Origin of the sequence: Roseomonas sp. CECT 9278, from assembly GCF_918698155.1 — a bacterium.
GTDB lineage: Bacteria > Pseudomonadota > Alphaproteobacteria > Acetobacterales > Acetobacteraceae > Neoroseomonas.
The window spans coordinates 112,520-168,747 of sequence record NZ_CAKKLX010000005.1; the positions used below are offsets into that span (position 1 = coordinate 112,520).

Below are 56,228 nucleotides of genomic sequence, written 5' to 3' on the forward strand. Positions count from 1 at the left end.
GGCGGGTGACGGCCTGGCGCGGCGGCTCCGGATCGGCATCGGCGGGGTCTTCCGCCGTCTCCTCCGCATCCGCCGCGCCAATGGCACCGCCCCCCGCGGCCGGATCCGCGGACAGAGCCTCGGGCGCTTCGCCGTGGGACACGGCCTCTGCTGCCGCCGCGAGAATGGCCGCGATTTCGTCGGGTCCAAAGCCGGTGAGTTCCAATTCCACCGCATGGTCCACCCGCAGCCCGGCCAGCGCGTCACGGAGCAGCGCCTGGTCCCAGGTCGCGTTCTCCGCGATGCGATTGTCGGCGAGCCGCAGCGCCTCTTTTTGGGCCACGGACAGGTGCCGCAGCACGATCACCGGCACCTTGGCCATGCCGAGCGCCGATGCCGCCTCGAGGCGGCCGTGCCCCGCGATCAGCACACCGCCCTCATCGACCAGCAGCGGGTTGGTGAAGCCGAAGGCCAGCATGCTGGCCTTGATCTGCTCCAGCTGATCGGCGCTGTGCACGCGGGCATTGCCGGCATGCGGGCGCAGCTCCGCCACCGGACGCAGCAGAATCTTCGCCGCCATCCAGGGGAGCGTCATCGGGCCATCCGGATCTAGGAGTGGGTGCAAACCATGCGGCTCGCGCGTGCAAACCTGGCACGGTATGGTTTGCGGGCGATCTGGCTGATCGCACAGGGAAAAGGCTGCAAACCGCAACCCTGATTTATGGCCTGGCGCTAGCGATGTTGCGCGCTTCCGCCCCCCGCATACAGCGGGGCCAGGAAGGAACCATCGGCTCGAGAGTTACTGTCTTGATCGAGCCGCAGCGTGGCTCTGCAGCCGCAACTTCAGCGACTATCGAGAACCTATCCAATCCAGATTCTGCTGGGGAGTGCGAAGATGTAGCGCTTTGCATTTTCTCTCGCGCACGACGTTACGCCGCCCGCCGTTGCGTCAGCCCGTAGTGCATCGCCAGCACGCCGAGCGCCGAGACCAGCACACCCTGACCCTGCGCGTGACCGATGGGACGCCCACACCAGCCCGAGCGTCGAGCCCATTCGGTGATCGAGCTCTCCAGCCCCACGACGTGCCACACGCAAGCCCCGGCGGGGCTGCCAGGGCCACCCAGCGCATCGATGGCGGCAGCCACCCGCTCGCGTGCCTGGAACTGCTGCTCGGTCGTCGTGTCGCCAGCGTGGCCACCAGGGATGCGGATCAGCGGCATGGCGCGCAGCGTATCGAGGGCAGCACAGCGGAACTGCTTGCGGAACATCTCGCCGGCATCGCGCATCTCGGACGTGATGGTGCCGTTGCCGAGCATCACGCCGAGCGTGTCCATGGCGTAGCGATGCGCCACGGGCGTGCCCGTCTCCGGATCCGCGGAGCGCACGGCCTCGCCGAAGCCGCCATGTTGCAGCCGCCACTTCGAGGGGCCGAGCGCCAGGTTCTGCTTCGGGGTCTTGGTCTTTCGCTTACCGGCCATGGGTCTTCTCCTGGTGCCGTGGGCCCCAGCGGCGCACGGCTTCGTTCTGGATTGCCTGGCGCAGCCAGGGATCGGTGATATCCGCGAGGTGCAGCGAGACGACGCCCTGCTGCTGCCAGACGCGGCGGCGCAGGGCTTCCATCTCGCGCGTGGTGGGGTCGCTGCGGGTGCCGCGGTCGAGGGACGAGCGGGGCGGCAAGGGGGAGCCGGGCAGCATCAGGCCTGGCCCTCCGCGCCCCGCCCGAAATGGGCCTTGGGTTTTGTCGTCCTCTGGCCTACATAGAGGCCGTGGAATTCGAGTGGGATGACGCCAAGAGCGACGCCTGCTTCGCCGAGCGCGGTTTCGACTTCGCCTATGCGGTGCAGGTGTTCCTCGACCCGGATCGGCTGGTCGAAGTCGACAACCGCTTCGATTACGGCGAGCCGCGCTATCGCGTGCTCGGCCAGATCGAGGGGCGGCTGTTCCTGGTGGTCTACACGCCGCGGGGTTACGCGTTCCGGATGATTTCGGCCCGCAAGGCCAACGCCAAGGAGGTGGCTCGCTATGGGCACAGTTCGCGTGACGCTTGACGCCGCCAAGCCGCTCAAGGGCCGGATTGACCCGCGGCGGGTCGATGCGACGACTGAGGCCGACATCCAGCGCCACACCGCCGAGGACGATGCCGCGTCGGCGCAGGGCGCGGCCGCATACACGCGGCGGGTGCGCCGGCGGACGGGGCTGACCCAGGCCGCCTTTGCCGCGCGGATCGGCGTGCCGTTGGACACCGTGCGGAACTGGGAGCAGGGCAAGCGCCTGCCGGCCGGCCCGGCCAAGGCGCTGCTGAAGATCCTGGATCGCGCACCGGAGGCTGCGCTGTCCGCCCTCGCCTGACCTGGCGCGGTCGTGTGCGGGCTGCCGCCTCGCGCGTGTGCGCGCGCACGACCCCTCGGGAGGAGGAGAAACTTCAATAATAATAATACTTCAATGGGTCTCTCTCCTGGCCCGAGGGCGCACGCGCATCTGCATTCGCCTGCGCGCGTGAAAGATTGAATTATTGAATTTCGCGCGGAGACCGGCCCTGCGCCTGGGGTTCCGAGCGCGAAATACCTCAGGCGAGTGAAATACTTCATGGCTCACCGTGGCGGACGAGCGCCGTCCCCGCGGGCGTGGTCGCGGTGTAGTAGGCAGTCGGCTTCGTGGTGCCGGGCTCGACGTCCATGACCACGAGGCCCGCCTCGATGAGCGAGGCGACGATTTCCTCGCGCTCGCGGCGCGACAGGAACTGCGAGCGCCTGGTGATGTCGCTGCGCGACTGGCGCCCGCCGTCGCGGATGATCGCGAGCAGCCGCTTGTGCTTCGCCTCCGTGTCGTTGTCGGAGACCCTGCGCTCCGCCTCCCGCAGCAACGTGGCGATGCAGTGCTCGACCAGATGGCTGGCCCAGGTCACGTCCTGCGGCAGGGTGACGGGCCGGGCGGGATCGCGGCTGATCGCCGCCAGCATGGCCAGCTTGGCGGTGTTCTCCGCGTAGCGGCCGAACAGTGCGGTGGCATAGGTGCCGCGGTGGGAGCGCAGCAGGGCGGTCGCCTCTCGCCGCACACTGCCCATGGCCGCATCGGCGTCCGCGGTCAGCGGCACGGTGTAGGCATGGATCGGCGCCGAGGATTCCATCGCGTCGGCGATGTTCCCGCCATGGCTGTGGCCCGGCACGCCACGGGCGATCCCCTGCAGGGCCGACACCAGCGCGGGCGGAGGCTCCATCGGCGCCGGCGTCTCGTTGCGTTCCGGGTAGTCGTCGTCGGTCTGGAACACCAGGAAGCGCGCAATGGAGCCGTCCGCCAGGGCGCCGCCTTCCAGAGCCGACCAGAACGGACCAGGCACGGTGACACCCCAGATGCAGGCGCAGGGCTGCTCGATGGTCACGCGAGGCCGCGCCTTCTGGTCGGCATACTCGGCGCCGATGTAGGGCTCGGCCGCCGAGGTGTAGAGCTTCGTGAGCTCCGACCAGATGGCCGATTTGTGCGCCGGCGCGCGGGGGCCCAGCACCAGCTTCAGGAACTGACCGAATTCGTCCACCTGAAACAGGCGGGCGGGATGGCGCTGCAGCGACGTCAGCAGGCCGGCGGACGAGGCGAGATCCTCACCACCGAGGTAGCGGTCGAGGCCCGCCGCATAGATCGCCCGCTTGGCGCAGCGCCGCGCATGGTCCTTGCCGCCACCGCTGTCGGCGATGCCGATGGCGTAGACATTGCTGCGCAGATCAGTCGGCGTGCGATACCGGCGGCCGGCGATGGCACCGACCAGGCAAATGGCCGCACCCAGCGAGAGGAAGGGCTGCGGGCTGACGGCGCTGGCGGTGGCGTAGTCCACGAACAGCCGCAGCGCGCCATCCACCTGCAACAGCTCGGGCGGCACGCGATAGGGCTTTGGCGGTGGTGCGGCAGAGGGGGACGCCGCTATCCTTGCCAGCATACCGGCAGCTGGATGCGGGCCAGCGGCGCGAGCGGCAGCGTCTCCGTTCAGCGTGACCTCGGGCGGCGGAATCCAGCCGCGATGAATGGCGAGGGTATAGATGCTGCCTGCGCCGATGCTGTGTGGCCGGAGGCCAGCCCAGCGACGCTCAGCGGTGTCGGCTTTGCCCGATTGGCCCGATTTGCCGCTCGACTTTGACCAGTCGAGCCAGAGCTCACGCCCTTCCTCACCAAGCGCAGCCTTGATCGCTGTGCCCATGGTGATCCACGAGGCGCCATCGAGATCATCGTTCGGGAGGTAGGCCAGCGCTGCCTTCACCGCCTCGAGGGTGCCGCGCGGATCGGATGGGCCGCGCCAGGCAGCGGCGTCAGACGGAAGATGCAGGGAGCGTGGGCGCAGCTCGGGCGGAATCAGCGCATAGGCCCGATCGAGCCAGGCCATGGCCGCTGCCTCGTCCAGCACGGGCAATTGGGCGAGCGGGGTGTCGAGCAGGCTGTCCTCCGGCCAGGCATAGGGCTGCCCGGTGTCGGGATGGACAGCATGCGCTACGAATTGCTGGCCGCGGGCCAGGACCTCCAGCGGCAGGCGCTTGCGACCAGCGAAGGGCGTGGCGGCGCGATAGACCAGCAGCCGCTTGGGTGCGCGGCCGATGCGCAGGCAGGGCGTGTCGCCCAGCATGGAGGTGGCGAGCTCGGCGAGCTGGATCGCGAGCGCGCCATCCAGGATGTCGATGTCGATGCCGACCACGGCGCCGGTGGCGATGCCGACGCCGCAGCCCGGCCAGCGGCGCCAGATGTCCACCTCGAAGGACTTCGTCGGGCGATCGCAGTGCCGGGTCCAGTCGGGATAGGGCGACCATTCCCCGCCGGAGAAGCGGCCCGGCACCTTGGTGCCAGGCATGATGGGAATGACGGCATAGCCGTTGTCGACCAGGCGCTCGCCGTAGTCGGCCATGAAGGCGGTGGCGTCGGTCATGTGCCGCCACGTTCCTGCGCGGCGATGGCTGCATCGCGAGCAGCATCGATGCGCAGGACCTCGGGATAGAGGGCGGCCATCTGTCGCGCCGCGCGCTCCAAGGCCCGGCGCGCCGCCTCGAGCTCGGCATGGATCATGCGCGCAGGGTCGGCCGCGGTCGGCGCAATCCGGATCTGCGGCGACGCGGTACATTGATCCGCTTCGCCAGATGCCTCTACGCGGTTCAGAAGGTAGCGCGCCGGGGACCACTTCCCGACGCTCTTCCGTCGCGCGAGGACGAAGCCGGCCGCGCGCACGCCATCAAGCATGCAGAGCTTGACCGCGATGAACTGGCGGCCGCGCGAATCTGGATCCACAGCAGCACGAACCGGCTCGGCAAGCGCAACAACCGTCACCGGCTGGCTGCCGTGCGCCTGCCACCACGCAGGATAGATCCGCGCCGCCTCAGCCAGCATGTCGATCGGGTTCATCGAACAGCGTTCACGGCGAGCGGCAGGCCCTGCACCTTCGCCACCGCGGTGTTGATGGCGATCTGCTGCTCGACCAGGCTGTCGACATAGGCGCCGCAGATCGCCTCGATGAAGCCGCGCCAGTCGACGTCCGACCAGATCGCCATGTCGGTGCGGCCGACCGCCTCGATGTACTGCCCGGCGATGTCGCCAGCCGCGCGCATGGCTGCGACCTCCTGCTCGTTAGGATCAACCATGCGGCGCTCCGGCCAGAGGCCGAGGCACACGGGGGAGCACGAGGGCGCGGTCCAATGGACACGCAGCGACCGCGCTGAGTGCCACCACAGCCAGTGCCAGGCATGGCGCGAGCAGGTTCGGCATTTCATTCACCCGCCTGCGGCTGCTCGGCCCTTTTCGCGGCGCGGCGCACGCGCCGCTTCTCGGCCAGTTCTTCTTTGTGTTCGGCGCGGTACCTGCGCACAGCTTCACGATGTTTCTCTGGATCCGCTTTCCTTCGCGCGGCCATAACGGCGGCCAGTTTTTCTCGATGTTCGGCGCGGTACCTGCGCGTCGCTTCACGATATTTCTCCGGATCCGCCTTCCTGCGCGCAGCTGCTGCGGCGGCCAGCTTTTCCCTGTTTTGCTCGCGGCCGAGCACCTCGTTCGCGAGCGCCTTGTCTGGATTTGCCGCTCGCCATCGACGCGTCGCTTCACGAGCCTTTTCAGGGTTGGCGGCCCACCATTTCCGGTACGCTTGCCGAGCACTTTCAGGGTCGGCAGCCCGCTTCTTTCGCGCCCATTCCCTTCCCTGCGCCCGCTTGCGTTCCCTCTTTTCGGCTGCCTTTTCGGCTTCTGTCATCGGTGCCGGGGCTTCCGGAGCCGGCGCAGGGACGCGCCTCCATGGTGCGGTCATCGTTCGAACCTCGCGCTGACGATCTCTGTGTATTGGCCAACTGACCGCACCTGGATGGCGCGGGGCTGGCGGAGGGCTTCGTGATGCTGCAGGGCCTCACCGACGGTCGAGGGCGCCGGCAGATGCGGCGCACGACTGCGCCACCAGGTCACGGCTTTCTCGCGCGGGAAGCCGGTGTGCTCGAAGCAGACCCATTCGCTGTGCCGCGCCAGGCCGCACTCGTATGTGACGCGCAGCGAGGCCGGCTTACCGGGCTTCTCGTGGAGCATGTATCGGACGGCGGTGACGTCGCACCACTTCGGCTGAACCTGCGTCGACAGCAGCGCGTTAGCGGCGGCCTGCGCCGACACCTGCAGCGGTGGCGGCGGGAATTCGTGATCGCAGCCGACGCAGCGCCGCGCACTGGCGTGGTTGATGGTCTGGCATTCTGGGCAAACCTTGATGGGCGCTTCGCCGTCGCCGGCAGGCTCCTTCTTCCGGCCATCGACGGTGTCGATCGGGCCGTGCCGTGCGGTGTTGCCGGCGAAGTCCAGCACCAGGCAGTCGTCCTTGCCCTCAGCCAGGCGCGTGCCGCGGCCGACCATCTGGACATAGAGGCCGACGCTCTTCGTGGGGCGCAGCAGCGCGATGAGATCGGTGCCCGGCGCGTCGAAGCCAGTGGTCAGTACGTTGGCGTTGGTGACGCAACGCAGCCTCCCCGCCTTGAAGGCCGCCAGGATGCCGTCCCGCTCCGGACCCGGCGTATCGCCCGTCACGGTCTCGGCGGAAATGCCATGCTCGCGGATGGCGTCACGGACGTGGCGCGCATGGGCCACGCCGGAGCAGAACACCAGCCAGGAGCCGCGGCCTTCGCCGTGCTGGACGATCTCGGCGACAGCGGCGCGCGTAACCTCGTCGCGGTCCACTGCCGCCTCGAGGTCCTTGGCGATGAATTCCCCGCCGCGGGTGCCGACGCCGCCGACGTCGAGTTGCGTCGAGGTCTGCTTGGGCACGACTGGGCACAGGTAACCCTGCTGGATCATCTCCAGCACCGGCACCTCATAGGCGATGTCCGTGAAGAGCCGATCCTTGCCCTCGTGCAGCAACCCGCTGTCCAGCCGATAGGGCGTGGCGGTGAAGCCCACCACCTTCAGCAGGCCAGCGTTGATCTCGTTCAGCTGGGCGAGGAAGGAGCGATACATGCCGCTGTCGCCGCGCCCGAGCAGGTGCGCCTCATCGATCAGCACCAGGTCGCAGCGCTGCACCTGATAGGCGTGACGGTGGATCGACTGGATGCCGGCGAACAGGATCTGCGCACGGATGTCGCGGCGGGACAGGCCCGCGGAATAGATGCCAGCTGGCGCCTCCGGCCAGGCACGGAGCATCGTCATGAAGTTCTGCTGGATCAGCTCCTTCACGTGCGTGAGGATCAGCACGCGGGTGTCGCCATAGGCGGCGATGGCCTCGCGCGTGAAGCCGGCGATGCACAGGCTCTTGCCCGTGCCTGTTGGCATCACGACCAGCGGATTGCCCGCGCTGGCCGAGAAGTAGTCATACAGCGCCTCGACGGCCGCGCGCTGATAGGGGCGGAGGGCCAGTGTCATGGCGCCGCCTCTGGCATCGGCTGATGGTCGCCAGACGCTCGGGACGGCACCCCGTCGCGCCATTCGCTGCCATCCGGCATGCGGTAGCTGACCCAATCCGCACCGGCATCGAGCTGCTCGCCCGGCACCAGGTCAGGGATGAAAAGATGCGCGGCGCAGCCCGCCTCCTGGTCCTGCCGCGTGAGGGGGTGCTCATGCCGCCCGCAATGCCAGGCACCACCGGCCACCGGTGTCGCGTGCAGGCAGGCGCGGCAGTGCCGCTCCAACGCCTGGCCCTCATGGCAGACCGCGTGATGGTCGCAGAACCTGCACTGCCACCAAGCCGGATCGTCGCTGATGCGCGCCGGCGGTCGGGCGGCGCGGATGATGCGCTCGGCCTTGGCCAGGATGCGCAGCGCGGCCTCAGCATCGTGGCGGATGCGCTCCTGGTAGAGCGCGTCGGTTTCCTTGCAGACCGCGAGATAGAAGGCGCGATCGATGCCGGCGAGCTGCATGTAGGCTTGCATCTGCGCCCAATGCAGCGGCTTGGAGGCCGCGACGCCCTCGGCCTGCAGCTTGGCGAAGGACTTCGCGCTGTGCGTCTTGAACTCGCAGACATGCCAGGTGTTTGGCGCCTCGGGAAAGCCGATGGCGACCGCGTCCATGCTGCCGCCGAAATGCCCGCCCGCATCGCGCAGCGTCCATTGCCGCCCGGTCTCGGGATCGACCTCGAGGACTGTGATGCCGATGCGGCGCAGATCCGCGACAAAGCGCGGCTCCGCCAGGTGCCCCGTCTGGAACAAGCGCAGGAGGCGGCCCGTGTGCTGGGCCCGCGTCGCCCAGCGGAAGCCATACCAGATGGCCCGCGTGCACTCGGTACCGATCAGCGAGGCGCCGAGATGCGCGCGATAGCCGGTCTCCCCATCCGCCTCATAGGCAGCGTAGATCGCGGCAACGGTCGGACTGGGCGGTGAAGGAAGGGGCGCCATGGTCTCATCCACAGAGGAGAAGGAGCGACGGGGGAGCCCCGCCGCGAATGCGTCAGCCGGTGCGGCGCCAGGGTGGCGGCGCCGCGCCGGGAGCCGGCTGGCGCGGCGCCGGGGGTGGCGCGGCCGCATACTGCTGCTGTGGGGGCGGCGCCGCCTGCTGGACTGGCGGCGGCGGGGCCACGCGCTGGGGCGCTGCCACGCCACCAGCGGGGCTGTAGCCCTTGACCTTGTTCTGCTTACGCCGCTCCTCGACCGGCAGGTGCGCATCGCGGCTGTCGGGCTCGACCACCAGCGTGACCAGCACCGGACGGAAGTGCAGCTGTTCGCTGTCGCTCACCTGAATCTGGCCGACGGCATGGCAGATGGCCGAGAGCTGCCGCTGCGCGATCTCGACCGTCTGCTGGTTGCGGTTCGCGAGGTTCAGCCGGTCCCAGATCTTACGCCCGCGATGGGGGCCATCCAGGACTTCAAGCTCCAGCCAGAGCAGCTGGCCGTCACCAGCCTTGGTTGGCTGCATCTCGCTTTGCACGATCTGCGCGACGTAGCGGCCGGGCGGCAGCAGCTCCATGGGGGCGGCGGGTTCGACGCCGCTCGCGTCGAAGGTTCCATTGAGCGAGGCCATGGCTTCAGTTCCTCTCGGGGGCGGGAGTGGCGGGGGTGTAGAAAGGGATGCCGGCGGCCAGCGTCGGCCAGTCCAGCGTCAGGCTCTCGGCCAGACCGAAGCGGTTCTTCGCCAGGAAGGCCGGGCGCTCGACGGTGTGCAGCAGCCGATCGCCGCCGCTGACGCCGCGCGTCACCTGCTTCTTGAAGCCGACGTCGGATTTCAGCGTGCTGATGCGATAGTTCGCGAAGAGCACGGCATCGACATGCTCCTGCACCAGCGCCGCGGCGCGCGATTGCAGCTTCGGCTGATACCGGTCGTAGGGTTCGGTCTCGGGGCTGTCGAAGCGCTTGATGTCGGCATGCGCGATCAGGATCACGCCCATGCCACGCTCGTCGCGCAGCAGGGTCATGCCATCCAGAATGTCGCGCCACACATCGAGAGCGGCGATGTAGCCCTTGCCAAAGCCGGGCTTCTCGATGTCCGGCCAGTTATTGTCGCGGCAGGTGCGCTTCCAAATCATCGGCTCCAGCCAGTCGAGGCTGTCGAGCACGACGGTCTGAAACCCGTGATCCTCCCGATACAGGACGTCGAGCGCGTCCTGCACATCCTCATAGCTGCGCAGCATGCCGAAGGTGTCGGCGCTGAGTTTGCCCAGGCCATCCTCCGTCTGCAGGAAGATCGGCCCCGGCGCATCGGCGGCGAGCTTGGTCTTGCCAACACCGGCCACCCCATAGACCAGGAGCCGCGGGGGAAACGCGTCGCCAGAGCGGCGCAGCGAGGCGAGCGAGATCGCCATCAGTTCGCCTCCGGCTTGGCGGCGCGCGGCTTGGCCTTGATGACATCGACCTTGATGTCGCCGCCGGCGCGGGCGACGGCTTCCGTGAAATCGTCGAGGGTGGCCTCGAAGGCCGTGACATCCTTCGCGCGGGCGATGGCGTCGCCGACGAGAGGAATGGCGACCTGGATGCGGAGTTCGTGCGCCATCACGCGGCGTCCTTCTGTTCGAGGGTGTAGGAGGGGCGGCCGGTGGCGACGGTGCGCGCCGGCTCGAAGACCGCACGGATGCGCGGCGGCCAGGCCGTGAAGCGGCTTTCCGGCACGCGGATTTCGGTGGTGACGTAGTCCGCAGGGTCCTCGCCCCACGCCACGATGGTGGCGACCGCCGCGGCCAGCTTCGGCTGGTCCCACGCCGCCTTCTTCGGGAGGTCTGCGACGACCTCGATGGCGTCATCCGTGATGCGGACACGGCCGGTGTCCTTGCCCTCGGCACGACGGGCCGCGGCGGCGGGGGCGCCGTACCGGGCGTGCAGCGCGTCGTGCAGCAGGTCGGCGAGGTGCTTGGCTTCGGCCTTCAGCGCCCCGACCTCTTCCAGCAGCAGCGCCAGATGATCGACGGGCAGGCGTGCGGCCTGCGCGGCGTCCATCTCGCGCAGCTGCGCCAGAGTGGTTCGGTTGGTCATCGTGGTCCCGTTCAACGAGGTGGCGCCCGGCTGGATGGGCGATGCAGGCGGCCGGGCAGGCGCGGGCATCGGCATGGCGGGCGCGCTCATCGGATGGTCGCCAGTTCGGCGAGCCAGAGCAGGCCGATGAAGCCGCCGGCCAGCAGCACGCCGCCGAGCAGCGCGCGCAGTGCCTCGCCGATCCGGTGCCAGGTCATGCGACGTTCCGCGCGACGGCGTCGGTGGGTGGCAGCGGTCCATGCTCGATCGCATTGCGGCGTTCGGTCCGTGCGGCATCGGTGTCCGCATCGGCGCGCGCGCTGCGGCCGACGATCTCCAGCCAGACATGCAGGGGCAGCACCACGAAGGGCGAGGTGCGGTCGCGCCAGAGGAACAGCGCGTCATTCCCGCCCAGCCAGCGTTCCAGCGTCCGGAAGCCGTCGCCGTCGCCGCGCGCCTTGACCTCGGCCTTCACGGGTTCGGCGCCGCGGACGTAGAGATCGACGTCCGCGCCATTGCCGCGATACCGGAGCGCGCCCGACAGCGGCACGCGCTCGGCGCGCAGCCCGCACTTCACGTGCAGGTCGACGATGGCCCGCTCGCGCCGCAGCCCCTTGTCGCGCGAGGGCTTACCCATGGAGGCGGGCCCTCCGCACCGCCGCCAGTTCGGCCAGCAGGCGCTCATCCACCGGGCGGCTGGTGACGCGCGCGGCCTGGGCGACGGCGGACCAATAGCGGGCGGGGATGCCGCGGCGCCGCCAGGCGCGGACGGTGACCGCCTCCACGTCCAGCACGACGGCGAGATCGTTGGCGCTCGGCCAGAGGTTGATGACCTCCGCGAAGCTAGCAGGCGGCGGGGTGGCGGGACGGCGCGCGGGGGCGGGCTGTTCCACCGGTTTCGGCTGGGGGGAGATCCGGGCGGGCATGGGGGTAGATACGCAATGTCGCGGCACGGAAACAAGACTGTTTGTATTTGCAGAAACCTGCTACACAATCGAGCCAGATGCGCTACATAATGAAGCGTATGGACACCTCAGCAGACCGACTCCGCCGATTCCGTGAGGAAAAGGGCATCGGGAGTGGCGCCGAACTGGCCCGCCTCGCCGGCGTGCCGGAGGCGACCTATCGCGCTTACGAGAGCGGGCGACGACCATTGACCGCGCGTGCCGCTCGCGAGCTCGCGGCACCGCTCGGGATCACCTGGCAGATGCTGCTGTTCGGGAAGGAGGCGTCCCCAACCGGGATCGCGATCAACACACCCGAGGAGGCAGCGGCGGCGCTTGGGCAGCGCGTGCGTCGCAAGCCCGTCGCAAAGGTTCCACAGACCTATTCCGGGCCGACCGCGGCAGAGATCATCTCCATGGGTGGTGACACCTGGGCGCTGCTACCGGTCTACGACGCCACCGCCTCGGCCGGCCCGGGCCAGCTGATCGACGGCGAAGCGGTCACCCACCGAATCGCGTTCCGGGAGGAGTGGATTCGGACGGTCACCACGGCGCCACTCGACCAGCTGGCCGTGATCAGTGTCGACGGCGATTCGATGGAGCCCACCTTGCGGACCGGAGACACGGTGCTGATCGATTTCCGACAGAACCAGCCCGGCGATAAGGACGGCATCTACGCGATCCGCACCGGCAATGGGCTGCAGGTGAAGCGTGTGCAGGTCGAGCTGGGCAAACGATTGATCACCGTGATCTCGGACAACCCGGCCTATGCCGCGCAGCCGCACATCAATCCGGACGATATCCATGTCATCGGGCGGGTGATCTGGCTGGGGCGCCAGGTCGGGGCCTAGATCAAAGAGTGTAGCGCTACACAATCGCACTCCCCAAAGCGCTGGCGATTCGTATTGTCACGAGATGCAGCGTTCCGGACCCGTCAATTCCCACCTCCCGCCGCACCTCCGCGAGGTCTGCAGCATCTTGGCCGCGGGGCTGGTGCGGCTGCGCAGCCGCGCTGCCGAGGAAGCTGCGCGCGAGGAGGCCAACGAGGGAGAGTGTTGCCTCCACTTCCCGGCACCCGAGCGCCTCCATGCAACCCGGACCAACCGGAGACCCGCATGACACGCGCCACCAAATCCAAAGCCGGCACCCCGCCGGCGCCGACCATCCCCGCCATCCCGCCGGCCGACGTGCTGGGCCGGCTCGCGGCCCTCAAGACCACCGCCACGCCAGACCTGAAGCAGCAATGGCGGGACCTCTTCGCCGCCGAGCCGCCGCCCTACAATCGGCGCTTCCTGGAAAGCCGGCTAGCTTACCGCATACAAGAGCTCGCCTATGGCGGCCTGAAGCCCGAGACGATCCAGCGCCTCGAGGCCCTGGGTGAACAGCTCGACGGCGGAAACCCCGTCCTCCGGCGCATCCGCGGCGACGACAAGCCGATCACCGGCACGCGGCTGATTCGTGAGTACCAGGGCGTCGAGCACTGCGTCACCGTGCTGCACGACGGCTACGAGTATCAGGGCCGGCCCTACCAGTCGCTCTCCTCCATCGCGCGCGCCATCACCGGCACGCGCTGGAATGGCTGGCTGTTCTTCGGCCTGAAGAACCGGAGGGGCACAGCATGAAGCGCAAACCCACCGCTGAGGCCACGATGCCGGCCACGGTCAGGAAAATCCGCGCCGCCGTATACACGCGCAAGTCGAGCGAGGAAGGGCTCGACATGGAGTTTAACTCGCTCGACGCGCAGCGCGAGGCATGTGAGGCATACATCGCCAGCCAGCGGTCGGAGGGCTGGGTGCTGGTGCCGGACCGCTATGATGATGGCGGCGTCTCTGGCGGCACACTGGAGCGGCCGGCATTGCGCCGCATGCTGGCGGATATCGAGCGCGGCCGCCTCGATGTTATCGTCTGCTATAAACTGGACAGGCTATCCCGCGCGCTGATGGACTTCGCCAAGCTGGTTGAAGTATTCGATGCGAATAATGTGACATTCGTTTCAATTACTCAATCTTTTAATACAACTACCAGCATGGGCCGGCTCACGCTGAATATATTGCTGAGCTTTGCACAGTTTGAGCGCGAATTAATTGGCGAGCGCATCCGCGACAAGGTTGCGGCGTCGCGGGCACGCGGGATCTGGATGGGCGGCTTCGTGCCCCTCGGCTACGACGCGCGGGACCGCAAGCTGCTGGTGAACGAGACCGAGGCGGCGCTGGTGCGGCGCATCTTCGAGGGCTTCGTCGAGACGGAATCCGGCACCAGGCTGGTGCAGGCGCTGCGCGCCGAGGGCGCCACCACGAAGCGCGGCCGCGCCTTCACCAAGAGCGACGTCTATCGGGTGCTGAGCAACCGCACCTATCTCGGCGAAGCGATGCACAAGGGGAAGTCGCACCCGGGCGAGCATGCCGCCATCGTGCCCCAGGCGATGTGGGACGCTGCCCACGCCCTGCTGACGATCAGCCCGCGGACCCGCGCCAACCGCACGCGCTGCCAGACGCCGTCTCTGCTGCGCGGGCTGATCTTCGGCAGCGACGGGCGTGCCATGTCGCCCACCCACGCGCGGGGGCGCCGTGGCCAGCAGTACCGCTACTATGTGAGCCAGTCCGTGCTGAAGGGCAGCGCCGCAGACGGGCCGGCCATCGCGCGCATTTCCGCCGCAGAGATCGAGGGCGTGGTCATCGCGCAGGTCCGCGGACTGCTGCGCCAGCCGGAGGTGGTGCTCGGGGCCTGGCGTGCAGCACGGGTGTCGGCGCCCGACATGACCGAGGACGAGGCCCGGCTGGCGCTGGAGCGGCTGGATCCCCTGTGGGAGGAACTCTTCCCCGCCGAGCAGGCGCGGATCATTCGCCTCCTGGTCGACCGAGTGGACATCGGGGTGGGCGGCGCCGACGTGCGGCTGAAGCTGGAGGGGCTGGCGAGCTTGGCGCGGGACCTTGCCGCGCCGTCGGCCGAACCACCGAGGGCTGCGGCATGACCGGCGCCGCGCAGATGCTGACCGTCCGGGTGCCGCTGGCGGTCCGGAAGCAGCGGGGCGGGCGGAAGCTGATGATCGCGCCGAGCAGCCCGGCGAACCGGGGCTTCTCGGCCGCGGACACCACGTTGGTCAAGGCGCTGGCCCGGGCGTTCCGGTGGCGGCGGATGCTGGAGAGCGGACGCTTCGGCACGATCGACGAGCTAGCTGCCGCCGAGAAGATCAACTCGTCCTATGTCTCGCGCCTGCTGCGGCTCACGCTGCTGGCGCCGGACATCGTCGAGGCGATCATGAACGGGCGGCTACAGGCAGGCGTCGAACTTACCTGTCTGATGGGCCCGCTACCAACTAGCTGGGAGACGCAGCAGCTCAGGCTTCGAGAGTGCGGCCCATGACGCCGGCATTCTTGAATTGCTCCGCGGCCGCCGCGCCTCCCTGGCAAAGCAGTGACCCGAGCCGCCAGCGGATCGCCCGGGCTCGCCCGTTGGGGGAGCGTTCGGTCTCTGGCCCAACCTGTCAGCGCCAAACGAAGGAAATTTTGCTGGGGGGACCTGACGACTCTTTCGTGGCTGGATCGGGCATGGTACCCGTTTTCCCACAGAGATTGGTGTCCGCACCCGATCTTTCGGACGGGAATGGGATGAAGCTGGTTTCGACGCGCGAGGCGACGCGGCTTACAGGCCTCTCGACGGATCGGCTCCGCGAGTGGACGAGCCGACGTGCGATCATTCCCGCCGACGTCAGACCTAAGGGTCACGGCTCTCCTGCTCAGTTCACCTGGCAGACAATCCTCGTGATCCGCCTCGCCGCTGCGTTGCGCGCTCGGTTCCGTGTGGAGCTACACGCGCACCGCCCGCTTTTCGCGAGCCTGCGACGTGGCTTCCACGGCGTTTCCTTCATCGCCTTGTGGGATAAGCGACTGGCAATCCACAGTAGCAGCCGCTGGCTTCTCCTCGACGCGTCGAGCGTCCCCCCCGAGCCGCAGGACGCCATCGTGCTTTGCCTGGCTCCGCACCTGGAGATTCTTTCGACCGGCTTTGCACTCCCTCTCCCGTCTGTTGCAGACGGCCAACTCGATCTGTTCCCGGCACACGGGCTGCCTGCAAATTCGCCTGTCCCGCGGGCCGTGCCAGCGGTCCCGACCAGTCCCGCCGTCGCGCCGGGAAGGCGCCAGGCGACAGCATGACGAGCGCCTCCTTCCGACAGGCTCTCGGCGCGACGGGCTACCTGACGTCAAGTGGCAGGGCCGCGCCCGGGCTAACTCAAGCGGGGGACGCTGATGGCACCGCGCTTCGGTCCCTGTTCGTTGACGAGCGCGTCGGACTGAAGGCCGACGCGCTATTCCGCGCCCAGCGGACGCCGACGACGATATTCAAGGACGCGGGCTCGGAGACTCCGACCGAAGACCAGCTCCGGCGATGGCATGAAGCAGCCTGGAATATCGGCGTCGCTCCGCTGCTCTGGGTCGTGACGCCGACGGAGGTGAGACTTTACGACTGCTACGCCTCACCGCATCCCGCCGCCAGCGATACGGCCGCGGGAGCGCCCATCGGCCGCTTCGTGCTCGGCTCCGAGGATCGCATGCGGGCACTTGACGCTGCGTGCGGGCGCCTCGCCACCGAGACCGGCGCCTTCTGGCGGAGCGAGGTAGGCGCACGCATCGACCGCCGCCATCGCGTGGACCGGGAACTTCTGGCCGAGATCAAGGCGCTTGAAGAGGCACTTGTGGCCGCGTCGACGGACAGTTCGAACAGGTCATTGCGTCCGCAGGCAGTCCAGGCCGACCGCAACTTCGCCCAGCGCCTCATCGGACGGTGCATCTTCACCTGGTATCTGCTCGACAGAGAGATTGCGCAGCGGTTCCTTCCGCCGGCACTTCCACCGGACCTTGGGGAGATGTTCGCATCGCCCGACCGAGCGTTCGCCCTCTTCGACTGGCTGCGCGCGACCTTCAACGGCGACCTCTTCCCGATGGACGATCCAGGCGCCGAACGCCAGCAGCTTGCAGAGGCGCACCTTTCGCTAATGCGCGAGTTCGTCGCAGGTCGCAGCCTCGTTCCGGAACGGCGGGGCCAGGGGCGGCTCTTCCATTTCAGGTTCGACGCCATTCCGGTCGATCTGATCAGCTCGATATACCAGCAGTTTGCGCGTTCTGGTGCGGCCGAGGAGGCGGCGTCTCAGGGCTTGCATTACACTCCGGTGGAATTGGTGCATCTCACTCTCGACCCAGTCTTTGAGGGGCTGCCGTCGACCGCGCGTGTCATCGATCCAACCTGCGGCTCTGGCGCCTTTCTGGTTGAGGCTTTCCGCCGTCTCGTATGGCGCGCGACCGGTGGCAAGCCGGCGACGCGGCAACTCGTGCGGCGCGTCCTGTACACCCAGCTCTTCGGCATCGACATCAATCGGTCCGCGCTCGGCATTGCTGCATTCAGCCTTTACCTAGCGGCGCTCGAACTTGATGACGAGCCGGTTGAGGACGTCCGAGACCTGAGGTTTGACCGGCTCATCGAGACCACGCTCTTCGAAGCGGACGCCATCTCTGACGAACTTCCGACCGCTGTGTCCGCCGAACGCTTCGACGCCGTCGTCGGCAACCCGCCGTGGACGTTCGTGAGCCGCGAGGGTGGCTCCCGTAGGCGCATGACGGCCCAGCAGGACACACTCCGCCCGCGCCGCAGCCCTGATTGGCTGTTCCTTGCTGCCGCCGCTCGCCTTGCCGGTGACACCGGGCGGATTGGGATGGTGATGAAGGCCACCCCCTTCTTCTCAAAGGACAATCACGCCGTCGAGGCGAGGTCGGCGCTCCTCTCTAGGCTTGCTCCCGCCGCGCTGATCAATCTCTCGCTTCTGCGTAAGGAGGAGCTGTTCCCGGACGCCACTGGCCCAGCTCTTCTCTTCTTCGCCCGCTGCACGCTTGGACCCGCGGGCGACCGACTGCTCGTCGGTTCGATGCCCTGGACGCCGGACTTCCGACGCACGGGCGTCTTCCACCTTAGCCCCGGTGAGATCAGGGCCCTGCCGCTGAAGCGGGTCTTGAGGACGCCTTCAATCCTTAAAGCGGTGGCATTCGGGACTGTGCGCGACGGCTGGCTCATCGAGCGCCTGGAACATGAATTCCCGACTCTCGATGACCTCTTGCTCGATCTCGGCATCAGACCCCGCATCCACCGCGGCCAGGGATTCAAAGTCCGTGGCGCGGGTCAGACCACGACGCCCGCCAGCTACTTTGATCTCCAGGTAGTAACGCCTGACGCATTTACGCCGTTCCGCATTGAGCAGTCGAAGCTGGGACGGTTCACCCACGAAACGCTGCACCGCATCCGCGGCCCATTAATCTTCCGTGGGCCGCTACTGATTTGCCCGAAGGTTGGCTCCGAGGCCGGCGCCGAGAAGGGGCGCTACAGTGCAGCCGTTAGCTCTAGCGATGTGCTCTATAACCAAAGCTTCTTCGGCATCTCGTTCGCCGAGGCAGAGCACCGCAACGCTAAGGTGCTAAGCGGTGTCTTAAACGCAAGTCTGACCGCCTTCCAGTTCGCGTTCGGCGGGCCAACATGGGGGCTTGAGCGTCCGACCGTTGAGCCGCACGATCTTCTATCGCTTCGCGTGCCAGCATTGGCAGAGTGCGACGATGATGTGCTCGACGCCGTCGTGCGAGCCGAGGCGAATGTCTCCACAAATCCTCACGACGCAGGCCTCCTGCTGGCGCTAGACGAAGCCGTCTTTGACCTATACGGGCTGGAGCCCGATGAGCGCGTACTGGCTGGTGAGGCCGTTGCTCGCGCCCATCCGCTGGTGTTCGAGAATCGCGGCGTGCGGAGCACTCTGGTGGCTGCGCCTGCTACGAATGACGTCCGTGGCTATGCCGCGCAGGTCGCCCGAACTGTTGACGCTCACCTGCGCGCCCGCGGTCAGCGCCACCTAGAAGCGTTCACGTACTCCCGTTCAGAAGGTTCGGGGAGTAACCTCGGTGTGCCAGGGATCACCACAGTCCGGTTCGTGATGTCCGCGGGCGCGCCCGGTGATCTACCGGTGGTCCGTGAGGGAGACCCGAGCGATCTGGATGCGCTTGCCGGCCTGCTGCGAGGCCGGCTCGAGGCGGATATGCCGCCATACCTCAACGAGCGCCGCCAACTCCGCCTCTACGGCGCCGAAGACCTCTTCGTGCTGAAGCCAACGGAAGCCCGGTATTGGACCCGCACCGCCGGCCTCAACGACGCGGACGTGATCCTAGCCGATCACTGGCTTCGGAGGCGGGATGCTGCTGTCGCCTGATCGACCAGCCGGGCGCCCGCCGTTCTCGCTATACGATGACGAGGTGGCGACGGTAGTGGACTTGGTCTGTCGGGGCGCCGCGGAGGCAAGGGGCCATTTGCAGGCTGGCATGATCGAGGTGCCTATCACCCGCCTCGTTCGAAAGGGCATCCGCAGGGTGAAGCAAGGCGCCAACCTCAGCAATGTGCAGCTTCGCGCGGGTGAGTTGGAACTGGATGACATGGCCAGCACCGATCCGACGGTCCTCGGCCGGATCGATATCACCCTCCAGTTCGTGCACCAATTTGGCGAGGAAGACGCGTACGTCGCCATTGAATGCAAGCGCGTGGGAGCCAGGCAGCACCAGCTAAATGCCCGCTACGTGACCGACGGCGTGGAGCGGTTTGTCACCGGGCAGTACGCCTTGGGACATAGCGATTCGTTCATGCTCGGTTTTGTGCTCGTCTTGCCCGCCGAGGCAGCGGTCGCGTCCATCAGCGGCCGCGTCCGGTCCACCTACGGGGAGGAAGCGCAACTCATCCTCGAATCAGCTCACCCGGCGTCGCTAGCTGTGTTGAGCGGCCGACTCCTCCAGAAGGGCTCGCACGCCATGCGACTGCACCACATATTTGTCGACATGACTCCAGCCGCGTGACCTTGCCAGAATTCATGGCGCCGTTCCCCATCGAATAGGCTCGACAGCGAGACCGGCGGTGGTCGCCATCTCCGCCTCCACCCAATCCGCCAATCGCCGTACGCGGCGCCCGAGATGCGCGCCCCGCATGACGAAGTGATCGCGGTCGTAGTCGGCCATGGCGTAGGCGATTGCCCATCGTAGTGTCGCCACGCTGAAAGCCTGGTCCTCGCGCTCGGTGAGAATGGCGCGGAGGAACAGCAGGCGCCGATCCGTGGTGATGGCGCCATGGGAATGGATGCTGCGCCGCCGACGCAGCGGCGGGGCGGCCGCCTTGATTGCCTCAAGCAGGGCGCGACGCCTCGCCGTGCGGTCACGGCAGTCCGGCCTCGCGAGATCACGCGCCTCGATCAAAAGACGGCAGACCGCCTCCGGGCAGTCCGGATCCAGCACCGCCTCAACCAAAGTCTCGATGATCAGCGACTGCATGAAGCGCCGCTTCGCGCGCGTGCCGAGGCCCGCGACATAGGCCGCGACCGGGACAAAGCGCTGCGGGGTCTCGTGCAACCCGGCCTCGAGCCTGATCGCCACCATTCGCAGGCGCTGAGGCAACGGCATTCCGCGCCCGCGCCGCTTGGGTGACAGCGCATCGCCGATGCCCTCCCGGGTGCGCGCAGGACGCCGCGGCTCGGGCACCTGCGCGCTGGCCGGATCGTGGTCCTCTTCTGGTGCTGGCGTCGCCCAGGCGAGGATCTCCTCCGCCTGGGCGACCGTCAGCCGTCCCCCATTCCGGTGGGCGATCGGCGATGCGCGCTCCAGGAATCGCCAGAGCAGACCGGGTGGCGACGTTCCGAACCGGCGCTCCACATCCCAGGCCTCCGGCACCACGCGGGCGAGGTGCAGCAGAAGCTCTGCCCTGTTCCGCGCGATATGCGGAGGGTCGTCGCCGCGCAGGCAAATCTCGTAGGGCAGGCTGACATGGCCCTCGGCGGTTGCCTGTGGGCCGGGGTCGCGGGCGAAGATCGCGACCTCATAGCCTTCCCCGATCAGGCGGGAGATGATCTCACCCGCCTGCCGCGGCAGCGTTCCCACCGCACGGTCATGCCGGTCCAGGACCAGCACAGTGTTGGGGCCGCGCGGGTCGTCGCGTGCCTGGCGCAGCTTGAGATATCGCAGCGCGTCCTTCGCCGCCTCGAGGCTGCGGCCAGGCGCCGGCAGCCAGCCGCGTAACAGAGGCCTCGGCCGCTCCGCCGGCTTGGCCAGCGCAGCCGGGGTGGGGGGCGCCAAGGCGGGCTCCAGCCCGGGCATGGCAATCCCGAGCCGCTTGGCCTCTGCCAGGGCGCGGGCTGTCTGGATCCGGGCCGCTTCGCCGCCGACCAGACGGTAGTCCTGCGCAACAACCTGCCAGGATGGCAACGGCAGGGCACCCGGCGGCACCCACTCGACTTCCTTGGTCCGCTGCCAGCCGGCGCAGGGACCGGTCAGCATCACGGCGCGCCCGCCCGTGTCGGGTCCGCCGAACCGCTCCGCCATGAGCGGCTGGGCCTGGAGCAGATTCGCCACCTGATCCAGCGCGTCGGCTGGGCTGGCTGCCAAGGGTCCGGCATCCACCAGCGACAGGCGGGCGGCGATCCGCCAGTTCCCTGGCGTGGCCTCGAACGGATGGCCGTCCAGCATCTCGGCCTCGATCCGACCACCCGCGTCCAGGATCTCGGCAATGCGGCGGTTCTCGCCCCGGGGCAGGTAGCCAAGCCGATCACCCTCCGGCGTGTGGATGGCGACGGCCCAGGGATCCCGCGTATTCGCCGGTTCGCGCCGCAGCAGCAGGGCCTGCCCGGCCCGCAACCGCGCGGCGACGCGAGGGGCGGCGTGGTACCGTGTGCCGACGACCGAGGCGTCCCCGAGGGGCAACGGTGCCCGCTTCGCGGCGGCGGCCAGAGGCGCTGCCACCATCGCTCGGGCCGGTGGCGCCGGCGCAACGGCGCCCACCCGCGCCGCCAGGGCCGAAACGGCGCTCAGAATGTCACGGCGACGGGGCATGCTTGCGATGATGCAATGGGCGCGAATCAGCGGGAAGAGCCACGCCGACCGGCCTGAACTTCGCCCGGACCGACCGCGCGATGGATGACAGCGGGTTTATCCTTGGGCACAATGATCAATACTTGGACGTCTACGGCTGGCGCCGTGGCGCCGCCGGAGTCGATTGCCCATATGTCGCGTACCTCAACCCCTCCAGGCGCCGCCGGCCCTGGGCCACTGCATGCGGCGCTGCGCCAGGTCGCGGCCAGCATCGCCCGCCTGCGGGCCGATGGCGGTCAGGTATTGGAGGAAGACACCAAGCGAATTCTGATCACGCCCACAATCGAGGCGCTCGGTTGGGACCATATCGCAGAAATCCGCAATCAGTATCGGCATAACCGGCGCGACAATCCCGTAGATTACGCGCTCTTCCTCAATCGTTCGCCGGTGCTTTACGTCGAGGCCAAGCCGCTTGGCGGTTCGCTCGATGACCGGAAGTGGATCGTCCAGACGCTGAATTACGCCAATGCGGCCGGCGTGGACTGGTGCGTCCTGACCAACGGCGCCGAGTGGCGCATCTACAAGGTCCACGCCCAGGTCGAGGCGGAGGAGAAGCGCTTCGCCACCGCGACGATCGACCAGCCCGAAGCCCTGGACGACGCCGCGCGCGTGCTTGGCCTCCTCAGCCGGGACAACATGCGGTCGCGGGCCATCGACGAGCTCTGGCAGGCTTGGCACGTCGATCGCCAGGTCCAACAGGCGTTGGAGCAAACCCTCCAGGACGATGCCTTCGCGACCCTGATCCGCAGGCGTGTCCCGCAACTCCCCCTGGGCGATATCCGGAAGTCGCTGCGCCGAGCCAACATCGCCATCAGCTACCCCGGTCTGATCGCGGATATTCAGAGCGCCCGACCCGTCCCACCGCCTGCCAGCACGCCAGCAGGAACCTCGACCAACGGCGCCGCACCCCCGGCGTCACGGCGGCGCATGCAATCCACCGACGACCTCTTCGCCCTTGGCCGGCTGCCGGCCGGGACCACCCTCACCATCCGCGGCCGCGAAGACTCCGCCGCCCGGGTGCTGGACGGGCAGAGCGTCGAGTTCAAAGGCGAACGCCTGTCCTTCAACGATTGGGGCCAGCGTGTCACCGGCTGGACCTCGATCCGCATCTACACCATGGCCTGCCTGCCGGATGGCCGCACCCTCGACCAGCTCCGCGACAAAGCTGAAGCCGCGAGCACCACGCCATGAGCCAATCCCAATCCCTCTCCGCCCTCATCTGGTCCGTCGCCGACCTGCTGCGCGGCGACTACAAGCCCTATGAATACGGCAAGGTCATCCTGCCCTTCACCGTGCTGCGCCGGCTCGACTGCGTGCTGGCGCCCTCGAAAGCCGCTGTCCTCGCCGAGCAGGCCGCCCGGCAGGCGAAGGGCATCAACCCCGAGCCCTTCCTCCTGCGCCTCACCGGCGTGCCCTTCGCCAATACCTCGCCGCTCGATCTGAAGCTGCTGCTGGGCGACCAAGACAACATCGCCATCAACCTCACCGCCTATCTGCAGGGCTTCTCGCCGGCGGTGCGCGACATCTTCGAGCGCTTCCTGTTCGCGGACCAGATCGAGCGGCTGAAGAAGGCCGGGCTGCTCTACCAGATCACCGAGAAATTCCTCGGCTTCGACCTCGGCCCCGACCGTGTCAGCAACCGCGACATGGGGCTGATGTTCGAGGAGCTGATCCGCAAATTCTCCGACTTCTCGAACGAGCAGGCGGCCGAGCAATTCACGCCGCGCGACGTCATCACCCTCATCGTCAATCTGCTGTTTATCGAGGATAGCGACATCCTCAGCCCCGGCACCGCCGCAGTCCGCACCGTCTATGACCCCACCGCCGGCACGGGCGGCATGCTCTCGGAGGCGGAGCGGCATCTGCGCGCGCACAACTCCGCCGCCTCGCTCACGCTGTTTGGCCAGGAGCTGAATGACGAAGCCTATGCCATCTGCAAGGCGGACATGCTCATCAAGGGCCAGGATGTCCGCAACATCCTGCCCGGCAATACGCTCTCCGCCGATGGGCACCCGACCCAGAAATTCGACTACATGCTCTCCAATCCGCCCTTCGGCGTGGAGTGGAAGAAGGTCGAGAAAGAAGTTCGGCGCGAGCATGAGCAGATGGGCCATGCCGGGCGCTTTGGGCCTGGGCTGCCGCGCATCTCGGATGGCTCGCTGCTGTTCCTGCTGCACCTGCTCTCGAAGATGCGCCCCGCGAAGGATGGCGGCAGCCGCATCGGCATCGTGCTGAACGGCTCGCCGCTGTTCACCGGCGGCGCGGGCTCGGGCGAGAGCGAAATCCGCCGCCATGTGCTGGAGAATGATCTGGTGGAGGCGATCATCGCGCTCCCCACCGACATGTTCTTCAACACCGGCATCGCCACCTATGTCTGGGTACTGTCCAACCGCAAGCCGGAGCATCGCCGCGGCCTGGTGCAGCTGATAGACGCCTCCGCGCTGTGGCAGAAGATGCGCAAGAGCCTCGGTTCCAAGCGCCGTGAGATGGCAGAGGCGGATGTTGATGCCGTGACCCGGCTGTTCGGCGATTGCGTCGAGGCGCAGCTTGCGACCGTCACCACCGCGGACGGCCGCGTGAGCCGCGTGGTGGTGCGGGAGGGCGAAGCGCCGCCACCGACGCCGGATGGCGGCAGCGTGAAGCTGGCGCCGATGTCGCGCCTGTTCCGCACCGAGGCGTTCGGCTACCGCAGCATCACCGTGGAGCGGCCCTTGCGCGATGCGGCGGGGCAGGTGGTGCTTGGCCAGAAGGGCAAGGCCAAGGGCAAGCCGCAGCCCGACCCGGCGTTGCGCGACACCGAGAACGTGCCGCTGACGGAAGACGTGCAGACCTACTTTGCGCGGGAGGTGCTGCCGCATGCCGTGGATGCGTGGATCGACCACGAGAAGACGCGGATCGGCTACGAAATCCCCTTCAACCGGCATTTCTACGTGTTCGAGCCGCCGCGCCCGCTGGCGGCGATCGATGCCGACCTCAAGCACGTCACCGACCGCATCCTGACCATGATCGCGGGGCTGGCCGCGTGAGCTTTCCAGCTTACCCAACATATCAGGACAGCGGCATTTCCTGGATTGGCCCTGTGCCAGCCGGGTGGTCGGTCAAGCGGCTGCGGTTTCTCGCGCAGGTGCAAACAGGCATTGCGAAGGGCAAGGACGTCCAGGGCATCGAGACCATCCGCGTGCCCTACCTGCGCGTCGCCAATGTGCAGGATGGCTTCATCGACATCGACGATGTCAGCGAGATCGAGATTGCGGCCACCGACCTCGGCCGGTACCTGTTGCGCGCTGGTGACGTGCTGATGAATGAGGGCGGCGACTTCGACAAGCTGGGGCGCGGCCAGGTGTGGAACGGCGCCATCGACCCGTGCATCCACCAGAACCACGTGTTTGCCGTCCGACCGCACGGGATCGAACCGGAGTGGCTGGCGCTGGTGACCAGCGCGGATTGCGGCCGCTTCTTCTTCATGACGCGGGCGAAGCAGAGCACCAACCTTGCCTCGATCTCCTCGACCAACCTGCTTGAGCTGCCGGTGCCTTGCCCGCCACCCGCGGAGCGGCGCGCGATCATGCGCTTCCTCGACCGCGAAGCCGGCAAGATTGACGCGCTGGTGGCGGAGCAGGAGCGGCTGATCGCGCTGCTGAAGCAGAAGCGGCAGGCCGTCATCTCCCAGGCCGTCACCAAGGGCCTCGACGCCAGCGTACCCATGAAGGACTCCGGGGTGGCGTGGCTGGGGCAGGTGCCGGCGCATTGGGAGGTACTGCGCCTTGGAGCGCTGTTCCGAGAAGCCATTGAGGAAGGCGAGCACGATCTTCCCGTGCTCAGCGTCTCGATCCATGACGGGGTGTCTGACCGCGAGCTTTCCGATAGCGAGATGGATCGCAAGGTCACGCGCAGTGAAGATCGAACGAAGTACAAGAAGGTCGCTGTGGGTGACCTCGTTTACAACATGATGCGTGCTTGGCAGGGCGGCTTCGGTACCGTTGCCGTCGCCGGCATGGTGAGCCCAGCCTATGTCGTGGCACGGCCCCGCGGCGACCTGCGAACGGCCTTCGTAGAGTTCGTTCTGCGGACGCCGCAGGCGATCGAGGAAATGCGCCGCTATTCAAAGGGCGTCACCGACTTCCGGCTTCGCCTCTATTGGGATGAATTCAAGCAAATCGTCCTTGCGGTGCCGCCGCTCACCGAGCAGGCGAGCATTCTGGCGGCTATCGACGACCAAGCGGCTCGCTTCGACACCCTCACCACCGAAGCCCACCGCGCCATCGCCCTCCTCCGCGAACGCCGCGCGGCCCTCATCTCCGCTGCCGTCACCGGAAAGATCGACGTGCGCGGACTGTGCCTCTCGGTGGACGAAGCCGCATGAGCGTTTCAATGCGCAGCATCCTGGAGCAGATCGGCTTTGCCGAAGACTGGAACACGATCACCGATCAGGCGCCGGGCTATCGGTTCAACGCCGGCAATCTCCGCATCCAGGCAACGCAGGTCACGAGCGAGTATCTCCGCCCTGAATTCCTGATCACGGGTATCGAGGATCAACGGCCCCGCGCCTTGGGCTCGATCCAGCTGTCGATGCCGATCGCTGTCGAGTCATTCGAACAGGGTGTCGCCTGGATTGCCTACGCCGTCAGCGCACGATTCCAGCCCAGCAAGCCAATCGCGTGGCTCGAACAAGGCCGTCTCTGGAAGCATCATCTTCCGTGGGAGCAGAAGCAGGCGGCCTATCGCGCCCGGCCCCACTGCACTGTCGCGCGGGATTGGTTCCGGATGCCCGCCAAGACCCTCGTGGCGCTATCGCTCTCGGCGCCAGAGCAGGGGGCTGCGACCTTCACGTTCGATGGCAACATCCTGACCATTCTCGCGGGCGACGCACGGCTTCCCATGCCAGCCACGGGCACCGCCTGGACCCGCGACTACTCCGTGCGGCTCGCCAGCTTCAAGGACTTTCCAAAGCGCCTGATGCGGGCAGATCTCGACATTGGCGTTTGGGAAGGAAAGCTGAACGTGGATCGGGCGAGATTCGATCTTTTGGAATCCCCGGAACCAAAGCCTTGAGTTTGCACCGCGAGTCCCGGCTGGAAGACGCCATTTGCGCCCAGATCGCCGGCTATGGTTGGCTCTTCGAGCCTGACGCTGCCACCGGCCACGACCGCGCCGGCGGACTATGCGGAGGCCCCCGCATCATGAGCAGACCAACGCGGGGGTGCAGCTATGCCGATCTATGAAGCCCGGCCTGAGGGCCTGCACCCCATCACCGCCACCAGCTTCGAGGCCGAAGGTTGGAAGGAACGCGGCGACATACAGCGCCTGCTGAAGGACCGCATCGCCACCTTGGAAGACGGCCTGTTGGTGCTGACCGATGAGTTCAGCGGCTGGTCCGACAGCGCAAGGCGGATCGATCTTCTTTGCCTCGACCGCGAGGCGAACCTGGTGGTCGTCGAGCTGAAGCGCGACGAGGATGGCGGCCACATGGAGCTGCAGGCGCTGCGCTATGCCGCCATGGTCTCCGCGATGACCTTCGACCAGGCGGTCGAGACGCTGGCCCGCAGCCGCAATAAGGGTACCCCGGATACGGATGCCGCCCGCACGGATATCCTCACCCATCTCGGCTGGACCGAGCCGGACGAGGACAGCTTCGCCGCCGAGACGCGCATCATCCTGGCCGCAGCCGATTTCGGGAAGGAATTGACCACCTGCGTGCTCTGGCTGCGCGATCGAGGCATCGACATCGGCTGTGTGCGCCTGAAGCCCTATCGCCTGGATGACGGCCGACTGCTGGTGGATATCCAGCCGCTGATCCCGCTTCCCGAAGCGGCCGAGTTTCAGACCCAGATCGGCGTCAAGCAGGCTGCCGGCCGTAAGGAGCGGGCGGAGCGGCATGAGCTGCGGTACCGCTTCTGGGCGGGGCTGCTGGATGCGGCGCGGCTGCGCACCACGCTGCACGCCAACCGTTCGCCGCATGATGGCAGCTGGATCGCCGGTGGCGTCGGTCGCAAGGGGTTTAGCCTCAACTACGTCATTCGGCAGCAGGATAGTCAGGTCGAGTTGAAGATCGACAGCGACGTTCCTGAGGGTGCGGCCACCTTCGCTGCCCTCAAGGCAGAGAGTGCAGCGGTGGAGCAGGCCTTTGGCGAACCCCTGGAATGGGAAGAGCCGCCGGCGATCGGCGGCTGGCGCATCTGCCAGAGGATCGAGGGGGGCTATCGGAACCCTGAGGCCGACTTGCCGGCGATCCAGGAACGCATGATCAAGGCGATGATCCGCCTGGACGCGGCGCTACGCCCGCGGCTTGGCAAGGGCAAGCCATGACCGGCCTGCACCGCGAAGCCCGGCTGGAAGACGCTATCTGCGCCCATCTCGCCGCCCATGGCTGGCTCTACGAGCCTGACGCCGCCGCGCGCCACGACCGCGCCCGTGGCCTGTTCCTGGAAGACCTCGCCGCCTGGGTTCAGGCCACCCAGCCCGAGGCCTGGGAGGCTTTGACCAAGACGCATGGCGCCACGGCTGCCCTGGCGCTGGCCGACCGGCTGCGCGCCACGCTCGACCGGCAAGGCGCGCTGGAGGTGCTTCGCCAGGGGCTCGACATGGTCGGGCTGCGCCGGCCGATCGCGCTGGTGCAGTTCCGCCCGGCGCTGGCGATGAACCCGGCGCTGGCCGAACGCTACGCCGCCAATCGGCTGCGCGTGGTCCGGCAGGTACGGTATTCGGGCGCGCATGAGAACAGCCTCGACCTCGTGCTGTTCCTGAACGGTATTCCCGTCGCCACCGCCGAGCTGAAATCGGACTATACCCAATCCGTCCGCGATGCGGTGGACCAGTACCGCTACGATCGCCCGCCGCGCCTGCCCGGCCGCAACGCGCCGGAGCCCATCCTGGCCTTCCCCGGCGGCGCGCTGGTGCATTTCGCGGTCAGCAACAGCGAGGTGCGGATGTGCACGCGCCTCGGTGGCGCCGACAGCCGCTTCCTGCCCTTCAACCAGGGCCATGATTTCGGCGCCGGCAATCCGAACAACCCGAATGGCACGGACACCGCCTATCTGTGGGACCAGGTATGGCAGCGGGATTCCTGGCTGGAGATCCTCGGCCGTTACCTGGTGCCGGTGAAGGATGGCAAGCAGCGCCTGACCGGCTGGATCTTCCCGAGATTCCACCAGCTCGACGCCACGCGGCGGCTCGTGGCGCAGGTGCTGACGGATGGCCCTGGCGGGCGCTACCTGATCGAGCACTCGGCAGGGTCGGGCAAGACGAACTCCATCGCCTGGACGGCGCATTTCCTGGCCGATCTGCACGATGCCGAAAACCGAAAGGTGTTCGACACGGTGCTGGTGGTGTCGGATCGCACGGTGCTGGACCGGCAGTTGCGCGAGGCCCTGGAGGGGTTCGAGCGGACGCAAGGCGTGGTCGCCACCATCACCGGCGATGGCGGCAGCAAGAGCCAGGAGCTGGCGGAGGCGCTGGCAGCGGGGAAGAAGATCGTGGTCTGCACCATCCAGACCTTCCCCTTCGCCATCGAGCAGGTGCGCGCCCTGGCCCGCATGCAGGGCAAGCGCTTCTGCGTGATCGCGGATGAGGCGCATTCCTCGCAGACCGGCCAGGCCGCCCAGAAGCTCAAGCAGACATTGACGGCGGAGGAGGCGGCGGCGCTGGAGGATGGCGGCGAGTTCGACCTTGAGGACCTCCTGGCCGCCGAGATGAAGGGCCGCGCGGCGCAGGATGCCGCGATCAGCTACGTCGCCTTCACCGCGACGCCGAAGGCCAAGACGCTGGAACTGTTCGGCCGGCGGCCGGACCCGTTGCGGCCGGCGGCGCAGGACAATCGGCCCGCAGCCTTCCACACCTATTCCATGCGCCAAGCGATCGAGGAGGAATTCATCCTCGATGTGCTGCGCAACTACACCGCCTATCGCATGGCCTTCCGCCTGACCCATGCCGGGCGGGAGATGGACGAGACGGAGGTGGATGCCAGCGAGGCGAAGAAGGGCATCATGGGATGGGTGCGGCTGCACCCGCACAACATCGCCGCCCGCGTGCAGATCGTGGTGGAGCATTTCCGGCAGAACGTGGCGCACCTGCTGGCCGGCCGCGCGAAGGCCATGGTTGTGACGGCCAGCCGGCGCGAGGCGGTGCGCTGGATGCGGGCGATGGAGGCCTATATCCGCCAGCGCCGCTACAATCTCGGCGTGCTGGTGGCCTTCTCGGGCGAGGTGAACGATCCGGAGAGCGGCCCCGAGCCCTTCACCGAGGCCAACATGAACCCTGGGCTGCGCGGGCGCGACATGCGCGAGGCGTTTGCCACCGCAGAGTTCAGCCTGCTGATCGTGGCGAACAAGTTCCAGACCGGCTTCGACCAGCCGCTGCTCTGCGCGATGTATGTGGACCGCCGGCTCGGCGGCATCCAGGCGGTACAGACTCTCTCGCGCCTGAACCGGGCGCATCCGGGGAAGGACACGACCTATGTCGTGGACTTCGTGAATGAGCCGGAGGAGGTGCTGGGCGCTTTCCGCCAGTACCACACCACCGCGCAGCTCGCTGATGTGAGCGACCCGAATGTGGTGCTGGACCTGCGCAGCAAGCTGGATGCGCTGGGGTTCTATGACCGCTTCGAGGTTGAGCGGGTGGCCAAGGTCGCGATGACCCCGGGCGCGACGCCGGGCGATCTCGATGCGGCGCTGGGCCAGGTGAGCAGTCGGTTGCTGACCCGCTTCAAGCACGCGCAGCAGGCCGTCCGCGGCGGCACCGATGGCTCCAAGGCGAGCGACGCGGCGAAGGATGAGATGGAGGCGCTGCTGCTCTTCAAGCGCGACCTCGGCAGCTACGTGCGGGCCTATGAGTTCCTCGGGCAAATGTTCGACTACGGGAACACCGACTTCGAGAAGCTCTATCTGTTCGCCCGGCTGCTGCTGCCCCTGCTTGACTATGGGCGCGAGCGTGAGGGGATCGATCTTTCAGCGCTGCGCCTGACGCATCACAAGCTGCGCGACCTGGGGCAGCAGAAGCTGAACCTGGCGGGCGGGGAGCCGGCAGAGGGGCTGAAGCCGGTGACGGAGGTGGGCTCCGGGGAGATCCAGGACCGGCAGAAGCAGCTTCTGGCCCAGATCATCCAGGCGCTGAATGACCTGTTCGAGGGGGAGCTCACGGACGGGGACCGGGTCGCCTTCGCGGAAAGCGTCCGGACCAAGCTGATGGAGAGCGAGACGCTGCGGGCCCAAGCCGCGGCGAACACGCGGGAGCAGTTCGTGAATTCGCCGAATCTGCGGGAGGAGCTGCTGAACGCCATCATTTCGACAATGGAGGCGCATGGCAGCATGAGCCGGCAGGCGCTGAACTCGGAAGCGATTCAGGCCGGCCTGTTGTCGGTGCTGCTGGGGCCGGGCGCACTGTGGGAACGCTTGCGGCGTGGGGACGAGGCGCCACCTGCGCCGCCATGATCCCGAAACGGGCAGTGGCGAAGTCCGGCTTTCGAGAAGCGTACTGAAGTGTTCGCTCTCGAAGTACGGATTTCAGGCAAGTGGGGTTCGAACCAGGGCAAGTGCCGGCCGCGCTGAAGCCGGCCTTTTACCTGGGTTTTTGTGTTCCGTACTAAAACGCCCCAGTCAGGAGGTCCGGAGAGAATTGGCCTCCGGAGAGCGATTTTCGCCCGTCTCCGCGCCGAGCCAGTCAACAGGTCTGCTCCGAAAACCCCAGGAAACCTGCCACTCAGCGCGACATCTGGTCTGGCGGAGAGCACGGCTCGTATGGGAACTGGCGGACAGGGTGGGATTCGAACCCACGATACGCTTTTGACGTATACGCACTTTCCAGGCGCGCGCCTTCGACCGCTCGGCCACCTGTCCGGAGGGCGCGGAACATAGTCAGCGCGCGGCCGCCGCGCAACCCGCGGCCGCGCCGAAAACCGCCTCAGTCCGCGAACTGCCCCGCCGCCTGGATCAGCGGCCGCCACTTCGCGATATCCGCCTGCCAGAAATCGCGGTGCACCTGCGGCGTCGCACGCGCCACCGCCACCGGCGCGGTGCCCAGGTCGGCGAAGCGGCGGCCGATGCCCTCGTCCTGCAGCGCCTTCACCAGCGCCTGGTTCAGCCGCGCCACGATCGGCGCCGGCGTCGCCCGCGGCGCATACAGCCCGTGCCAGATGCTGACCTCGAGGCCCGGCAGGCCGCCCTGCGCGGCGGTCGGAAGGTCGCCAAGGGACGGCACGCGTTCATTCGTGGTGACCGCGAAGGCGCGGATGGTGCCGCCGCGGATGTGTTCGGTGGTGTTGGTGGTCTGGTCGCACATGATGTCGACCGTGCCGGCCACCAGGTCGTTCATCGCCGGGCCGGTGCCGCGATACGGCACGGTGGTCATGCGGGTGTCGACCGCCTTCATCAGCAGCAGCCCGCACAAGTGGCTGGCGGCGCCGATGCCGGCATTGGCGTAGTTCAGCGCCTCGCCCCGCTGGCGGATCAGCGCGACCAGCTCAGCCAGGTTGGTCGCCTCGATGTTGCGGCGCGCGACCAGGGTCATCGGCACCTCGGTCACCAGGCCGATGGTCTCGAAGCCGTTGATCGCATCGTAGGACAGCCGCCGATACAGCGTCGGGATGGTCGCCATGCCGATATGGTGCAGCAGGATGGTGTGGCCATCCGGGCGTGCATTGGCCACGCGCTGCGCGCCCAGCGTGCCGCCGGCGCCGCCGACATTCTCGACCACCACGGGCTGGCCCAGGTCGGTGCTCATGGCCTGCGCGATCAGGCGGCCCACGGTGTCGGTCGGCCCGCCCGCGGCGAAGGGGATGACCATGCTGACGGGGCGGTTCGGGAAGGCGCCCTGCGCGAGCGCCGGCGCCGCCAGGCCGGTGGCCGATGCGGCGGCCGTGGCGGCGAAGATGCGGCGGGTGATGAGCGACATGCGCGGTTCCTCCGGTGCGAGCCGTCACGCGGCCCGTTCAATACCAGTCGAGATCAGTGACGGATGGACGAAAGTCAATCCCCGGCGGCGGCGGCGGGCATCGGCGGCCCGCGCGGGCCGCGGTGTCAGGCGTCCATCTTCAGGGCGGCGATGAAGGCGGATTGCGGGATCTCGACCTTGCCGAACTGCCGCATGCGCTTCTTGCCTTCCTTCTGCTTCTCCAGAAGCTTGCGCTTGCGCGAGATGTCGCCGCCATAGCACTTGGCGGTCACGTCCTTGGACAACGCGCTGATTGTCTCGCGCGCAATCACGCGCCCGCCGATCGCCGCCTGGATCGGGATCTTGAACAGCTGGCGCGGGATCAGGTCCTTCAGCTTCTCGCAGATCGACCGGCCGCGACGATCCGCCTGGCTGCGATGCGCCATGAAGCACAGCGCGTCCACCGGCTCGGCATTGACCAGGATGGAAATCTTCACCAGGTCGCCGGCCTCGTAGCCCTCCATGGCGTAGTCGAAGCTCGCGTAGCCGCGGCTGATCGACTTCAGGCGGTCGTAGAAATCGAACACCACCTCGTTCAGCGGCAGCATGTACACGGCCATGGCGCGCGCCCCGACATAGGTCAGCTCCACCTGCCGGCCACGGCGTTCATTGCACAGGGTCAGCACCGGGCCGAGGTATTCATCCGGCACCATGATGGTCGCCTTGATCCAGGGCTCCTGGATTTCGGCGATCAGGCTGGGGTCCGGCATGTCGGCCGGGTTGTGCAGGTCGATCTCCTCGCCATTCGTCTTCTTCAGCTTGTAGACGACGGACGGCGCGGTCGCGATCAGATCCAGGTCGAATTCGCGCGACAGCCTCTCCTGCACGATCTCCAGGTGCAGCAGCCCCAGGAAGCCGCAGCGATACCCCAGGCCGAGCGCGGCGGAGGTCTCCATCTCATAGTGGAAGCTGCTGTCGTTCAGCCGCAGCTTGCCCACGCTCTCGCGCAGCTTCTCGAAGTCATCGGCATCGACGGGATACAGCCCGCACCACACCACCGGGATGGACGGCTTGAAGCCGGGCAGCGCCTCGGCCGCGGGGTTGCGGTCATCGGTGATGGTGTCGCCGACATTGGTGTCCGCCACCGTCTTGATGGCCGCGGTGACGAAGCCCATCTCGCCGGGCCCGAGACTCTCGGCCGCGATCATCTTGGGCGTGAAGATGCCGACCTGCTCCACGGTATGCACGGCGCCGTTCGACATCATGCGGATGCGCTGGCCCTTCCGCAGATGCCCGTCGCGCACCCGCACCAGCACCACCACACCCAGGTAGGCGTCGTACCAGCTGTCCACCAGAAGGGCGGTCAGCGTCTTGCCGGCATCGCCCCTGGGCGGCGGCAGGCGCGTGACGATCGCCTCCAGCACCCCCTCGATGTTCAGCCCGGTCTTCGCACTGATCATCACCGCGTCGGAGGCATCGAGGCCGATGACATCCTCGATCTGCTGCTTCACCCGGTCGGGTTCCGCCGCGGGCAGGTCGATCTTGTTGAGCACCGGCACGATCTCGTGCCCCGCATCCAGCGCCTGGTAGACATTGGCCAGCGTCTGCGCCTCGACACCCTGGGAGGCATCGACCACCAGCAGCGACCCTTCGCAGGCCGCCAGGCTGCGCGAGACCTCATAGGCGAAGTCCACATGGCCCGGCGTGTCCATCAGGTTCAGCACATAGGTCTTGCCGTCCTGCGCCGTATAGTTGATGCGGACGGTCTGGGCCTTGATGGTGATGCCGCGCTCGCGCTCGATATCCATGCTGTCGAGCAGCTGTTCCTTCATGTCGCGCGCGGCCACCGTGCCGGTCTGCTGGATCAGGCGGTCGGCGAGCGTCGATTTCCCATGGTCGATATGGGCAATGATCGAGAAGTTGCGGATGAGGTCGAGCGGGGTATCGGTCATGGGAATCCGGAGACGGGACGATGGCAGGGGCGCGCCCCGCGGTCTGCCCCGGGACATAGGGCAGACCGGCCGCTTGTCAAAGCATCTTGGCGCCCTGGCGCTGGTCCTGGCGCTGCTGGGCTGCGCCGCCAGCGACCGCGGCATCAACCCTCCGCTGGCCCCGGGCACCCGGAACGCGGGCTATGGGCTGGAGGATGTCAACGCCGCCGGCGGGCGGCCTGACCTGCTCATCTTCGTGGCCTTCTCGGGCGGCGGGAAGCGGTCGGCCGCCTTCGGCCACGGCGCGCTGCGCGGCATGCGGGACGTGCCGGTCCGCCGCGGCGCCGACACCTCGACCCTGCTGGAGGAGGTCGACCAGGTCGCCGGCGTCTCCGGCGGCAGCTTCACCGCGACGCACTACGCCCTGTATGGCGCCCGGTCCTTCGAAACCTTCCCGGCCGAGTTCCTGCACCAGGACATCGCCGCCTATGTCTGGGGCACCTACCTGCTGCCCTGGCAATGGGGCTGGCTGGTCGACCCCGATGTCGGCACCAATGACCGCATGGCGGGCGTCTATGACGCGCTGATGTTCCGCGGCGCCACCTTCCGCGACCTGCAGGCGCGCAGCCGGCCTCGGCTGTCGATCAACGCCACCGACCTCGCCACCGGATCGCCCTTCCCCTTCCTGCCGCATGCCTTCGACGTGATCTGCTCGGACCTGGCGGCCTTCCCGCTGGCGCGCGCGGTGGCGGCGTCGAACGGCTTCCCGCTGCTGTTCACGCCCATCACCCTGGCCAACCACCGCGGGCCGGATTGCGCGGCGCCGCTGCCCAGCAACCTCGCGACCATGCCGATGCTGGCCGAATTCAACCGCCGCCGCGTGATCGAGGTGGTCGCCCGCATGGCCGACCGCGAGCGCACGCCCTGGCTGCACCTGCTCGATGGCGGCATCTCCGACAACCTGGCCTTGCGCGTGACGGTGAACTTCGCACTGCTGGGCGGTGTCGATGAACCGCGCTTCGCCGCCGCCATGCTGCCGGTGCGCCGCATGCTCATGATCAGCGTGGACGGGCAATCCGCCACCGACCCCGCGCTGTCGCGCCAGCGCATGGTGAACGGGGTGATCCAGATCCTCGATGCCGTCTCGGGCGGGCAGATCGACAACTACAACCTCGAGACCCTGGCCGTCACAGCGGTCGAGGTCGAGCGCATGGTGGACCGCCAGCGCGCCAATCGCTGCGCCCATGCGCCGGTCATCGACGGCCACCGCTGCGACGATGTGGCAGGCCGCCTGGTGCATGTCTCGCTGGCCGATGTGCGCGACCCCGCGCTGCGCGACCGCCTGCGCCGCGTGCCGACGGGCCTGACCCTGCCGGCCGAGGATGTCGATGCGCTGGTCGCCGCCGGCGAAAGCGTGATCCGCGACAGCCGCGCGCTGGCGGAGTTCCTGGCCGAGCCGCCGCCGGCCGCCCGCCGCGCCGCGCGCCGCTGACTCCGCCGACCTACCGTGCGCGATCCAGCATCGGCGCCAGCCGCCACATGGCGATGGCGCCGATCAACGGTCCGATGCCCAGCAGCGCAAACGCCACGCCCACCCCCAGCGCCCCCATGACCCACGGCAGCACGCCGATCATCACCGCCGTCAGCAGGAACCCCATCGAGGTCTGCACCGTCAGCATCGTGCCGACGTAATCGGGTGGCGAAAGCCCCACCACGCAGGCCGAGAACTGCGCGCTATCCGCCACCACCGCGAAACCCCAGACGAACGCCAGGCCCAGCGCCAGCACCGGCCAGGCGGACACCGGGCCGATGAGCAGCGCGCAGCCGCCCGACACCACCATGCACAGCGCCGCCACGCGCGCGCGGTTCCACCGATCCGCCAGCAGCCCCGCCAGCACGCAGCCCGCCGCCCCCGCCGCCACCACGCCGAACACCCAGCCGCCCACATCCGGGCTGCCGAGCACGCCGGCCAGGAACACCCCGATCCAGGCCCACATGGCATAGAGCTCCCACATGTGCCCGAGGTAGCCGATATTCGCGAGCCGCAGCCCGCGGTGGCGCCACGCCTCCAGCATCTGCGCCGGTCGGAACGGCGGCCGCGCACCCAGCAGCGGCCCGGCCCGGAACGGCAGCACCAGCACCCCGCCCAGCAACGCCAGCACCCCCGCCCCCGCATAGGCCACGCGCCAATCGACCGACCCAGCCAGCCCCGGCAACAGGTGCGGCAGCGCCGAGCCCAGCGTCACCGCCCCCACCACGATGCCGATCAGCAGCCCCAGGTCCCCCTTCGCCCAGGACGCCGCCAGCTTCATCCCGACCGGATAGACGCCCGCCATCGCCGCACCCGCCACGAAGCGCAGCGCCAGCGCCGCGCCCCCCGCCGGCGCCACCAGCACCTGCGCCAGCGTCGCCGCACCGGCCAGCACCGCGCAGCCGAGGAACAGCCGGCGCGCATCCGCGCGATCCGCCAGCGACAGCACCGCGCTGACCAGCGTGCCGACCACGAAGCCCAGTTGCACGCAGGCCGTCAGCCAAGCCGCGCGCCCCGGCGTGACCAGGCCTTGCGCGATCAATGACGGCACCGCCACCGTGCCGGCGAACCACACCGACAGCACCAGCACGATCGCCGCGGCCAGCAGCGCCATGTTGCGGCGCTTGCTGCCCGCGGGCGCGCTCATGCCCGCAGCGTGGCGCCCGTCGCCTTGGCCACGGCGGCCACGATCCGGTCGGCCACGGCTTCGATCTGCACGTCGGTCAGCGTCGCCTCGCGCGGCTGGATCGTCACCTGGATGGCCAGCGACGTCGACCCCTCCGGCACGCCCTTGCCGCGATAGACGTCGAACAGCGCGACATCCGTCACCAGCGCCTTGTCGGCCCCACGCGCGGCGCGCAGCAGCGCATCGGCGGCCACGCCATCCGGCACGATGAAGGCGAAGTCGCGCCGCAGCGGCTGGAAGGATGGCAGGTCGGGCGCGCCCTTCTTGCGCCGCTTGGGCTCCGGCACGGCATCGAGGAACACCTCGAAGGCCACCGCCGGGCCGGGCAGGTCGAGCGCGGCCAGCACGCTCGGATGCACCTCCCCGAAGGTCGCCAGCACGATCTTCGGTCCCTGCCGCACCACGCCCGAACGCCCCGGGTGGTAGAAGACCGGCGCGTCGGTCGTGACCTGCAAGGCCGCCATGGGCACGCCCAGCGCGACCAGCACCGCCAGCGCATCGCCCTTCGCGTCCATCGCATCGACGCCGCGCGCGGCTTCCGCCCAATGCCGCGCCGTGGCGCCATGCCGCACGCCGGCGGCGACCGCGGCCTGGCCGTCGGGCGTGACATCGCGATACGCCGCGCCGAGTTCGTGCAGCGCCACATCCGCAAACCCGCGCGCCGCATTGCGCTGCGCCGCCAGCAGCAGCGAGGCGACCGGTGTGGGCCGCATCTGATCCAGGTCCGCCGCGATCGGGTTGACCAACCGCAGCGCCTCGGGCGTGGCGCCGAACAGCGCGGCCGTCTTCGCCTCCATGAAGGCGAAGGTCACGGCTTCCTGCATCCCGCGCGCCGCCAGCACGCGCCGCGCCAGCGCCGCGCGCGCCTGCCTGGCCGTGAAGGCCGGCGGCGGGATCACCGCCAGCGCCGGCAGCGACACCGCCGGCACGGCATCAAGCCCACCCAGCCGCAGCACTTCCTCCACCAGGTCGCATTCCGGTTCGATCACCGCCTGGCCCTCGGCGGCCTTGGCGGCGCGCGCCGGGTCCAGCCCCTCGAACTGCGCCAGCATGCCGCCGCCGGCCCGATAGGCCGACAGGTCGCCCGCCACGTCATTGCGCCAGGACGGCACGGCGACGGTCACGCGCGCCGCATCGCGCGAACGCACCGCGAAGCCGAGGCGCTCCAGCCGCGCCACCGACTCATCCGCCGGCAAGTCCAGCCCGCCATAATCGCGCACGCGGTCGAAGCGCAGCGTGGCGTTCCGCTGCCAAGCCGGTTCGGCGCCGGCCATCGAGACCTCGCTCGCCTCGCCGCCGCACAGCTCGAGGATCATGCGCGTCGCCGCTTCCAGCGCATCGGGCAGCAGCGCGGGATCAAGCCCGCGTTCGAAGCGCGCCCGCGCATCTGTCCGCACATCATGCCGGCGGCCCGACAGCGCGATCCGCACCGGGTCGAACAGCGCGCATTCGATGAAACACTCCGTCGTCGTCTCGTCGCAGCCCGACGGCGCGCCGCCGATCACGCCACCCAGGGCCTCGGCGCCGCCGGCATCGGCGATCACGCCATCCTCGGACGTCAGCGCATAGGTCTTGCCGTTCAGCGCGGCCAGCGTCTCGCCGTCCCGCGCCATGCGCATGACCAGGTTCGTGCCCTTCACCTTCGCCACGTCGAAGACATGCAGCGGGCGGCCGATGTCGAAGGTGAAGTAGTTGGTGATGTCGACCAGCGTGCTGATCGGGCGCAGGCCGATCGCGACCAGGCGGTCCTGCAGCCACTTCGGGCTCGGCCCGTTCTTCACGCCGCGCACCGCACGGCCGAGCGCGAACAGGCAGGCGCGCGGGTCCTCGATCTTCCAGTTCAGCGGCGACTTGTAGGCCGCGGGCACGGATGGCGCCGACCACGGCTTCAGCGCCCCCAGCCCCGCCGCCGCCAAATCCCGCGCGATGCCGCGCACCGACAGCGCATCGCCGCGGTTGGGCGTCACGCCGATCTCGATGACCGGATCATCCATGCCCGCCCAGGTCACGTAGGATGCGCCGATCGGCGCATCCGCCGGCAGATCCACGATCCCGGAATGGTCGTCGCCGAGCCCCATCTCGCGCGACGACAGCATCATCGCTTCGGACTTTACGCCGCGGATCTCGCCCGCCTTCAGCGTGATGCCGGTGCCGGGGATGAAGGCGCCGGGAAGCGCCGCAACACCGATCATGCCGGTGCGCGCATTGGGCGCGCCGCACACGACCGAACGCTCGACGCCATCGCCCACATCCACGCGCAGCTGGCGCAGCCGGTCGGCATTGGGGTGCTGCACCGCCTCGATCACGCGCGCGATGCGGAAGGAGGCGAGTGCGGCGCCGCGATCCTCGATGCCTTCGACCTCGAGGCCGATGGCGTTCAGCGTGCGCGCGATCTCATCGACGCCGGCCGTGGTGTCGAGGTGGTCGCGCAGCCAGGACAGAGAAAACTTCACAGGATCAGCTCCGCGCTGCGAGGATGCGGCCGCACAGCGGCCGCCGCCGCCCACTCGCCTTCACCCGCAGGCGCGACCGCGCCGCGGCGAAGCCAAGCCGCCGGAGGCGGCGCCCGGCGTTTGAGGGCATAGCAAAAACCATCTCACACCCCCTCGTGCAGCGTGGCCGGCGCCAGCGGATCGGCCGCGTAGTGGCGCAGCCAGCGGATATCGGCCTCGTAGAAGGGCCGCAAATCGGGAATGCCGTGCTTGAGCATGGTGATGCGCTCGATCCCCATGCCGAAGGCGAAGCCCTGCCATTCGCGCGGGTCGATGCCGCAATTGGCCAGCACCTTCGGGTGCACCATGCCGCTGCCCAGGATCTCCAGCCAGTCGCCGCCCTTGCCCAGTTCGCCGGTCTTCCTCGACCAGCCGATATCGACCTCCATGGAGGGCTCGGTGAACGGGAAATAGGACGACCGGAAGCGCACCGGCAGGTCGGAGATGTCGAAGAAGGCGCGCAGGAAATCGATCAGGCAGCCCTTGAGGTGACCCAGCGTGATGCCGCGGTCGATCACCAGCCCCTCGACCTGGTGGAACATCGGCGAATGGGTCGCGTCATGGTCGGCGCGATAGGTGCGGCCGGGCACGATCACGCGGATCGGGGGTTCCTGCGACATCATCGTGCGGATCTGCACGGGGCTGGTATGCGTGCGCAGCACCGGCCGCCGCCCGTTCACTTCCGGCAGGTAGAAGGTGTCGTGGTCCTGCCGCGCCGGATGATGGTCGGGGATGTTGAGCGCGCCGAAATTGAACCAGTCGCCCTCGATGTCCGGCCCTTCGGCCACGGCGAAGCCCATGGCGCCGAACAGGGCGGTCAGTTCCTCCATGGTGCGCGCGATCGGGTGGATGCCGCCCTCGGCGGCGGTGCCGGCGGCGAAGGGGCGCGGCGGCAGGGTGACATCCATCCGTTCGGCCGCCAGGCGCGCATCCAGCGCCGCGGCATCGAGCACCACGCGGCGAGCATCCAGCGCGGCCTCGATCGCGCCCTTCAGCCGGTTCAGCGCGGCGCCGCGCTCCTTGCGGCTCTCGGCGGGCACCGCGCCCAGGCCCTTGAGCAGCGCGGACAGGCTGCCGGACTTGCCGAGCACGCCCACGCGCACGGCATCGAGCGCGCGCAGGTCGGTGGCGGCAGCAAGGGCGGCCTCGGTCTCGGCCTGCAGGGAAGCGAGGTCGTCGGTCATTGGCACCATGTCCGGAACACGCAAAAGGGCCGCGCCCCGTCGCCGGGAAGCGGCCCTCTGCTAAACGCTGAACCGGCGCAGGGGAACCCCCGCGCCGAACGGCCTCAGGCGATCTTCGCCTTCGCCTGCTCGACCAGCGCCGCGAAGGCCGCCGGTTCGTCGAAGGCGAGTGCGGCCATCACCTTGCGGTCCATCTCGATCCCCGCCGCCTTGATGCCGGCCATGAAGCGGGAATAGGTCAGGCCGTGCTCGCGCACCGCCGCGTTGATGCGCTGGATCCACAGGCCGCGGAACTCGCGCTTCTTGTTGCGGCGGTCGCGGTAGGCGTATTGCAGCGCCTTCTCGACCCGCTCGAGCGCGGGGCGATAGGCGGTGCCGGACCGGCCGACATAGCCCTCGGCGAGCTTGAGGACCTTCTTGTGACGGGCGTGCTTGGTGACGCCGCGCTTGACACGAGCCATGGTGCGTCCCCTCCCTTACCGGTCCAGCCCATAGGGCAGCCACTGCTTCACGGTATCGCCGTCCTGCTTGTCCAGGACGTACATGCCGCGGTTCTGGCGCTTCATCTTGGTGGTCTTGGCGGTCAGCATGTGGCGCTTGTTGCCAGCGCCGGCCTTGACCTTGCCGGTCGCGGTCAGTCGGAAGCGCTTCTTCACGCTCGACTTCGTCTTCATCTTGGACATTTGGCCCTCCTGTGGGGTCGGGGCGTCCCTGGCCATCGCACCATGCGACGGGGACGCGTTCTCCCGGCCGGGCATGTCCATGGGGCCACGACGCGGGAGGCGGGCGTATAGCGGCGCCCTGCCCCCACCGCAAGGCCCGCCGATCGCAACGGAGCCTTCATCCCTGCTGGTGTTACCTGCGCCGATCGCCGACCGGACAGAAGGCCGCCCTCCCTTGCAGACCGTCACCGACCGGCCCGACGAGGCCCTCGACCAGGCGCTCGCGCCCCATTTCGCATCGCTGCGGGCCTTCATGGACCGCCGCATCGCCGAACTCAGCGCCGAGGTCGCCGCCTCCGTCCAGCTCATGGGCATGAGCGAGGACGCCATCACCGCCCGCATCACCGAGGTGCACACCCAGATCGCGCGCCTGATCGCCATCCCGGTCTCCGGCGCCCGCAATTCCGGCCTGGAACTGGAAGCCGTGGTGCAGGCCACCGAGGCCGCCGCCGACACCATCATGGAAGCCGCCGAGGCCATCCAGACCTGGCTCGACAAGGGCGGCCGGGATGCGGACTCCATCGCCGCGCTGAACGACCGCGTCGCCACCATCTTCCAGGCCTGCTCCTTCCAGGACCTGACCGGCCAGCGCATCCGCCGCGCCATCAAGCAGCTCCAGCAGGTGGAAACCATGCTGGAAGGCCTGATGCCCGGCGGCACGCCGACCGACACGCCGAAGCTCGAAGTGGTCGGCCACGCGCCCACCGTCGCGGAACCGGCGCTGGCCGGCCCGGACCTGGCGCAGGCCGAGATCGACCGGCTGCTGAACGGCTGAGGGGCGGCGCCCGCGCCCGCTCAGTTCAACCGCCGCCCGCCGGACGCCGTGAAGCCGGTGCCCCCGGCGGCGCTGGGCGTGAAGCGCATCGGCACCGCCACCAGCGCGCCGCAGGCCTCGAAGACCCAGGTCTCGGCCCAGGGCCGGGTGCGCCGGGTCGCGGTCGGCTCGCTGTCGGTGCCCTCGAGATCGGCGGAGCCGGGCCGGACCTGCGGGCAATTCGGCGCCGCGACGCGCGCGGCCGCCACCGCGGCCTGCATGGCATCGCGCTGCAGCACGGGGTCGGTCACGGTGGTGCCGGCCAGCGTCTCGACCAGCCGCCCGCTCCCGTCCGGCAGCACCAACGCCAGGTAGTTCCGCTGCGACCGCCGGCCGCAGCCCTCGACCAGGATGCGGTGATAGGTCGCCTCGCGCACCGTCGCGTCGGTGAATACCGCGGGCGGCGCCGCCGGGCGCGCGGTCGCCGCCGGGCAATCGCCCTGCGCGATGAAGGCGCGGGCGCGCTGGAGCACCGCCGCCTCCGCAGGCGTCGGCGCTTGGGCGAGGGCCGGACTGGCGGCGACCAGCAGGGCAAGCACGCGGCAGGCGATGGCGTTCATCTGGCATGTTCCGGCGAGGCGACACCGCCTCCATCCGCCCAGCATGCCAAACCGGCGCGCCTGGCGCAGCCACGTCCTGCCGTGCCGGGCAGCCCCGCGCGCGCCACGGGTTCCGGCGACGCCCCGCGCGTTCTATATGCGCTGCCAGAATGCTCCCGTTCCGCAAGATGCACGGCCTGGGCAACGACTTCGTCGTGCTGGATGCGCGCGCGCATGCGCTGCCCATCACGCCGGCCCGCGCCGCCGCCATCGCGGACCGCCGCTTCGGGATCGGCTGCGACCAGTTCATCGTGCTGGAACCGCCACCCGCCGGCGCGGACGTGTTCATGCGCATCCGCAACCCGGATGGCTCCGAGGCCGGCGCCTGCGGCAATGCCACGCGCTGCATCGCCTCCCTGGTGGCGGACGAACGCGGCGCCGACCGCGTGGTGGTGCGCACCATCGCTGGCGACCTGCCGGTGGAACGCCTGCCCGGCGGGCTATGGCGCGCCGACATGGGCCCGGCGCGGCTGCGCTGGAACGACGTGCCGCTGGCGCAGGAGGCCGACACGCTGCATGTGCCCCTCGCCCTCGGCCCGGTGAGCGATCCCGCCGCCTGCTCCATGGGCAATCCGCACGCGACCTTCTTCGTGCCGGACCTGGACGCGATCGACGTCGCGACACTTGGCCCCGCGCTGGAAAACGCCCCCATCTTCCCAGACCGCGCGAATATCGGCTTCGCGCAGGTGCTCTCGCCCGACCACATCCGCCTGGTCATGTGGGAACGCGGCGCGGGCATGACATTGGCCTGCGGGTCGGGCGCCTGCGCCACCATCGTCAACGCCGCGCGCCGCGGGCTGACCGGCCGGCGCGCCACCATCACCATGCCCGGCGGCGACCTGCTGCTGGAATGGCGCGAGGCCGACGGCCATGTCCTGATGACCGGCCCGGTCGCCACCGCCTTCACCGGCACGCTGGACCTGGACGCCTACGCGCCATGAGTGTCGAGGTGCTGACCTTCGGCTGCCGGCTGAACACCTATGAATCCGAGGCGATGCGCGACCTGGTGGCGAAGGCCGGCCACGCCGGCGCCATCGTGGTCAACACCTGCGCCGTCACCGCCGAGGCCGAGCGCCAGGCCCGCCAGGCCATCCGGAAGGCGCATCGCGACAACCCCGGCGCGCGCATCATCGTCACCGGCTGCGCCGCGCAGATCGCACCCGAGACGTGGTCCGCCATCCCCGGCGTCGATCGCGTCATCGGCAATGCCGACAAGCTCAAGCCGGAGACCTGGGCGGGCCTCGACGCGCCCCCCGCCCCGGTCAGCGACATCATGGCCGCGACCGAAACGGCGGCGCATCTCGTCACCGAATTCGCCGGCCGCGCCCGCGCCTTCGTGCAGGTCCAGCAGGGCTGCGACCACCGCTGCACCTTCTGCGTCATCCCCTTCGGCCGCGGCCCGTCGCGATCCGTGCCGATCGGCGTCATCGTCGAACAGGTGCGCGCGCTGGTGGCCGCCGGATACCGCGAAGTGGTGCTGACCGGCGTGGACATCACCTCCTACGGCCCCGACCTGCCGGGGAAGCCGGCTCTCGGCCAGATGGTGCGCCGCCTGCTGGCGCTGGTGCCGGAATTGCCGCGGCTGCGGCTGTCCTCGCTGGACCCGGTCGAAGTCGATGACGACCTCTGGCGCCTGATCGCCGAGGAACCGCGGCTGATGCCGCACCTGCATCTCTCGCTCCAGCACGGCTCCGACCTGATCCTCAAGCGCATGAAGCGCCGGCACCTGCGCGCCGACGCCATCGCGCTCGCCGAGCGCGCCCGCCGCCTGCGCCCGGGCATCGTCTTCGGCGCCGACCTCATCGCCGGCTTCCCGACCGAGACGGACTCCCACTTCGCCGACACCCTCTCCCTGGTCGAGGCGTGCAACCTCTCCTTCCTGCATGTGTTCCCCTATTCCGAACGTCCCGATACGCCCGCGGCCCGCATGCCGCAGCTGCCGGTGCCGGTCCGCCGCGAAAGGGCCGCGCGCCTGCGCATGGCCGGGGCGCAGGCAGCCGCGCGGCTGTTCACCGCGCGCATCGGCCAGGAGGAAGACGTGCTCTTCGAACACCCCGACCGTGGCCACACGCAGCATTTCGCGCCGCTGCGCCTGGCCAGCGGCACCGCCGCGCCCGGCGAGATCCGCCGCCTGCGCGTGACCGCCGCCGCCGCCGACACGCTGCTGGCTGAGGCCGCCTGATGGCGTTGCGCGCACTCTGGTCCCGCCTGCGCGGCAGCGACCCCGCCCAGCCCGGCCCGCCGCCCGAACCGCAGCGCGACGACACGCCCCCGCCGCCGGAGGCGCCCGCGCGCCCGCCGGAACCCCCCGCCGCACCGCCGCCGCCGATCGAGGACCCGACCCCCGATCGCCCGGCGGAATCCCCGCCGCCCGACCGGGACCCGCCCGCCGACGCCCCGCCGGTGGAACTGCCGCCCCCCGCGCAGCTTCCGCCCCTCGAAGCCCCGCCGGCCATCGCCGAGGAACCAGCCCGCCAGGGCTGGTTCTCGCGCCTCAAGGCCGGGTTGTCGCGCTCGACGGCGAAGCTCACCGAGAGCGTCACGGCGGTCTTCACCAAGCGCAAGCTGGACGATGCCGCGCTGGAGGAGCTCGAGGAAACGCTGATCGCCGCCGACCTCGGCGTTGCGGCGTCAGGCCGGATCGTCGAGGCCTTCCGCCGCACCCGCTTCGGCCGCGAAGTCACCGACGAGGAGGTGAAGGCGACGCTGGCCGAGGAAATCGCCGCGATCCTCACGCCCGTCGCCACGCCGCTGCTGATCGAACGCGCGCGCGCCCCGCATGTCGTGCTGGTGGTCGGCGTGAACGGCACCGGCAAGACCACCACCATCGCCAAGCTCGCCCGCCAGTATCGCGACCAGGGGCTGCGCGCCGGCATGGTTGCCGGCGACACCTTCCGCGCCGCCGCGGTCGAGCAGCTCCAGGTCTGGGCCGATCGCACCGGCGCGCGCTTCTTCCCCCCCGCCAAGCCCGGCGCCGACGCCGCGGGCCTGGCCTTCGACGCACTCACCACCGCGCGCACCGAGGGCCTCGACGTCCTGCTGGTCGACACCGCCGGCCGCCTGCACAACAAATCCGCGCTGATGGAGGAACTCCGAAAGGTCGTCCGCATCATCCGCCGCGTGGACGACACCGCGCCGCATTCGGTGCTGCTGGTGCTGGATGCCACCACCGGCCAGAACGCCGTGCAGCAGGTGAAGGTGTTCAAGGAAATGGTCGACGTCACCGGCCTGGCGGTGACCAAGCTGGATGGCTCCGCCAAGGGCGGCGTGGTGGTGGCGCTGGCGCAGGAATTCGCGCTGCCGGTGCATGTGGTCGGCGTCGGCGAGAAGGCCGAGGATTTGCGCCCCTTCGAGGCGCGCGACTATGCGCGCGGGCTGCTGGGGCTGGACTGATCCGCCCGACCGGCCGCATGGTCCGCGCACTCCGCGAGGACACGCCATGACAAAGCCGATCGCCCGCACCCCCATCCCCGACATCGCCAGCCTGCCGGACGACATCCGGGATCGCATCCTGACGGTGCAGCAGAAATCCGGCTTCATCCCGAACGTCTTCCTGATGCTGGCCCATCGCCCGGCCGAATTCCGCGCCTTCATGGCCTATCACGACACGCTGATGGACAAGTCCGAAGGCATCACCAAGGCCGAGCGCGAGATGATCGTCGTCGCCGTCTCCGCGCTGAACCAGTGCCAGTATTGCGTGGTGGCGCATGGCGCGATCCTGCGCATCCGCGCCAGGAACCCGCTGATCGCCGATCAGGTCGCGGCCAATTGGCGCAAGGCCGACATCACCGACAAGCAGAAGGCGATGCTGGATTTCGCCATCAAGGTGACGCTGCGCGCCAACGAGGTGAACGACGCCGACCACGACGCCCTGCGCGCCGCCGGCTTCGACGACGAAGCCATCTGGGACATCGCCGCCATCGCCGCCTTCTTCGGCATGTCGAACCGCCTGGCCAATGTCACCAGCCTGCGCCCGAACGACGAATTCTATGCCATGGGCCGCGCATGAGCGCGGAGGCGATGGGCCGCGCGTGAGCGCAGCTGCGATGGTCCGCGCCGGCGCGCCGACGCCACGGTTCGCGCCTGAACGCGGACGCCGCAGGCCGCGCCGGAGCGCGGACCCCACGGGCCGCGCGTGAGCGCGTAAGCAATCGGCCCCGCACGAGCGCGGGCACAACGGCCCGCGGCTGAGCGCGGATGCCATCGGAAGGATACGCGATGACCGAAACCCGCTGGGAACGCCTGACCGCGCCGCAGCTGCGCGCGCTGGCGGACCGCAACGCCGTGGTGGTGGTGCCGGTCGCGAGCCTCGAACAGCACGGCCCGCACCTGCCGGTCTGGACCGACAGCTTCATCGGCCATGCGGTGTCCGTCCGCGCGGCGGAGCTGTGCGAAGACCTGCCGGCGGTGGTCACGCCGCCGATGTGGCTCGGCCTGTCCGAGCACCACTTCCCCTTCGGCGGCACGATCAGCCTGGACTACGCGACCTTCGCCGCGGTGCTGCGCTGCATCGTGAAGTCCCTGCTGGCGGATGGCTTCTCGCGCGTCATGCTGTTCAACAGCCATGGCGGCAACATCGACCCGCTGGCGGTGAGCGCGCGCGAACTGGCGCATGAATTCGGCATCCCGGTGCTGACCACGACGGTCACCAAGGTGGCACCCGCGGCCATCGCCGCCGCGCTCACCGCGCAGAAGGCCATGCACCACGCCTGCGAGGCCGAGACGAGCCTGTGGCTGCACCTCGACCCGTCGCAGGTGCGCCAGGAGGAGATCGCGAATTCCGTCTCGCCCGGGAATTTCGATGCCGGGCAGCAGGTGTCCTCGCGCTTCTGGTCGTTCAGCGAACGCGCGCCGGTCACCGGCGTGCGCGGCGATGCGCGCGCCGCGACCGCCGAGAAGGGCCGCGCGATCTTCGAGGCGATGGCCGAGGGCCTGGCGCGCGAATTGCGCGATACCACCAACTGGTCGCCGCCGGACGACGTGTGGGCGCGCGGGCGGGCGCAAGGCAAGCGGTGATCCCGCCATTCTACGGCCAGTGGGAGTCCGCGCATCGCATCGGCGACATCCTCTCGGGCGCGCTGGCGGCGCAGGATGATCCGCTCTGGCCGCGCTCCGGCGCCGCCGGCGCCGCCGACTACGCGCGCTGGGCGGACCATCTGTGCGGCGTGGCCTGCCTGCGCATGGCGCTGGCCGCGCGCGGCATCGCCCCGCCGCGCGCCTTCGACCTGGCGCGGGAGCTCACGTATCGCGGCGGCTACGTGCTGCAGCCGGATGGCGGCATCCGCGGGCTGATCTACGCGCCCACCGTGGCCTGGCTGCGCGAGGCGCACGGCATCGCCGCCGAGGTGCGGGTGGATGTGCCGGCACAGGACATCCCGGCGCTGGTGGCGGATGGGGGGCTGTTCATCGCCTCGGTCCATCCGGCGATCCGCTGGCCGGACCGCGACCCGCCGGCGCGCGGCGGGCACCTGGTGCTGGTCTTCGGCGTGCAGGATGGCGCGCTGCGGCTGCACAACCCGTCGGGCGACAGCGCCGCGTCGCAGCGCGATGCGCGCGTGCGGCTGGACCGTTTCGCCCGCGGCTATGCCGGGCGGGGCATCCTGCTGGCCGCGGGCTGAGCCCCCCGCCGCACGCGGCGCGGCCCGACGCCATGCTGGACAGCGGCAAAAGTTCCTGTTATGTTCCTAACACCAAGGGGGAAGTGTGTCCGCCCGGCGGCCCAGGCCAGGGCGATGACGTCGCGTCACCCTGGCGCCGGCATCCGCCGCCGATCCGTTCCGGGCTGCCCGCGGCGGCGTCCGCTCGCCGCTGCCCGCCGCAGCGCCCGCGCGGGCAGGCGCATCGGCTCGCCGATCGGGCGAGCCCGTCCGGTCGCGATCCGCGCCAAAATCCTAAAATCCTAAAATCCTAAAGTGCCGAGGCGGCGTGCTGGCAGGCTCGGTTGCCGGCGCGCCCGTCCCCGCCCATCTTCCGCCCATGCCCGACACGCTCCGCGTCCAGCCCGACCCGACCGACCCGCGGCTGACGCGCCGCGTCGCCGGGATCGACCACACCGGCCAGCCGATCGAGACCTCCGTCACCGTCGAACGCCCGCTCACCCTGTTCCTGAACGGGCAGGAGATCGTGACGATGATGACCATCCTCGACCGGCCCGAGGACCTCGCGCTCGGCTACCTGCTGAACCAGGGCATGCTGAAGCCGGATGCGGTGGTGACCGGCGTGGACTACGACGACGACCTCGGCGTGGTCATCGTCCGCACGCCCGAGCGCACCGACTTCGAGGAGAAGCTGCGCAAGAAGACGCTGACCTCCGGCTGCGCGCAGGGCACGGCCTTCGGCGACCTGATGGAAGGCTTCGCGCAGGTGCGCCTGGCGCGCGCGGAACTGCGCACATCCTGGCTGTACCGCCTGCTGCACCGGATCAACACGCTGCCCACGCTGTACCTGGAAGCCGGCGCCATCCATGGCTGCGCGCTGTGCCTGCGCGACGAACCGATCGTCTACATGGAGGATGTCGGCCGCCACAACGCGGTCGACAAGATCGCCGGCTGGATGTTCCGGGAACGCGAAACCCCCGACGACAAGATCTTCTACACCACCGGCCGCCTGACCTCCGAGATGGTCATCAAGACCGTCCGCATGGGCATCCCCATCCTGGTCTCGCGATCCGGCTTCACCGCCTGGGGCGTGGAACTCGCGCGCGAGGCCGGCCTCACGCTGATCGGCCGCTGCAAGGGCAAGCGCTTCGTCGCGCTGGCCGGCCAGGACCGCATCGTCTTCGACGCCGACCTGGATTACGTGCCCGAGGAATCCGCGAAGCACTGGCGCAAGAACAGCGCCGAGGCCATGACGGCGTCCGATGCGGGCTGACACCCTCGGCGTGGTGCTGGCCGGCGGCCTGGCGCGGCGCATGGGCGGCGGCGACAAGCCGCTGCGCCGGCTGGGCGGCGTGCCGATGCTCGACCACGTGCTGGCGCGCATCGCACCGCAGGTCGGCGCCGTGGTCCTGAACGCGAATGGCGACCCGGCGCGCTTCGCCGCGCAGGCGCTGCCGGTGGTGGCGGACGGGCTGCCCGACCATCCGGGGCCGCTGGCGGGCATCCTGGCCGCGCTCGACTGGGCGGCAGCGCATCGGCCGGAGCTGGCCTGGGTGGCCTCGGTGCCCGGCGATTCCCCCTTCATCCCGGCCGACCTGGTCGACCGCCTGCACGCCGCGCGCGCCGCGCAGGGGGTGCCGCTCGCCTGCGCGCGCTCCGGCGGCCAGGCGCATCCGCCGATCGGGCTGTGGCCGGTCGCGCTGCGCGACGCGCTGCGCGGCGCGATGCTGTCGGGCGAACGCAAGATCGACCGCTGGACCGCCCTGCATGGCTGCGCCCATGCCGACTGGCCCAACCAGCCCGTCGACCCCTTCTTCAACGCCAATGCGCCCGAGGACCTGCTGGCCGCCGAGGCGCTGCTGCCGATGTTGCAAACCACCCCGGCCGCCGCCATAGACACGCCACGGGCAGGATCGAGGGAGACGCCGCCATGAAGGCCATCATCGCAGGGATCTGCTTCGCGATCGCCATCGCCGCGGGCGCCGCCTTCGTGCTCGACACCAGGGTGCAGCGCACCGCGGAGACCGCCTTCACCACCTCGGGCGTGCGGCTGTAGCAGCGCCATGGCGCTGCGGCGCATCCCGGTCGTGGATGCGCGCGGGGCCGGCCATCCGTCCGCTGTCGCCGCGGCGGAACGGGCGGCGGAGACGGCCGCCATCCTGCGCCACGCGCGCCACCACTACGGCGCGCCGGGCGTGGCCATCGGCGATGCGCTGTCGCGCCGCTGGCTGGCGCGCAACGCCTCGCCCCTGGCGCAGGAAGTCGCCGCCGTCGCGGCGGTGGTGCCGGGGCGCGGCGCGCATCTGCTGAACCTGTCCTTCGAATGGGGCTGCACCAGCGGCGTGCTGGACGCGCCCAACCCCACGCTGCTGCGCGTGCTGGACTGGGGCAGCCTGGCCGGGCTGGGCGATGCGCTCTGCGTCATCCGCCAGGCCGGCCCGGCGGGCGACTGGCTGAACATCGGCTGGCCGGGGCTGGCCGGCGCCATCACCGCGCTGGCACCGGGGCGCTTCGCCATCGCCATCAACCAGCCGCCGCTGCCGCTGACGCGGTTGGGCGCGTCGGCCCGCCGTCGCGGCTGGCGCACCACCGGGCTGCTGGCGGATTGGGTCGCCTCGCGCCCCGCCACCTGGCGCAGCCGCGCGCTGCCGCCGGCGCATCTCCTGCGGATCGCCTGCGACACCGCGCCGGACTATGCCGCGGCGCTGGCGCTGCTGCGCGATACCCCGGTGGCCGCGGCCGTGACCTTCACCATCGCCGGCACGCGACCGGGCGAGGCCGCCGTGGTCGAACGCGCGCGCGACCGCGCGGCGCTGCGCCATGGCCCCGGCCTGGCCGCGGCGAATCACTGGGCCTCGGTGGGGTTGCCCGGTGCGGCGCGCTGGCGCGAGAGCGAATCGCGGATGGCCCGCATGGCCGAACTGGTGTCGCACGGCGTGGTGCCCGATGGCTTCGCCTGGCTGGCGCCGCCGCTGCTGAACCACGGCACGCGGCTGGCGGCGGTGATGTGCCCGGCGCAGGGGCGGCTCGAACTCGTGGCACATGAAGGCGAGGAACGGGTGAGCGAAGTCCTGCGCCTCCCCCCGCCGGGCCCGATGGCAAGGTAGCGGCGCGCCGCCTGGCGAAATTTGCGAATGATTCGCATTATCGTTATCATGGCACTCCCGGGTTGGAGAACGAGCGCCATGACCATCGCAGCCACCGCCTTCGGACAGGACAACCTGATCAGCAGCCGCGGCGAGGACGGCGCCCTGCTGCTCGACCCGGCCTTCATCAATCCCTGGGGAACGGCGATCCGCCCGGCCGGCGCCGGCGGGCATTGGTGGATCGCCAATACCGACACGGCGCGCGTCACGCTCTATGTCGGCGACTCGCCCACTGTCGGCTTCACGCAGGACGGCCTCTCGGTGCTCGGCGTCCCCGGCGCCCCGGGCCCCGACGTCGCGATCGACATCACCCCGCCGACGCGCGACGGCCTGCCCCTGCCGGCCGCCAACCCGACGCCCGACACCTCGATGCCGCCCTCCAACCCGACCGGCCAGGTGTTCAGCGGCAGCGCCACCGACTTCATGGTGGCCGGCACCAGCCTCACGGGCCTCGCCATCACCGCGCCGTCGCGATTCATCACGGTCAGCGAGGACGGCACCATCGCCGCCTGGGGCGAGACCGGATCGACCCCCGCCCAGCGCATGGATGCCTTCACCGTCGTCGTCGACAATTCGGCGACCGGGGCGATCTACAAGGGCGTCACGGTCAGCGCGGAGACCGGCAGCGGCAACCTGCTCTATGCCGCGAATTTCTCGCAGAACATGATCGAGGTCTACGACGCCGACTGGGATCGCGTCTCCACCACCAGCTTCGTCCACACCGCGCCCGGCGCGCGCGACGCGGACGACTACGCCCCCTTCAACATCGAGCGCGTGACCGACGCGACGCGCGGCGAGGAAGTGCTGATCGTCGCCTATGCCAAGGTCGCCAATGCGGCCGAGGGCGAGGAGGATTCGACCGACGGCTACATCGTGAAGTACGCCCTGGACGGCACCTTCATCGCGGCCAGCGATGGCGACGGGCATTTCAACGCGCCCTGGGGCGTGGCCCTGGCACCGGACGAGTGGGGCGACCTTGATGGCGCGCTGCTGGTCGGCAATTTCGGCGACGGGCGCATCCTCGGCCTCGACATCGACACGCTCGAATTCCGCGCCTTCCTGCGCGACGACCAGGGCGCGCCGGTCGAGATCGAGGGCCTGTGGGACATCATCTTCGGCAATGGCGCGAGCCTCGGCGCCACCGACAAGCTGTATTTCACCGCGGCGCCCGAGGAGGAATCGCAGGGCATCTTCGGCAGCCTGTCGATCCTCGACAGCGCGGCCCGGGCGCTGACCGGAACCGCCGCCGGCGAACTGCTCCAGGGTGGCCTCGGGGATGATCGCCTCGATGCCAGGGCGGGCCACGACCGGCTGAGCGGCTTTGCCGGGGCGGACTGGATGTCGGGCGGCGACGGGAACGATTCGGTGTCGGGCGGCGCGGGCGCCGACACGCTGGCGGGCGCCGCCGGCCGCGACACGGTCGATGGCGGCGAGGGCGATGACGCGCTGTCGGGGGATTTCGGCGCGGACAGGCTGGCAGGCCGGGAGGGCGACGACCTGCTCTCGGGCGGGTCGGGGACCGACAGCCTGGACGGCGGTGACGGGCACGACACGCTGCTGGGCGGCGTGCAGGCGGATACGCTGGCTGGCGCCGAGGGCGATGATTCGCTGGAGGGCGGCTTCGGCGGCGACGACCTGGCCGGCGGGACCGGCGCCGACACCCTGCTGGGCGGCGCCGGCACCGACACGCTGGACGGCGGCATGCAGGACGACATGCTGGACGGCGGCTTCGCCGACGACCTGCTCGCCGGCGGCGAGGGCGCGGACACGCTGCGCGGCGGATTCGGGGCGGACACCCTCACGGGCGGCTCTGGCGACGACCTGCTGGACGGCGGGCTCGGGGCCGACATCTTCGTCTTCGGCGCCCAGGGCGGCAGCGATGCGATCGAGGGCTTCCGTCGTACCGATGCGATCCGGATCGAGGACGGCATCACGGTCGCGAGCCACGAATGGGTCGATGCCGGCGGCGGCACGGCGCGCGACCTGGAGCTGGCATTCAGCGACGGCGGCACGCTGGTGCTGCTGGATGCGCGCCTGGCCTACGCGGAGCTGGTCTTCATCTGATACCGCCGACGACACCGCCCGCCATGGCCGCCCGCCGGTTCGGCGGGCACGCCGCGCAGCACCGCGCGATGCGTGCCCGCCCCGGCGTCGCGCCGGGCGGTGGCGCGGCTACAGCATGCCCGCGAAGGGCAGCACCGTCACCGCATCGCCGGGCGCCACGCGCGTGACGTGCTCGGGCAATTCTGCGAAGCCGTCCGATTGCGTGAGCGAGGACAACAGCCCCGCACCCTCGCGCGGGAATTTATGCGCGCGCGTGATCGTGCCTTCGGTGCGCAGCGTGACGCGCACGTATTCGCGCCGCCCGGCCTTCTTGCGGTAGTCGAAGCCGGCGACCGCCGCATAGCGTGGCAGCGGCCGGTCCGTCGCGCCGGCAAGCCGCAGCAGCAGCGGCCGCGCCAGGTGCAGGAAGCACACCACCGCCGCGACCGGATTGCCGGGCAGGCCCACCACCGGCGTGCCCCCGGCGGTGAAATCCCCGCCCGCCTTCGGCAGCATCCCCATCGCCGCCGGCCGCCCCGGCTTCACCGCAAGGCGCCAGAACACCAGCGACCCGCCGGCCTCGATCGCGGCGCGCACATGGTCCTCCTCGCCGGTCGAGACGCCGCCGCTGGTCAGCAGCAAGTCGTGGTCGCGCGCCGCACTCGCCAGCGCCGCCGCGGTGCGCGCCGCATCGTCGGGCAGGATGCCGAGGTCGCTGGCCACGCAGGGCAGCCCCGCCAGCAGCGCCAGCAGCGTGAAGCGGTTGCTGTCATGCGTCTGCGCCGCGCGCAGCGGCACGCCGGGTTCGGCCAGTTCGTCGCCGGTCGAGAAGACGCCCACGCGCGGCAGCGGCCGCACCGCGAGCCGCGCCTGGCCCAGCGCGGCGGCCAGGCCGATCTCCGCCGGCCCCAGCAGGCGCCCGGCGGCCAGCGCGACGGCGCCCTGCGCCACATCCTCGCCGGCGGGCCGCGCATTGGCGCCGCGCTTCAGGCCGGGCGGCACCAGGATGGCGTCGCCGTCGCGCTGGATGTCCTCCTGCATGACGCAGGTGTCGGTGCCGTCGGGCATCGGCGCGCCGGTGAAGATGCGCACCGCCTCCTGCGCGGCGACCTGGCGCGTGGCGCCGTGGCCGGCGGCGGCGCGGCCCGCTTCCACCAGGCGCGTCGGGGCATCCGCGTTCAGCGCTGCGTGGCGGAAGGCCCAGCCGTCCACGGCGGCATTGAAGAAGGGCGGCAGCGGGATGGGCGCCACCAGCGCATGCGCCAGCACGCGGCCGCGCGCGGCCGCGAGCGGCACCACCTGCTCGTCTTCCGGCGCCGGGATGCGCGCGGCGATCAGCGCCTGCGCGTCGTCCACCGACATCAGCGCGCCGCCGAAGGCGAAGCAGTCGTCGCTGAGCTGCGCCACTCAGGCCTCCTGCCGGATGGCCCAGTCGATGGCGTGGACCGGCACGGCATGCGCCAGCACCAGCGCCGCCACCGCGTCCACGTCGTCCAGCGCGGCGCGCGGCAGGTCGTAGGGGGGCGGAATGTCGGACGCGACCGCGACGATGCCCGGCATCTCCGGGCGCATCCAGGGCTTGGCGTTGGCGGCGCGATGCACCTCGATCTTCGGGTGGGCGTCGCGCTTGAAGCCCTCGACGATCACGACATCCACCGGGTCCATGCGCGCCAGCAATTCCGGCAGCGCCGGTTCGCGCGCGGTCCGCAGTTCCGTCATCAGCGCCCAGCGCGCGCCCGAGGCCACCATCACCTGCTGCGCGCCGGCGCGGCGGTGTTCGTATGAATCCTTGCCCGGCACATCGACATCGAAGCGGTGATGCGCGTGCTTGAGCGTGGAGACCGCCAGCCCACGCCCGATGAGGCACGGCAGCAGCTTCACCATGAGCGTGGTCTTGCCCGCCCCGCTCCAGCCGGCGAGGCCGATGATCCGGGTCACGTCGTTCTTCCCCGAAAACGCGATGGGCGCACGGTTCGCACCGCGCGCCCACCCGTCATGCGGCGCCGGGGGCGCCGGGTCAATCGCCGCCGGCGACCTTCGCATCGGCGGGCGCGCTGGCGCCGCGGCCCTTCGCCATTTCCTGCGCGACCCACAGGTTGTGGTGCTGCTTCGCCCAGTTGAGGTCGACCTGCCCGCTGGTCATGGCGTCCGACGCGCCCTCCATGCCCAGCGTGCCGATGTAGATATGCGCCAGCATCACCGCGATCATCACCACCGAGACGATGGAATGGATGATGTGGCTGAGCTGCATGCCCGCGATGTCGGTGAAGAAGAACGGGAAGACCAGCACATAGCCGGTCACGGCCACCGCCGCGCCGCCCAGCACGGTGATCCAGAAGATGCCCTTCTGGCCGGCGTTGAAGCGGCCGGCATCGGGATGCGCATGGCCGACCAGGCCGCCGCCCT

The 56,228-nt window shown here is 69.4% G+C and carries 54 protein-coding genes and 1 tRNA gene (2 of these 55 running past the window's edge); 27 read left to right on the top strand and 28 right to left on the bottom strand.

Features of this window, described 5'->3' with window-relative positions; translation table 11 throughout:
* The 3 genes from LQ222_RS05145 to LQ222_RS05155 form a co-directional block, all read right to left on the bottom strand.
* Positions 1–574: the 5' portion of a site-specific DNA-methyltransferase gene (locus LQ222_RS05145; protein WP_230164929.1), read on the bottom strand. Its footprint begins 893 nt before the window's first position; 574 of the gene's 1,467 nt are visible here — the first part of the coding sequence; it begins with the start codon at positions 572–574; the stop codon falls past the left edge of the window.
* A gap of 334 nt (positions 575–908) precedes the next feature.
* Positions 909–1,457 carry a DUF6456 domain-containing protein gene (locus tag LQ222_RS05150; RefSeq protein ID WP_230164930.1) on the bottom strand — a complete coding sequence of 183 codons (549 nt, stop codon included), beginning with the start codon at positions 1,455–1,457 and terminating at the stop codon, positions 909–911.
* Positions 1,447–1,674, bottom strand: coding sequence for a hypothetical protein (locus tag LQ222_RS05155; RefSeq protein WP_230164931.1), 228 nt, complete (start codon positions 1,672–1,674; stop codon positions 1,447–1,449). Before LQ222_RS05155 ends, LQ222_RS05150 begins: the two co-directional genes overlap by 11 nt.
* Positions 1,675–1,745: 71 nt before the next feature.
* Here LQ222_RS05155 and LQ222_RS05160 point away from each other — a divergent pair, with 71 nt between their 5' ends.
* Together LQ222_RS05160 and LQ222_RS05165 are read left to right on the top strand one after the other, a co-directional pair.
* Positions 1,746–2,027 (top strand): BrnT family toxin, encoded by a 282-nt coding sequence (locus tag LQ222_RS05160; RefSeq protein ID WP_230164932.1) that lies wholly within the window; start codon positions 1,746–1,748, stop codon positions 2,025–2,027.
* Positions 2,017–2,328 carry a DNA-binding transcriptional regulator gene (locus LQ222_RS05165; protein WP_230164933.1) on the top strand — a complete coding sequence of 104 codons (312 nt, stop codon included), beginning with the start codon at positions 2,017–2,019 and terminating at the stop codon, positions 2,326–2,328. The genes LQ222_RS05160 and LQ222_RS05165 overlap by 11 nt, the downstream gene beginning before the upstream one ends.
* A 235-nt stretch (positions 2,329–2,563) precedes the next feature.
* Here the strand turns inward: LQ222_RS05165 and LQ222_RS05170 are convergent, their stop codons facing one another.
* From LQ222_RS05170 to LQ222_RS05225, 12 genes are all read right to left on the bottom strand, one after another.
* Positions 2,564–4,882, bottom strand: coding sequence for a bifunctional DNA primase/polymerase (locus LQ222_RS05170; RefSeq protein ID WP_230164934.1), 2,319 nt, complete (start codon positions 4,880–4,882; stop codon positions 2,564–2,566).
* Complete coding sequence (locus LQ222_RS05175) at positions 4,879–5,352, bottom strand: hypothetical protein (protein WP_230164935.1); 474 nt, start codon at positions 5,350–5,352, stop codon at positions 4,879–4,881. The genes LQ222_RS05170 and LQ222_RS05175 overlap by 4 nt, the downstream gene beginning before the upstream one ends.
* On the bottom strand, positions 5,349–5,588 hold the full coding sequence (locus tag LQ222_RS05180) for a DUF6511 domain-containing protein (RefSeq protein ID WP_230164937.1): 240 nt from the start codon (positions 5,586–5,588) through the stop codon (positions 5,349–5,351). The genes LQ222_RS05175 and LQ222_RS05180 overlap by 4 nt, the downstream gene beginning before the upstream one ends.
* A 125-nt stretch (positions 5,589–5,713) precedes the next feature.
* A complete protein-coding gene (locus LQ222_RS05185; protein ID WP_230164939.1) occupies positions 5,714–6,190 on the bottom strand; it encodes a hypothetical protein in 477 nt (158 codons plus the stop codon).
* A gap of 50 nt (positions 6,191–6,240) precedes the next feature.
* Positions 6,241–7,827, bottom strand: coding sequence for a DEAD/DEAH box helicase (locus LQ222_RS05190; protein WP_230164941.1), 1,587 nt, complete (start codon positions 7,825–7,827; stop codon positions 6,241–6,243).
* Positions 7,824–8,924: a PD-(D/E)XK nuclease family protein gene (locus LQ222_RS05195; protein WP_230164943.1), complete on the bottom strand. Its 1,101-nt coding sequence runs from the start codon at positions 8,922–8,924 to the stop codon at positions 7,824–7,826. Before LQ222_RS05195 ends, LQ222_RS05190 begins: the two co-directional genes overlap by 4 nt.
* Positions 8,848–9,417, bottom strand: a complete 570-nt coding sequence (locus LQ222_RS05200) for a DUF669 domain-containing protein (protein WP_230164944.1) — start codon at positions 9,415–9,417, stop codon at positions 8,848–8,850. Before LQ222_RS05200 ends, LQ222_RS05195 begins: the two co-directional genes overlap by 77 nt.
* Positions 9,418–9,421: 4 nt before the next feature.
* The gene (locus LQ222_RS05205; RefSeq protein WP_230164945.1) at positions 9,422–10,195 is read right to left on the bottom strand and encodes an ATP-binding protein; all 774 of its coding nucleotides are present in this window, start codon (positions 10,193–10,195) and stop codon (positions 9,422–9,424) included.
* Positions 10,195–10,383, bottom strand: a complete 189-nt coding sequence (locus LQ222_RS05210) for a hypothetical protein (RefSeq protein ID WP_230164946.1) — start codon at positions 10,381–10,383, stop codon at positions 10,195–10,197. Before LQ222_RS05210 ends, LQ222_RS05205 begins: the two co-directional genes overlap by 1 nt.
* Complete coding sequence (locus tag LQ222_RS05215; protein ID WP_230164947.1) at positions 10,383–10,859, bottom strand: hypothetical protein; 477 nt, start codon at positions 10,857–10,859, stop codon at positions 10,383–10,385. The genes LQ222_RS05210 and LQ222_RS05215 overlap by 1 nt, the downstream gene beginning before the upstream one ends.
* A gap of 193 nt (positions 10,860–11,052) precedes the next feature.
* Positions 11,053–11,475 carry a hypothetical protein gene (locus LQ222_RS05220; protein WP_230164948.1) on the bottom strand — a complete coding sequence of 141 codons (423 nt, stop codon included), beginning with the start codon at positions 11,473–11,475 and terminating at the stop codon, positions 11,053–11,055.
* Entirely contained in the window at positions 11,468–11,764 is a 297-nt protein-coding gene (locus LQ222_RS05225; RefSeq protein ID WP_230164949.1) for a hypothetical protein, read from the bottom strand. Before LQ222_RS05225 ends, LQ222_RS05220 begins: the two co-directional genes overlap by 8 nt.
* A gap of 89 nt (positions 11,765–11,853) precedes the next feature.
* On the opposite strand from LQ222_RS05225, the gene LQ222_RS05230 reads away from it, so the two are divergent.
* The 6 genes from LQ222_RS05230 to LQ222_RS05255 all read left to right on the top strand — a co-directional run bounded on the left by LQ222_RS05230 (position 11,854) and on the right by LQ222_RS05255 (position 19,656).
* Positions 11,854–12,633 (top strand): XRE family transcriptional regulator, encoded by a 780-nt coding sequence (locus LQ222_RS05230; RefSeq protein ID WP_230164950.1) that lies wholly within the window; start codon positions 11,854–11,856, stop codon positions 12,631–12,633.
* Between the two features lie 264 nt (positions 12,634–12,897).
* Positions 12,898–13,404 carry a DUF2924 domain-containing protein gene (locus LQ222_RS05235; protein WP_230164952.1) on the top strand — a complete coding sequence of 169 codons (507 nt, stop codon included), beginning with the start codon at positions 12,898–12,900 and terminating at the stop codon, positions 13,402–13,404.
* Complete coding sequence (locus LQ222_RS05240) at positions 13,401–14,753, top strand: recombinase family protein (RefSeq protein ID WP_230164953.1); 1,353 nt, start codon at positions 13,401–13,403, stop codon at positions 14,751–14,753. The genes LQ222_RS05235 and LQ222_RS05240 overlap by 4 nt, the downstream gene beginning before the upstream one ends.
* Positions 14,750–15,145 carry a hypothetical protein gene (locus LQ222_RS05245; protein WP_230164954.1) on the top strand — a complete coding sequence of 132 codons (396 nt, stop codon included), beginning with the start codon at positions 14,750–14,752 and terminating at the stop codon, positions 15,143–15,145. The genes LQ222_RS05240 and LQ222_RS05245 overlap by 4 nt, the downstream gene beginning before the upstream one ends.
* A 787-nt stretch (positions 15,146–15,932) precedes the next feature.
* Complete coding sequence (locus LQ222_RS05250; protein ID WP_230164955.1) at positions 15,933–19,022, top strand: class I SAM-dependent DNA methyltransferase; 3,090 nt, start codon at positions 15,933–15,935, stop codon at positions 19,020–19,022.
* A gap of 109 nt (positions 19,023–19,131) precedes the next feature.
* On the top strand, positions 19,132–19,656 hold the full coding sequence (locus LQ222_RS05255) for a hypothetical protein (RefSeq protein ID WP_230164956.1): 525 nt from the start codon (positions 19,132–19,134) through the stop codon (positions 19,654–19,656).
* A 12-nt stretch (positions 19,657–19,668) separates the two neighbouring features.
* Here the strand turns inward: LQ222_RS05255 and LQ222_RS05260 are convergent, their stop codons facing one another.
* Complete coding sequence (locus LQ222_RS05260; protein ID WP_230164958.1) at positions 19,669–21,675, bottom strand: HIRAN domain-containing protein; 2,007 nt, start codon at positions 21,673–21,675, stop codon at positions 19,669–19,671.
* Between the two features lie 144 nt (positions 21,676–21,819).
* Here LQ222_RS05260 and LQ222_RS05265 point away from each other — a divergent pair, with 144 nt between their 5' ends.
* From LQ222_RS05265 to LQ222_RS05290, 6 genes are all read left to right on the top strand, one after another.
* The gene (locus LQ222_RS05265) at positions 21,820–22,905 is read left to right on the top strand and encodes a type I restriction endonuclease (protein WP_230164959.1); all 1,086 of its coding nucleotides are present in this window, start codon (positions 21,820–21,822) and stop codon (positions 22,903–22,905) included.
* A complete protein-coding gene (locus tag LQ222_RS05270) occupies positions 22,902–24,740 on the top strand; it encodes a class I SAM-dependent DNA methyltransferase (RefSeq protein ID WP_230164961.1) in 1,839 nt (612 codons plus the stop codon). The genes LQ222_RS05265 and LQ222_RS05270 overlap by 4 nt, the downstream gene beginning before the upstream one ends.
* Positions 24,737–26,077 carry a hypothetical protein gene (locus LQ222_RS05275; protein ID WP_230164962.1) on the top strand — a complete coding sequence of 447 codons (1,341 nt, stop codon included), beginning with the start codon at positions 24,737–24,739 and terminating at the stop codon, positions 26,075–26,077. Before LQ222_RS05270 ends, LQ222_RS05275 begins: the two co-directional genes overlap by 4 nt.
* An 8-nt stretch (positions 26,078–26,085) precedes the next feature.
* On the top strand, positions 26,086–26,766 hold the full coding sequence (locus tag LQ222_RS05280) for a hypothetical protein (RefSeq protein ID WP_230164963.1): 681 nt from the start codon (positions 26,086–26,088) through the stop codon (positions 26,764–26,766).
* Between the two features lie 156 nt (positions 26,767–26,922).
* Complete coding sequence (locus tag LQ222_RS05285) at positions 26,923–28,020, top strand: DUF4268 domain-containing protein (RefSeq protein ID WP_230164964.1); 1,098 nt, start codon at positions 26,923–26,925, stop codon at positions 28,018–28,020.
* Positions 28,017–31,139: a type I restriction endonuclease subunit R gene (locus LQ222_RS05290; RefSeq protein WP_230164965.1), complete on the top strand. Its 3,123-nt coding sequence runs from the start codon at positions 28,017–28,019 to the stop codon at positions 31,137–31,139. The genes LQ222_RS05285 and LQ222_RS05290 overlap by 4 nt, the downstream gene beginning before the upstream one ends.
* A 314-nt stretch (positions 31,140–31,453) precedes the next feature.
* On the opposite strand, the gene LQ222_RS05295 is transcribed toward LQ222_RS05290, so the two are convergent.
* The 3 genes from LQ222_RS05295 to lepA all read right to left on the bottom strand — a co-directional run bounded on the left by LQ222_RS05295 (position 31,454) and on the right by lepA (position 34,529).
* Positions 31,454–31,544, bottom strand: a tRNA-Ser gene (locus tag LQ222_RS05295).
* 64 nt (positions 31,545–31,608) lie between these two features.
* Complete coding sequence (locus LQ222_RS05300) at positions 31,609–32,598, bottom strand: tripartite tricarboxylate transporter substrate-binding protein (RefSeq protein WP_230164966.1); 990 nt, start codon at positions 32,596–32,598, stop codon at positions 31,609–31,611.
* Positions 32,599–32,723: 125 nt separating this feature from the next.
* Positions 32,724–34,529 carry a translation elongation factor 4 gene (lepA, locus tag LQ222_RS05305; protein WP_230164967.1) on the bottom strand — a complete coding sequence of 602 codons (1,806 nt, stop codon included), beginning with the start codon at positions 34,527–34,529 and terminating at the stop codon, positions 32,724–32,726.
* Positions 34,530–34,602: 73 nt separating this feature from the next.
* On the opposite strand from lepA, the gene LQ222_RS05310 reads away from it, so the two are divergent.
* Positions 34,603–36,000, top strand: a complete 1,398-nt coding sequence (locus tag LQ222_RS05310; RefSeq protein WP_230164969.1) for a patatin-like phospholipase family protein — start codon at positions 34,603–34,605, stop codon at positions 35,998–36,000.
* Between the two features lie 10 nt (positions 36,001–36,010).
* On the opposite strand, the gene LQ222_RS05315 is transcribed toward LQ222_RS05310, so the two are convergent.
* From LQ222_RS05315 to rpmI, 5 genes are all read right to left on the bottom strand, one after another.
* Complete coding sequence (locus tag LQ222_RS05315) at positions 36,011–37,186, bottom strand: nitrate/nitrite transporter (RefSeq protein ID WP_230164971.1); 1,176 nt, start codon at positions 37,184–37,186, stop codon at positions 36,011–36,013.
* Entirely contained in the window at positions 37,183–39,678 is a 2,496-nt protein-coding gene (pheT, locus tag LQ222_RS05320) for a phenylalanine--tRNA ligase subunit beta (RefSeq protein ID WP_230164973.1), read from the bottom strand. The genes LQ222_RS05315 and pheT overlap by 4 nt, the downstream gene beginning before the upstream one ends.
* A gap of 143 nt (positions 39,679–39,821) precedes the next feature.
* Positions 39,822–40,901, bottom strand: coding sequence for a phenylalanine--tRNA ligase subunit alpha (gene pheS / locus LQ222_RS05325; RefSeq protein WP_230164974.1), 1,080 nt, complete (start codon positions 40,899–40,901; stop codon positions 39,822–39,824).
* Between the two features lie 104 nt (positions 40,902–41,005).
* Complete coding sequence (gene rplT / locus LQ222_RS05330) at positions 41,006–41,362, bottom strand: 50S ribosomal protein L20 (protein ID WP_230164975.1); 357 nt, start codon at positions 41,360–41,362, stop codon at positions 41,006–41,008.
* A 15-nt stretch (positions 41,363–41,377) separates the two neighbouring features.
* Complete coding sequence (gene rpmI / locus LQ222_RS05335) at positions 41,378–41,584, bottom strand: 50S ribosomal protein L35 (protein ID WP_198370989.1); 207 nt, start codon at positions 41,582–41,584, stop codon at positions 41,378–41,380.
* 214 nt (positions 41,585–41,798) lie between these two features.
* Here rpmI and LQ222_RS05340 point away from each other — a divergent pair, with 214 nt between their 5' ends.
* Positions 41,799–42,398 (top strand): protein phosphatase CheZ, encoded by a 600-nt coding sequence (locus LQ222_RS05340; protein ID WP_230164976.1) that lies wholly within the window; start codon positions 41,799–41,801, stop codon positions 42,396–42,398.
* 20 nt (positions 42,399–42,418) lie between these two features.
* Here LQ222_RS05340 and LQ222_RS05345 read toward each other — a convergent pair whose 3' ends face one another.
* A complete protein-coding gene (locus LQ222_RS05345) occupies positions 42,419–42,997 on the bottom strand; it encodes a hypothetical protein (RefSeq protein WP_230164977.1) in 579 nt (192 codons plus the stop codon).
* Between the two features lie 149 nt (positions 42,998–43,146).
* Here LQ222_RS05345 and dapF point away from each other — a divergent pair, with 149 nt between their 5' ends.
* From dapF to LQ222_RS05395, 11 genes are all read left to right on the top strand, one after another.
* A complete protein-coding gene (gene dapF / locus LQ222_RS05350; RefSeq protein ID WP_230164978.1) occupies positions 43,147–43,977 on the top strand; it encodes a diaminopimelate epimerase in 831 nt (276 codons plus the stop codon).
* Complete coding sequence (mtaB, locus tag LQ222_RS05355) at positions 43,974–45,218, top strand: tRNA (N(6)-L-threonylcarbamoyladenosine(37)-C(2))-methylthiotransferase MtaB (protein ID WP_230164979.1); 1,245 nt, start codon at positions 43,974–43,976, stop codon at positions 45,216–45,218. The genes dapF and mtaB overlap by 4 nt, the downstream gene beginning before the upstream one ends.
* Positions 45,218–46,429, top strand: a complete 1,212-nt coding sequence (gene ftsY / locus LQ222_RS05360) for a signal recognition particle-docking protein FtsY (protein ID WP_308071562.1) — start codon at positions 45,218–45,220, stop codon at positions 46,427–46,429. Before mtaB ends, ftsY begins: the two co-directional genes overlap by 1 nt.
* Positions 46,430–46,475: 46 nt before the next feature.
* On the top strand, positions 46,476–47,045 hold the full coding sequence (locus LQ222_RS05365; RefSeq protein WP_230164981.1) for a peroxidase-related enzyme: 570 nt from the start codon (positions 46,476–46,478) through the stop codon (positions 47,043–47,045).
* Between the two features lie 209 nt (positions 47,046–47,254).
* Positions 47,255–48,052, top strand: a complete 798-nt coding sequence (locus LQ222_RS05370) for a creatininase family protein (protein ID WP_230164982.1) — start codon at positions 47,255–47,257, stop codon at positions 48,050–48,052.
* Positions 48,049–48,654: a C39 family peptidase gene (locus LQ222_RS05375; RefSeq protein ID WP_230164984.1), complete on the top strand. Its 606-nt coding sequence runs from the start codon at positions 48,049–48,051 to the stop codon at positions 48,652–48,654. Before LQ222_RS05370 ends, LQ222_RS05375 begins: the two co-directional genes overlap by 4 nt.
* A 358-nt stretch (positions 48,655–49,012) precedes the next feature.
* The gene (fdhD, locus tag LQ222_RS05380; protein ID WP_230164986.1) at positions 49,013–49,906 is read left to right on the top strand and encodes a formate dehydrogenase accessory sulfurtransferase FdhD; all 894 of its coding nucleotides are present in this window, start codon (positions 49,013–49,015) and stop codon (positions 49,904–49,906) included.
* Positions 49,896–50,567, top strand: a complete 672-nt coding sequence (mobA, locus tag LQ222_RS05385) for a molybdenum cofactor guanylyltransferase MobA (RefSeq protein WP_230164987.1) — start codon at positions 49,896–49,898, stop codon at positions 50,565–50,567. The genes fdhD and mobA overlap by 11 nt, the downstream gene beginning before the upstream one ends.
* The gene (locus LQ222_RS26190) at positions 50,564–50,689 is read left to right on the top strand and encodes a hypothetical protein (RefSeq protein WP_256443998.1); all 126 of its coding nucleotides are present in this window, start codon (positions 50,564–50,566) and stop codon (positions 50,687–50,689) included. The genes mobA and LQ222_RS26190 overlap by 4 nt, the downstream gene beginning before the upstream one ends.
* A 7-nt stretch (positions 50,690–50,696) precedes the next feature.
* On the top strand, positions 50,697–51,740 hold the full coding sequence (locus LQ222_RS05390) for a carcinine hydrolase/isopenicillin-N N-acyltransferase family protein (protein WP_230164988.1): 1,044 nt from the start codon (positions 50,697–50,699) through the stop codon (positions 51,738–51,740).
* 78 nt (positions 51,741–51,818) lie between these two features.
* Positions 51,819–53,843 carry a TIGR03118 family protein gene (locus tag LQ222_RS05395; protein WP_230164989.1) on the top strand — a complete coding sequence of 675 codons (2,025 nt, stop codon included), beginning with the start codon at positions 51,819–51,821 and terminating at the stop codon, positions 53,841–53,843.
* A gap of 108 nt (positions 53,844–53,951) precedes the next feature.
* Here LQ222_RS05395 and glp read toward each other — a convergent pair whose 3' ends face one another.
* The 3 genes from glp to LQ222_RS05410 all read right to left on the bottom strand — a co-directional run.
* Entirely contained in the window at positions 53,952–55,229 is a 1,278-nt protein-coding gene (glp, locus tag LQ222_RS05400) for a gephyrin-like molybdotransferase Glp (protein WP_230164990.1), read from the bottom strand.
* A complete protein-coding gene (mobB, locus tag LQ222_RS05405) occupies positions 55,230–55,760 on the bottom strand; it encodes a molybdopterin-guanine dinucleotide biosynthesis protein B (protein WP_256443999.1) in 531 nt (176 codons plus the stop codon).
* A 79-nt stretch (positions 55,761–55,839) separates the two neighbouring features.
* Positions 55,840–56,228: the final stretch of a formate dehydrogenase subunit gamma gene (locus LQ222_RS05410; protein ID WP_230164991.1), read on the bottom strand. The gene runs 628 nt beyond the window's last position; only the last 389 of its 1,017 coding nucleotides appear in the window; the start codon falls outside the window, past its right edge — the gene reads right to left on this strand; it ends in the stop codon at positions 55,840–55,842.

Coding starts and splice junctions, on each gene's coding strand:
- LQ222_RS05245 (WP_230164954.1), top strand. CDS start 14,750: ATGACCGGCGCCGCGCAGATGCTGACCGTCCGGGTGCCGCTGGCGGTC.
- LQ222_RS05195 (WP_230164943.1), bottom strand. CDS start 8,924: ATGCGGCCGCGCCACCCCCGGCGCCGCGCCAGCCGGCTCCCGGCGCGG.
- LQ222_RS05300 (WP_230164966.1), bottom strand. CDS start 32,598: ATGTCGCTCATCACCCGCCGCATCTTCGCCGCCACGGCCGCCGCATCG.
- LQ222_RS05200 (WP_230164944.1), bottom strand. CDS start 9,417: ATGGCCTCGCTCAATGGAACCTTCGACGCGAGCGGCGTCGAACCCGCC.
- LQ222_RS05290 (WP_230164965.1), top strand. CDS start 28,017: ATGACCGGCCTGCACCGCGAAGCCCGGCTGGAAGACGCTATCTGCGCC.
- LQ222_RS05185 (WP_230164939.1), bottom strand. CDS start 6,190: ATGACAGAAGCCGAAAAGGCAGCCGAAAAGAGGGAACGCAAGCGGGCG.
- LQ222_RS05175 (WP_230164935.1), bottom strand. CDS start 5,352: ATGAACCCGATCGACATGCTGGCTGAGGCGGCGCGGATCTATCCTGCG.
- ftsY (WP_308071562.1), top strand. CDS start 45,218: ATGGCGTTGCGCGCACTCTGGTCCCGCCTGCGCGGCAGCGACCCCGCC.
- mobA (WP_230164987.1), top strand. CDS start 49,896: ATGCGGGCTGACACCCTCGGCGTGGTGCTGGCCGGCGGCCTGGCGCGG.
- LQ222_RS05225 (WP_230164949.1), bottom strand. CDS start 11,764: ATGCCCGCCCGGATCTCCCCCCAGCCGAAACCGGTGGAACAGCCCGCC.
- lepA (WP_230164967.1), bottom strand. CDS start 34,529: ATGACCGATACCCCGCTCGACCTCATCCGCAACTTCTCGATCATTGCC.
- LQ222_RS05205 (WP_230164945.1), bottom strand. CDS start 10,195: ATGGCGATCTCGCTCGCCTCGCTGCGCCGCTCTGGCGACGCGTTTCCC.
- LQ222_RS05220 (WP_230164948.1), bottom strand. CDS start 11,475: ATGGGTAAGCCCTCGCGCGACAAGGGGCTGCGGCGCGAGCGGGCCATC.
- LQ222_RS05285 (WP_230164964.1), top strand. CDS start 26,923: ATGCCGATCTATGAAGCCCGGCCTGAGGGCCTGCACCCCATCACCGCC.
- mtaB (WP_230164979.1), top strand. CDS start 43,974: ATGAGTGTCGAGGTGCTGACCTTCGGCTGCCGGCTGAACACCTATGAA.
- LQ222_RS05390 (WP_230164988.1), top strand. CDS start 50,697: ATGGCGCTGCGGCGCATCCCGGTCGTGGATGCGCGCGGGGCCGGCCAT.
- LQ222_RS05395 (WP_230164989.1), top strand. CDS start 51,819: ATGACCATCGCAGCCACCGCCTTCGGACAGGACAACCTGATCAGCAGC.
- LQ222_RS05280 (WP_230164963.1), top strand. CDS start 26,086: ATGCGCAGCATCCTGGAGCAGATCGGCTTTGCCGAAGACTGGAACACG.
- LQ222_RS05210 (WP_230164946.1), bottom strand. CDS start 10,383: ATGGCGCACGAACTCCGCATCCAGGTCGCCATTCCTCTCGTCGGCGAC.
- LQ222_RS05180 (WP_230164937.1), bottom strand. CDS start 5,588: ATGGTTGATCCTAACGAGCAGGAGGTCGCAGCCATGCGCGCGGCTGGC.
- LQ222_RS26190 (WP_256443998.1), top strand. CDS start 50,564: ATGAAGGCCATCATCGCAGGGATCTGCTTCGCGATCGCCATCGCCGCG.
- LQ222_RS05250 (WP_230164955.1), top strand. CDS start 15,933: ATGACGAGCGCCTCCTTCCGACAGGCTCTCGGCGCGACGGGCTACCTG.
- LQ222_RS05215 (WP_230164947.1), bottom strand. CDS start 10,859: ATGACCAACCGAACCACTCTGGCGCAGCTGCGCGAGATGGACGCCGCG.
- LQ222_RS05235 (WP_230164952.1), top strand. CDS start 12,898: ATGACACGCGCCACCAAATCCAAAGCCGGCACCCCGCCGGCGCCGACC.
- LQ222_RS05270 (WP_230164961.1), top strand. CDS start 22,902: ATGAGCCAATCCCAATCCCTCTCCGCCCTCATCTGGTCCGTCGCCGAC.
- pheS (WP_230164974.1), bottom strand. CDS start 40,901: ATGACCGACGACCTCGCTTCCCTGCAGGCCGAGACCGAGGCCGCCCTT.
- LQ222_RS05230 (WP_230164950.1), top strand. CDS start 11,854: ATGAAGCGTATGGACACCTCAGCAGACCGACTCCGCCGATTCCGTGAG.
- rpmI (WP_198370989.1), bottom strand. CDS start 41,584: ATGTCCAAGATGAAGACGAAGTCGAGCGTGAAGAAGCGCTTCCGACTG.
- rplT (WP_230164975.1), bottom strand. CDS start 41,362: ATGGCTCGTGTCAAGCGCGGCGTCACCAAGCACGCCCGTCACAAGAAG.
- LQ222_RS05370 (WP_230164982.1), top strand. CDS start 47,255: ATGACCGAAACCCGCTGGGAACGCCTGACCGCGCCGCAGCTGCGCGCG.
- LQ222_RS05365 (WP_230164981.1), top strand. CDS start 46,476: ATGACAAAGCCGATCGCCCGCACCCCCATCCCCGACATCGCCAGCCTG.
- LQ222_RS05345 (WP_230164977.1), bottom strand. CDS start 42,997: ATGAACGCCATCGCCTGCCGCGTGCTTGCCCTGCTGGTCGCCGCCAGT.
- LQ222_RS05255 (WP_230164956.1), top strand. CDS start 19,132: ATGATCGAGGTGCCTATCACCCGCCTCGTTCGAAAGGGCATCCGCAGG.
- LQ222_RS05170 (WP_230164934.1), bottom strand. CDS start 4,882: ATGACCGACGCCACCGCCTTCATGGCCGACTACGGCGAGCGCCTGGTC.
- LQ222_RS05315 (WP_230164971.1), bottom strand. CDS start 37,186: ATGAGCGCGCCCGCGGGCAGCAAGCGCCGCAACATGGCGCTGCTGGCC.
- LQ222_RS05190 (WP_230164941.1), bottom strand. CDS start 7,827: ATGACACTGGCCCTCCGCCCCTATCAGCGCGCGGCCGTCGAGGCGCTG.
- LQ222_RS05240 (WP_230164953.1), top strand. CDS start 13,401: ATGAAGCGCAAACCCACCGCTGAGGCCACGATGCCGGCCACGGTCAGG.
- LQ222_RS05150 (WP_230164930.1), bottom strand. CDS start 1,457: ATGGCCGGTAAGCGAAAGACCAAGACCCCGAAGCAGAACCTGGCGCTC.
- dapF (WP_230164978.1), top strand. CDS start 43,147: ATGCTCCCGTTCCGCAAGATGCACGGCCTGGGCAACGACTTCGTCGTG.
- LQ222_RS05155 (WP_230164931.1), bottom strand. CDS start 1,674: ATGCTGCCCGGCTCCCCCTTGCCGCCCCGCTCGTCCCTCGACCGCGGC.
- LQ222_RS05260 (WP_230164958.1), bottom strand. CDS start 21,675: ATGCCCCGTCGCCGTGACATTCTGAGCGCCGTTTCGGCCCTGGCGGCG.
- fdhD (WP_230164986.1), top strand. CDS start 49,013: ATGCCCGACACGCTCCGCGTCCAGCCCGACCCGACCGACCCGCGGCTG.